This is a genomic window from Ensifer sp. Root423 (assembly GCF_001426275.1).
Lineage (GTDB): Bacteria > Pseudomonadota > Alphaproteobacteria > Rhizobiales > Rhizobiaceae > Ensifer > Ensifer adhaerens.
This window is the reverse complement of the sequence record NZ_LMEG01000008.1, coordinates 113,973-157,415: the sequence shown is the minus strand read 5'-3', so window position 1 is coordinate 157,415 and position 43,443 is coordinate 113,973. Positions and strand designations below refer to the sequence as shown.

Here is a 43,443-nt window from a genome sequence, read left to right as displayed (position 1 = left end):
CGCTCAGCGCCTTGGCGGTCTGGTCGGAAAGGTGGTTGCTGTCGTGGTCAGCCAGAAGAAGAATGGCCATGATAAAATCTCCCTTCCTTAAATCAGAGAACGCCGGCTTCGACTTTAAGCTTTTCGACGAGCTCGGCGACCGACTTGACCTTGATACCGGCCTTGCGGCCCGACGGCTCCTCGGTCTTCAGCACCTTGAGGCGGGCAGCGGTGTCGACGCCGAAGTCGGCCGGCGACTTCTTGTCGAGCGGCTTCTTCTTCGCCTTCATGATGTTCGGCAGCGAGGCGTAGCGCGGCTCGTTCAGGCGCAGGTCGGTGGTGACGACGGCCGGCAGCTTGATGTCGATGGTCTGCAGACCGCCGTCGACTTCGCGCGTCACGGTTGCCTTGCCATCGCCGATCTCGACCTTGGAGGCAAAGGTCCCTTGCGCCCAGCCGAGCAGGGCGNGGTTTTGAGCTTTTCGACGAGCTCGGCGACCGACTTGACCTTGATRCCGGCCTTGCGGCCCGACGGCTCCTCGGTCTTCAGCACCTTGAGGCGGGCAGCGGTGTCGACGCCGAAGTCGGCCGGCGACTTCTTGTCGAGCGGCTTCTTCTTCGCCTTCATGATGTTCGGCAGCGAGGCGTAGCGCGGCTCGTTCAAACGCAGGTCGGTGGTGACGACGGCCGGCAGCTTGATGTCGATCGTCTGCAGACCGCCGTCGACTTCGCGCGTCACGGTTGCCTTGCCATCGCCGATCTCGACCTTGGAGGCAAAGGTCCCTTGCGCCCAGCCGAGCAGGGCCGACAGCATCTGGCCGGTCTGGTTCGAATCGTCGTCGATTGCCTGCTTGCCGACGATGATCAGGCCCGGCTGTTCAGCCTCGGCCACGCCCTTGACGATCTTGGCGACAGCGAGCGGCTCGACCTGGTCTTCGGTCTCAACCAGGATGGCGCGGTCCGCCCCCATGGCGAGCGCSGTGCGCAGCGTCTCTTCGGCCTTGGCCGGACCAACGGAAACGACGACGACTTCCTCAGCCTTGCCGGCTTCCTTCAGCCTGNGCCCCCATGGCGAGCGCCGTGCGCAGCGTCTCTTCGGCCTTGGCCGGACCAACGGAAACGACGACGACTTCCTCAGCCTTGCCGGCTTCCTTCAGCCTGAGCGCCTCTTCGACCGAGATTTCGTCGAACGGGTTCATCGACATCTTCACGTTCGCAAGTTCGACGCCCGAACCGTCTGCCTTCACCCGGATCTTGACGTTGTAGTCAACGACCCGTTTCACCGTCACAAGTATTTTCATGGCAAACCTTTCTCCCGCGCTCGGTCTCGGCCGAACGCCCTTTCGTCAGTGCCTCGGTCGATCAGGCAACAATGCCCAGAATGCAAACAGCGGTTTTTCACCCGACCGCATGGCGTGTCTGACGCCAGGCGGATTGTAGAAGGAACCTCCGATCCCGGGTGAGAACCATTCGGAATCGCCATGCTGAAACTCGCCTTCCGACAGGACGAGGTACGTCTCTTCCGGGGCGTGGTCGTGGTCGGGATAACGCACATACGGCGCCATCAGCGTCGCGCCGAGCCAGAGGTCCCTCCGGTCCTCCAGGCCGCCCGGTCCGGCGATCATCGCATTGGCGTGGCTCACCAAGAAATTTTCGCTGGCCGTATGGTCGTAGACCGAGCGCCACTTCCATTCGAGCATCGGTTCAAGGTCCGAGAAGCGTCTGATTAGCGTATCCAGGGACGATCGGCCGGTTTCTGCAGCCAGCACACTGTCGAGATGTTGGCTGCAGACCGGGAGGCGCTTGCCGATGTCCAGACGTTGCGGTTGCGGCGCTTCAAGCTGGGCAAAAATCTGCATGAGTGACTGGCGCGCCCTCAGATCCTGTGAAAACTGGTTGAACGCGACAAAGGCCGCGTCCAGAAACGCTTGCAAGGCGTCAAACCGCGCCATTCTCAGATGTCCTTGGCAAGACGCAGCGCATCGTAGATGGCCGCATGTGTATTGCGGGCCGCAACGGCATCGCCGATCCGGAAGAGTTGATAGGCGCCCTCCGGGTTGCGTTCGACGGACTGCGGTGTGCCGGCAATAAGCTCGTCGTAGGAGACTTCGCCAAGGTTCCGCGAGTCAGGCTTCAATTCGAAATAGAGGTCGTCCAGCGGGATGGTTCCGTGGTTGACGACGATCTGGTCGAAGGTCTGCTGCTTGGCAACGCCGCCATAGTCACTGCCAACATGGGCGATGATCTGGTTGCCACTCTTTTCAACCGACTCCAGCCGGTACGTGACTGTGAAGGTGACGTCGAGTTTCTGCAGCGAGCGCATGTAAGGAACGAGGTTCATCGCCATGACTTCGGGCGCGAAGGAGCGGTCCGGTGTCATGATTTCCACCTTGGCACCGGCCTTGGCGAGGAACTCGGCAGCCTGGAGGCCCGCATGGTCGCCGGCGTCGTCGAAGATGAGCACGTTGGTTCCAGGCTTCACATCACCGGAGATGATGTCCCAGGAGGAAACGACGAGTTCGTTGCCCTTCGACAGCACCTCTGTGTGCGGCAATCCACCGGTAGCGATAATGACGACATCGGGCTTTTCGGTGAGTACCGTCTCAGCCTCGGCCCAGGTATTGAACCGGAAGGTGACGCCGAGCTTTTCGCACTGGCTCATGCGCCAGTCGATAATGCCGATCATTTCCCGCCGGCGCTCGCTCTGGGCCGTCAGGCGGATTTGACCGCCCGGATTGTTCGCGGCCTCCAAAACAACGACCTCATGACCCCGTTCCGCCGAGACGCGAGCAGCCTCAAGGCCGGCCGGACCGGCACCGACGATGACGACCTTCTTGCGAACGGCAGCCTTCGGGATCCGATGCGGCATCGTTTCTTCGCGACCGGTCGCCGCATTGTGAATGCAGAAAGCCATGCCACCTTGATAGATGCGGTCGAGACAGTAGTTGGCGCCGACGCAGGGGCGAATATCATCCTCGCGCTTTTCCATGATCTTCCGCACGATATGCGGGTCGGTCATGTGGGCGCGGGTCATACCGATCATGTCGACCTTGCCGGCAGCGATTGCATGACGGGCCGTCGCCACGTCCTGGATCTTGGCGGCATGGAAGGTTGGAAATTTGGTTGCCGCGCGCACATCGCCGGCAAAATCCAGATGTGGTGCGCTCGCCATCCCCTGAATCGGGATGACATCTGTGAGGCCCGGATCCGTATCGATATGACCGCGGATGACATTCAGATAATCGATGAGGCCGCTTTCCTTGAGACGACGGGAAATCTCCAGGCCTTCGGCCTTTCCTGTCCCGCCGGGAAGACATTCGTCTGCCGTATAGCGAACGCCAAGGATAAAGTCGTTACCGACCCTTTCGCGCATGGCCCTGAAGACGTCGAAACAAAAGCGCAGGCGGTTATCGAGCGAACCTCCATAAGGACCGTCGAGTTCGTTGGTGAGCGGCGAGGTGAACTGGTCAATAAGATGCCCGTAGGCTTCCAGCTCGACACCATCCATACCGCCCGCCTTCATCCGTTCGGCGGCGTCCGCAAAGTCCTTGATAATGCGCTCGATGTCCCAGTCTTCGAGCTTCTTGGGAAAGGCTCGGTGCGCTGCCTCGCGATGATGTGAGGGTGCAACGACCGGGAGCCAATCGCCCTTGTCCCAGCGGGTACGCCTGCCGAGGTGCGTGAGCTGGATCATGATCGCAGCCCCCTCTTCATGCACGGCGTCGGTCATTTGCCGGATCCAAGGCACGATCTCGTCCTTGTATGCGAGCAGGTTGTTGAAGACCGGAGGGCTGTCCTTGGACACTGCCGCCGAGCCGGCGGTCATCGTCAGCGCCACCCCGCCCTTGGCCCGCTCAACGGTATAGGCACGGTAGCGGTCCTTCGGCATGCCGTCTTCGGGATAGGCAGGCTCGTGAGACGTAACAATGATGCGGTTGCGCAGGGTCAAATGCTTCAACTGAAACGGCTGAAGCAGGGGATCGTTCGACATGCGACGGGCTCCGGTTTATGGGAATTTATCGCAACGGTAAGCGGAAATGTACATAGGTGTCAATAATCAAAAACACCGTGGTTCAGATATTCGACACATATGTACATTTTGCTTGAAACGGCCGTTTGGATTTGTTAGGAGGCAATCATGGAACAGGCGATGACTGACACTGGCTGGCGCGGTTCTCAGGAGGGATGGCTCGAGGCCGCCTATGACTCCCTGCTCGAGTCGGGCGTGGACTCGGTGAAGATCCTGCCGTTGGCCAAACGGCTCAATCTTTCCCGGACCAGCTTCTATTGGTTCTTCAAGGACCGGGAGGAACTGCTGAGTGCCCTCGTCGCGCGCTGGAGGGAGAAGAATACCGGCAATCTGGTCAAACAGTCCGAAGCCTATGCGGAGTCCTTGGCCGAGGCGATGCTGAACGTTTTCGACTGCTGGGTGAACAAGGAACTGTTCGACTCCCAGTTCGAGTTCGCCGTTCGCAGCTGGGCGCTGCAATCGCCCGAGATACAGGCCGAAGTCCATGAGGCCGATCAGGCGAGAATGGAGGCGCTGGGCCGCATGTTCATGCGGTTCGGATATGACGCGGGACCGGCGGACGTTCGCGCACGAACGACCTACCTGGTCCAGATTGGATACATCTCGATGCAGTCCAAGGAGGATCTTGCGCTCCGCATGAAGCGCATTCCGGAATACATCGCGATTTACACCGGACAAACACCACAGCAGAGGGAGCTCGATCGCTTCTTCGCCCGGCATGGCTACAAACCAGAGTGAGAGAAGCATGGAAACGGGCGGGCCTTTGAGGGTTGGCGTAATTGGTGGTGCGGGATGGCTGGGCGGAGCAATCGCCGACGCCATTCTCGACGCCGGCATCGTCGAGCCTCAGAACCTGTCGCTCTCCTATCGCAGCGAGCGCCCCGACCGTTTCAACCGCTCCTTCTGGACATCGGACAATCAGGCACTTGCCGACCGCTCGGACGTCATCGTTCTCTCCGTCCGTCCGGCTGACTGGCTCAGCCTGAACGTTGTTGCCGAGGGCAAGCTTGTCATCTCCGTCATGGCGGGCATCCGCCTCAGCGCCCTTGTTGAGCATCATCGGACGGACCGCGTGGTCCGAACCCTGCCAAATGCGGCGGCCGAAGTCCGCAAGTCCTACACGCCGTGGGTCGCAGCCGCCGGGCTGCAGAACGACGATCGAGACATCATAAGGGCGATCTTCGATGCTTGCGGTTCTCAGGATGAAGTGCATTCAGAAGCGGAAATCGACTATCTGACCGGCCTCACCGGATCCGGGCCTGCCTTTCCGGCGCTGCTCGCCGAAGCGATGATGGCAGACGCCGTCTCGCAAGGACTGGCTCCCGAGATCGCCAAGCGTGCCGTCAATACCCTTATCACGGGTGCCGGTCGGCTGCTTGAGCAGCGTGACGACTGTCCGACCGACATTGTCCAGACCTTCCTCGACTATCGCGGCACCACCGCGGCCGCGATCGAGGAGATGCGCGCGGCCGGATTCGATACCGCCGTCTCACGCGGATTGAGGGCTGCGTTCAGGAAATCGGTTCGCATGGGAGAAGCCTCCTAGCGTCGTTGAGACGGGGTCCGCGGCGCCCCGCCTCAGAAGAAAAGCAGCCAAAAGAGGGAACGATAATGAAAAGCTTGCTAGCATCGACATGCCTGTTCCTTGGGACCGTCGCCGGTTCGTCGCTCGCCAGCGCGGCAGACTGCGGCAGCGTCACCATCGCCAGCATGAACTGGCAAAGTGCCGAGGTCATTTCCAATCTCGACAAGATCATCCTCAATGAAGGTTACGGCTGCAGCGCCGAAATCACCATCGGCGATACCGTACCGACGATCACCTCCATGGCGGAAAAAGGCGAGCCGGATATCGCGCCCGAGGCCTGGATCGATCTGCTTCCCGACGTGGTCAAGAAGGGAACCGAAGAAGGCCGTATCGTAAAGGTCGGGTCTCCGCTGCCCGATGGCGGCGTTCAGGGCTGGTGGATCCCGAAGTATTTCGCCGATGCCCATCCAGACATCAAGAGTATTCCCGATCTCCTGAAGCATCCCGACCTCATCAAGGACCCTGAAGACCCGAGCAAGGGCGCGATCTTCAATGGTCCACAGGGCTGGGGTGGAACGGTCGTGACCGCACAGCTCTACAAGGCCTTCGAAGCAGAGAAGGCCGGCTGGACGCTGGTCGACACCGGCTCGGCAGCAGGCCTCGACGGCTCGATTGCCAAGGCCTATGAGCGCAAGGAAGGCTGGGTTGGCTATTACTGGGCACCGACCGCCCTGCTTGGCAAATACGAGATGGTGCAGCTTGAGGCAGGCGTCCCCTATGACGCAGCCGAGTGGAAGCGTTGCATTACGGTTGCCGAATGCACTGACCCGAAGCCGAGCGCCTGGCCGGTCGATACGATCGTGACACTTGTCGCCAAGCCCTTTTCCGAAAAAGCTGGCCCCGAGGTCATGGAGTACCTCAACAAGCGCTCCTGGAGCAACGAGACAATCGCCAAGTTGATGGCCTGGATGACCGACAACCAGGCGAGCGGCGAGGAAGGTGCAAAGCACTTCCTCGAAGAAAACCCGGATATCTGGAAGAAGTGGGTCTCCCCAGAGGCCGCCGCCAAGATCGAGGCTGCGCTGTAGTCAGCACGGCCGAAAACCCGGTGCGGTGTGCCTTCAGCATATCGCACCGTTCTCGCCGACATAACAACAAGAACGCGTCGGCTCTTTCGAGAAGGGGAACCGAATGGACTGGTTTTATCAATTTCCCAGCATGGACGACAACGCGCTTCGAAACCTCAAGAAAGTCATCGACGAAACGTTTCGCGGCTTTACCCGAAACTACGGTGATCTGATCGAGGGCTTCTTCGCGCCGCTCCAGCATTTTCTAATCGCTTCTGAACGGTTCATGACCAAGACGCCCTGGCCGATCATCACGCTCCTCATCCTCGCCATCGCCTGGTCAGCGACCAGAAGCATTCGCATCGCCGCCGGCTGTCTCGTGACGCTGTTGCTCATCGGCTACTTCGACATGTGGGACGATACGATGCGGACGATCTCGATGATCTTCGTCTGCACGATCCTGTCGATCGCGATCGGCCTGCCGATCGGCATTCTCATGTCGCGCTCCGACAGGGTCCAGCGGGTCGTCAACCCGGTGCTCGACGTTATGCAGACCATGCCAAGCTTCGTCTACCTGATCCCCGTCGTCATGCTGCTCGGCATTGGCAAGGTGCCGGGCCTGATCGCCGTCGTCATCTACGCGATCCCGCCGATGATCCGGCTCACCAATCTCGGCATTCGCCTGGTCGACAAGGACGTACTGGAGGCGGCCGATGCCTTCGGCGCCGACAACCGGCAGAAGCTCTTCAAGGTGCAGCTCCCGCTTGCGCTGCCGACCATCATGGCAGGGATCAACCAGACGATCATGATGGCGCTTGCCATGGTCGTCATCGCCTCGATGATCGGTGTTCAGGGTCTTGGCCAACCCGTACTGAAGGCGATCGCCAACCAGTACTTCACGCTCGGTATCTTCAATGGTCTTGCGATCGTCGGCATCGCCATCATGTTCGACCGGGTCAGCCAGGCCTATGGCGAACGATTGCAGAAGCACCGGGAGGTGGTCCATGGCTGAGCACGCTTTCGGCGGCATCGCAATCCGCCATCTCTATAAGATCTTCGGACCGAATGCCGGGGCTCATGTCGAGGCGGTTAGGAACGGCCTCACCAAGACCGAACTGAACGAGCGTCACGGGCACGTGCTCGGCCTTCGCGACATCAACATCGAGATGCCGTCGGGCTCGATCCAGGTGATCATGGGGCTTTCCGGCTCGGGCAAGTCGACGCTCATCCGGCATATCAACCGGCTGATCGATCCGACGGCCGGCGAAGTTCTCGTCGACGGCGTCGATGTGGTGAAGATGCCAGAGGCGGAACTGCGCGAGTTCCGCCGCCACCAGACCGCCATGGTGTTCCAGAAGTTCGCGCTGCTTCCGCATCGAAGCGTGCTCGACAACACGATCTTCGGCCTTGAAATCCAGGGCGTAGCGCGCGCACAAAGCATCGATACTGCCATGCGCTGGCTGGAACGGGTTGGACTTAAGGGCTTCGAGCACAAGTATCCCAATCAGCTCTCCGGCGGCATGCAGCAGCGCGTCGGGCTCGCCCGCGCGCTTGCCAACGACGCACCGGTGCTTTTGATGGATGAGGCCTATTCAGCCCTCGATCCTCTCATCCGCACGGACATGCAGACGGTGCTTCTGGACCTGCAGAAGGAGATTAAAAAGACGATCGTCTTCATCACCCACGACCTCGACGAAGCGCTGAGGCTCGGTGACCAGATTGCCATTTTGCGCGACGGCGAGGTCATCCAGCAGGGCACGAGCCAGGATATCGTGCTGAGGCCTGCCGACGACTATGTCGCCAATTTCGTCAAGGAGGTGAACCGGGGCCGCGTTGTCCATGTGGAGGCGATCATGGCACCGCTTGGCGCAACTGCAGCCGACAGTGGGCAACGGATTGCCGCCGATCTCACAATCGAAGAAGCGGTCCGTACGCTCGCCTCTGCACCCGAAGGTGATATCACCGTCGTCGATCCGTCCGGAATGCCTCTCGGCACTGTCACCTTCCGCCAGCTCGCGGGCGCCATGGTCAATGCGCACGAGACGAACGATCGCGCAATGGCAATCGCGGCCAACGCGGCGTAAGCGCGGATCGGCCGGCGAATGCCATTCCTCCGGGCGGCCGGTCCTCCGCCCGGAAAAGCGCCAAGGGTGGCTCCTCCCTCATTCCATTCCAGTCCCGACCCCTCCCCGCCAGGAGTTGCGCCATGTCCAAGAAATTTCCTCGGCTGTTTTCCCCTCTCAAACTGCGGTCCCACACGCTGAAGAACAGGATCGTGTTCGGCGCGCACACGGCGAACATGGCGGTCGAGGGTCTGCCGACCGAACGACATACCGCCTATTACCGGGAACGAGCGATCGGCGGCGCCGCGATGATCGTCGTCGAACCCATGCCCGTCCATGCCGCAGCCGTTTTAACTCGCGGCAATTTTCGCCACTCCGATGACAGTGTCATCCCCCATTTCAAGAAGGTGGTCGAGGCGATCAAAGGGCATGGAGCCATAGCGATCCAGCAGCTCTATCACGTCGGAGCGCATGGGGATTCCGACAATTCGTTCCATCCGCATTGGTCGCCTTCGGGCGGGCCGAGCTATCATGACAGCGACGGCTCGCATCCGATGACCGAAGCGGAAATCCTGGAAACGAACGATGGCTTCGTTGCGGCGGCACGTCGCTGTCGGGACGCCGGCTTTGACGGCGTCGAAGTATGGGCTGCCTATCTCGGTTTGGTCGACCAATTCTGGACGCCATGGTGCAATCGGCGCGACGATCAGTGGGGCGGTTCGCTTGAAAACCGCACGCGGATGTCTCGGGAAATCCTGACGCGGATCAGGCACGTCTGCGGGCCGGATTTCATTGTCGGCCTTGCCGTCAGTGACGAACCGGACGTGAAGGTTGCGCTTCAACGCGACGAGCTTGCCGAAATCATCCGCCTGCACGACGAACTGGGCCTTATCGATTATGTCACCTGCGGCTCTGGCGGCTACCTCGATTTCTACAAGCTGATGCCGACGTTCCTCTATCCGGAGAAACTTGGCGCCGATCTCGCTTCAGTCCTGCGGAGTGTCGTCAAGAACGCGCTTGTGATCGCCGAAAGCCACATCCGCACCCCCGAAAACGCCGAATCGGTGCTCAGCCAGGGAGCAGCCGACCTCGTTTCGATCGTGCGCGGGCAGATCGCTGATCCGCATCTTGCAACGAAGGCGGCCGAAGATCGCCCGGAGGACATTCGCGGCTGCATCTCGTGCAATCAGATGTGCTGGGGACGCCGGTCGCGCGACTACTGGATCAGCTGTCTGATCAACCCGTCCGTCGGCCGCGAGGCCGAATGGAACGGCGACCGCTTTTTCAAGACCAGCGATCCCCAGCGCGTGCTGGTCATCGGTGGCGGCCCAGCCGGACTGGAGGCCGCCCGGGTGGCCGCCGAGCGTGGCCACGAAGTCGCGCTCGCCGAGGCGTCGAACCGGCTCGGCGGTAACTTCCTGCTCGCAGGCATGCAGCCACGAAGGGCCCAGATCCTCGATCTCATCGCCTGGTATGAGCGCCAGCTCGAAAAACTCGGTGTAGAGGTTCGCCTCAACTCCTATGTCGAGGCCGAGGACATCGATCCTTCCGAGTTCGGGCGTGTCATCGTCGCCACCGGCTCCTATTCGCCGGAGACGGTGTTCCAGAAAGCGCTGCCGGCGGTCGAGGCGATGCCGGGCCTGGCGAAGGGTAACGTCTTCACAGTCGAAGCCGTCATGGCGCGGCAGGCAAGGCCGGGCAAGCGCGTTCTGCTTTTGGATGAAGGCGGCGGCTGGCGCGGCTGCGGCACCGCCTGGAAGCTCGCCGAGGAGGGCCACGAGGTGGCGCTCCTGACGCCCGACCCGTTCGTCGGCAAGGAGCTGCAGCGAACCGCAGCCGACGTTCCGATGCGGCAGGCGCTCAGGAAACTCGGCGTCACATGGATCGTCGAAGCCAGCGTCATCGAATGGCACGGCAACGGCGCGACCATCGTCGACCACACCACGGGAGAGTGTCGCTTCATCGACGCGGATGCCTTGGTGACGGCCACCACGAATGCCCCGGCCGACTGGCTGATGCCGGGGCTCGCCGAACGCGGTATCGCTACGCGCCAGATCGGCGATTGCGCCGCACCGCGGCAGGCACCCTATGCGTTTTATGAGGGTAGGAAAGCGGGACTGGAGATCTGAGATGGAAGAGGTCGAACTCAACCAGAGGCAAGCAGAAGATCTGGCGATGAGAGCTTGCCTTGGTGCCGGCGCCAATCCGGCGAGCGCCCGATCGCTCGTGGACGCAACAGTGTCGGCCGCCCGCTTCGGCCCGAGCGCGGTCGGGTTTCCGCACCTCGTCGATTATCTGAACAGTTTTCGCGAGGGGCGCATCAATTGCGATCCCACGCCGGCCGCCACGCGCCCCTTCCCCGCTCACATCACCTGCGATGCCGACCGAGGCATCGCGCAGCTCGGTTTCGACCTTGCCTTCCGCGATTTCGTGGATGCTGCCCGCAACTTCGGGATCGCGCTCTTCACCCAAAAGAACAGCTATACAACGGGCGAGCTCGGTTACTACGTGCGCAGGCTCGCGCTGGAAGGCCTGGGCGGTCTTGCGGCGACCAACGCGAATGCCATGGTCGTAGCGAAGGCAGGAGGACCGGCTGTCTACAGCACGAACCCCATCGCCTTCGGATTTCCGCTCGGCGCCAACGCGCCGCCACTCATCGTCGACCAATCGTCAAGCGCGACTGCCTACGTCAACATTGCCGCCGCCGCCGCCGAGGGGCGAGAAATCCCGGAAGGATGGGCGGTCGACAACGAAGGCGCCGATACCCGGGACGCCGAAAAGGCACTCTTAGGCGCGCTGCTACCCTTCGGTGGCCGCAAGGGTGCGAACGTCGCGCTCCTCGTCGAAATGCTGTCGGCCGGTCTTTCCGGCGGTTCCTGGTCTCTGGACACGCCAAGCTTCAGAACGGGTGAAACCTCTCCCGCTGTCGGGCTGACGGTGTTTGCGATGATGCCGGGCCCGGAAGGGAGCGACCACATCGCCCGCGCACACGACCAAATCCGGCGGCTGGAGAAGCTCGGCGTTCACGTCCCGGGCGTCAGCGGCAGGCCACCTGGCTCGCCGGAGCAACCATTGCGCATGTCCCGCGCTGTCTTCGACGCCATCGATCGTTTCGCGTCGAATGAGCATTAATCGTCCGGCGGGCTACCGTAAGAACACCGGAGGCCCGGATATGTTACACACCAAGAGATATCGCCATCCCTTCCGGGGCGGCATACATCGCCATGTTCTTGCGCGATAGATCGAGGTGTGCGCGGATCAACGCCTCCGCCCGGTCAGGATCGTGGTTCGCTATTGCATCGATGATTTCGTCGTGCTGGCGCGACGCCTCGTGCAGCTCCTCCAACATGCGCGCGTTGCTCGGCCTGTAGAAAATCTTGCCGATACGCGCATGATCGATCAGCAGCCGGCGAAGGCTCGGAAGCACGTACGCATTGTTCGCGATCTCGCCGACCCGAAGGTGAAATTTGTCATTGTAGAAGACGCGCCCGTCGACGTCATTGCTGTGAACCGCGTCGCGAAAGCTGTCCTGTATCTCACGCAGGCCCGCGATATCTGCCTTCGACGCATGTTCGGCGGCCAGCCGCGTGGCCGCGACATAGATCATCGGGGCGATCAAAAAGAAATCACGAAGGGATTGGTAGCTCATTGAGGTCACGCGAGCCGGCCGGTTCGCCTCAAGTTCGATGAACCCTTCCCCCGCGAGCTGCCGCATCGCTTCGCGCACCGGAGGGCGGGACAGTCCAAATTCCTCGCTCAACGCCACTTCGTCCAGAACCGATCCCGGCGCTATCTGCATTGTCAGGATACGGTGGCGCAAGGTGTGGTTCAGCGCAGCCTTTCGATCCGGGCCAACGCCTGCTTCAGGTGAGCTTTGATTGTGCGCCATGATAAACTCCTTTTGAGCGTATCTTGTCTACAAAAGGTAGACCGGTCAACGTATTTCGATTTTCGGCGACTCTGCCCTGTGACCACATGGCTCCTTTTGCCCGCTCTTCAGAAGATGCGCAAGGTCCGGCCGGCTGCCCGCGCGCGCCAATCCTTATCGCATGTTCGGTTATCACCGCTCGCTCCGCAAGCGGCGCCGCCGCGGCTACAATACCATCGCACTTCACGTGTCTATTGACAGTAGATCAAATGTCTATCTATTGTATTATGCAGACGAAACGAGACAGCCGACAGGAGCGTCGAGCCAGGTCGAGCGCTGCGTATGATCTTCGAATTGATGGGAGCAGACGAATGACGGAACTTCTGACCAGGGCGCAGTACGAGAAAATCGCGTCGAAACTGACCCTCCCTTCAAAGGCTATCATCGACGGCCGCTCGGTCGAGGCGAGATCTGGACGCACGTTTGCGACGACCAATCCTGCCACAGGAGAGAAACTCGCGGACTTGCCCGCCTGCGGCCCCGAGGACGTCGACGCAGCCGTCGCAAGTGCGCGGCAGTCGTTCGCCGACGGCGGCTGGGCGAAGCAGCACCCAGCCGCCCGCAAGCAGGTACTTCTTCGCCTTGCCCAGCTCATCGAGGACAATCTAGTCGAGCTCTCCGTCATGGAGAGCCTGGACAGCGGCAAGACGATCCTCGATTGCCAGACTGTCGACGTGCCCGAGACCGTCAACTGCCTGCGCTGGCATGCGGAAGCGATCGACAAGATCTACGATCAGGTCTCGCCGGCCTCGAACGACCACATCGCGCTTGTCGTTCGCGAGCCCGTGGGTGTTGTCGGGCTGGTTCTGCCGTGGAACTTCCCACTCCTCATGCTCGCCTGGAAGATCGGTCCAGCGCTTGCCGCCGGCTGCAGCCGGGTGGTCAAACCGGCGGCCGAGACGTCGCTGACGGCGCTTCGGGTGGCTGAACTGGCGCTCGAGGCCGGCATTCCGGCCGGCGTCTTCAACGTGGTGACAGGCTCCGGCTCGCAGGTCGGCGAGCCGATCGGCCGGCACATGGATGTCGATGCCGTATCGTTCACGGGTTCGACCGAAACCGGCCGCCGCTTCCTCAAATATTCCTCCGAGTCCAACCTCAAGGAAGTCGTCCTCGAGATGGGCGGAAAGAACCCCTCTATCGTCATGGACGACGCCGACGACCTGGACGCGGTGGCCGCTCATATCGTCAACGGCGCCTACTGGAACATGGGCGAGAATTGTTCGGCCATTTCCCGACTGATCGTCCACTCTGCCATCAAGGGTAAGCTGCTCGACAAGATCGTCTCCGAGGTGAAGAACTGGCACGTCGGTGATCCGCTGGATCCCGACAACCGTGTCGGCCCCCTCGTCTCCGAGGCGCACTACCGGAAAGTTGCAAGCTACCTCGGCGATGGAGTGAAGGTTCTTCACGGCGGCGAAACCAGCAAGGGCCGCTTCGTTCACCCGACCATCGTCGAGGTCGAAAGTAACGCCGCCCGGCATGCGAAGGAAGAAATCTTTGGACCGATACTGACGGTCATCACGGTCGACAACCTGAAAGAGGCGGTCGCGATCGCCAACGAGACGGAGTACGGCCTGACGGCCTCCGTCTTCACCGGAAACGGCAAGCGCGCCATGCGCGCCGCCCGCGCTCTTCGTGCCGGCACCGTCACGGTCAACTCCTTCGGCGAGGGCGATATCACCACACCGTTCGGCGGCTACAGGCAGTCCGGTTTCGGCGGGCGCGACAATTCCGTCCACGCCCATGACCAATACACCCAGCTCAAGACCATCTGGCTCGATCTCAATGACGACGAAACCGCGGACCTCTAATCATGACCAGCTTTCCGTTTCCAGGACTGAACCTCGCAATCGCAACGCCCTTCGACGCGGAAGGCCGCATCGACTACGCCAAGCTCGAGCAGAATATCGAGCGCTACCTCGCGCTCGGCGTGCCCGGCTTTGTGTTGAGTTCAGGCACCGGCATGCATGTGTATCTAACTAAGGAGGAATCAAAGGAACTCGTGCGGCGCGGCTCAAGGATCATCAACGGCCGAGCCAAAGTGATCGCCCAAACCTCGGCTCTGCTGACGGCCGACGTGGTCGAGCGGACGACGTTCGCGGCCGATTGCGGCGTCGACGGCGTCATGGTCCTGCCGCCCTTCTTTGAAGGGCCGACGGACGATGAAGGCATCATTGACTTCTACACAGAGGTGGCAGCCGCCGGCCTTCCGGTCATCGGCTACAACGTCCCGCACGCCGTCGGCGTGACCGTGACGCCTGAACTTCTCAAGGAGCTTTGCGCGATCCCGAACTTCTGCGCTGTCAAGGACTCGAGCGGCGATCTCGGCAAGCAGGCATCGCTCATTCGTACCGGCCTTCCGGTCATGAACGGCGCCGACCACCTGGTCCCCTTCGCGCTCTGGTCAGGAGCGAGCGGTCTCATCTGGGGTGGCGCCAACTTTGCGCCGCGCACCGCCCTCGCGCTGGTCGCAGCCGCAACCGCCGGCGAATGGGCCAAGGCGCGCCAGATTTGGTCCCTGCTTGAACCGGCGATGTCGCTCATCTGGGAAGGCGACTACGTGCAGTCGGTTTATGCCGCCGCCGAACTCACCGGCTTTGGTGCCGGAGCGCCACGCAAGCCGCTCCGTACGCTGCCTGATCACCGAACGGAAACCATCCGCGCTGCTCTCGGCAGCCTGATCGAACGGGAAGCCTGAGCCGTGAGCACCCCCTCGAAAAAGGTCTTTGTCGCATCGAGGCTCCCGAAGAATACGGGCGTTTCCGGGTGGGTGGCCATGCTTCCTCCCCGTCAGGCAAAACCTCGGCTTGAGGGACACACCACTGCCGACGTCGTCATCATCGGCGGCGGGTTCGCGGGTCTCTCCGCTGCACGCAGGATCATGGAGCTCGACCCGACACTTCATGTCGCGGTCCTTGAGGCCGGCACTATCGGAGAGGCCGCGGCGGGTCGAAATTCAGGCTTCATCATCGACTTGCCGCATGAGGTCTCTTCTGAAGATTACGGCGGGGATTCGGCTGCCAAAAGTCGCGGGGCCATCGAAATCAGCCGGACCGCCATCGCTCTTGCCGATGCAGTTGCACAGGAACAAGGCTGGGGGGCAGAAATCTTCGATCGGTGTGGACGCTACAGCGTCGCCATCAGCGATGAGGGAGACCAGCATCTGGTCGACTATGCCAAGGGGCTCGTGAAACTCGACGAAAAGTATCAGCTGCTCAATGCGCGCGAAATCGCCGAAGTGACGGGCACGAACACCTATACGTCAGCGCTCTTTACCCCGGGAACCATCATGGTGCAGCCGGCGGCCTATATTCGCGGCGTAGCTGATAGCCTGCGCGAACCCGCAAGGATCTATGAAAATACCCCCGCCATACTGTTGGAAAACACCGGCCACGGGTGGCACGTCAAGACACCTCAAGGATCGCTCAGCGCAGGCCGGATCATCCTTGCGAACAATGGCCATGCGGCGAGCTTTGGCTTCTTTAAGAGCCAGCTTCTCCACGTGTTCACCTTTGCCTCGATGACGCGGGAGTTCGACCCAGGCCGGTTGCAGGGTCAGCGCAAATGGGCCGCGACGCCGGCACTTCCGATGGGCACAACTGTCCGGCGCATTCAAGGCCGGGGTGGCGACCGCATCCTTGTTCGCTCGCGCTATACCTATCACCACAACATTGAAGCGGGCGCAGGAACTCTGAGGCGCGCGGGCGCCAAGCATGATCAGAAGTACCATGCACGATTTCCCTCTTTGACAGACATACCGATGGAGTTTCGATGGGGGGGAGCAATGGCGCTGACATGGAATTCGGTACCCGCTTTCGGCGAGATCGAACCCGGTATGTTTGCGGCGTGCGGATGCAACGGTGTCGGCGCAACGAAGGCCACGGCGAACGGCATCGCTGCAGCGGAATTGCTGCTTGGCGTCAAATCACGTCTGGCCGAAATCTTCTCGCGCTTTGACGCGCCAAAAGCGCTGCCACGTCAGCCTTTCCGAACGATCGGGGCCAAAGCCAATCTCGCATTTCGAGAGTGGCGCGCCGGCGGTGAATAAAGCGGTCTTCGCCGCCGGTTGAGGGCTTCAGTCGGCCCTAGGATAACGGAAGTCGGTGGTCGCGGCCCTCCGGCTTTGAGGAAACACGCCGCCAAAAAAGGGAACGGAAGAGATGAAAAAGCTGCTTGCATCGACCTGCCTGATGTTCGGCCTGCTAGGGGGAGCGTCAGCGTCGCATGCCGCCGAGTGCGGAAGCGTAACCATCGCCAGCATGAACTGGCAGAGCGCCGAGGTACTGTCGAACCTCGACAAATTCATCCTCAATGAGGGGTATGGTTGCAGTGCCGAGATCACCATCGGTGACACCGTGCCGACGATCACCTCCATGGCCGAAAAAGGGCAACCGGACATCGCTCCTGAAGCCTGGATTGACCTGCTTCCCGATGTCGTGAAGAGAGGCACGGATGAAGGTCGGATCATCAAGGTCGGATCGCCCTTACCCGATGGCGGCGTCCAAGGCTGGTGGATCCCGAAGTACTTCGCCGACGCCCATCCGGACATCAAGACCATTCCCGATCTTTTGAAACATCCGGATCTCTTTCCCGATCCCGAAGACGCAAGCAAGGGCGCGATCTTCAACGGTCCGCAGGGCTGGGGCGGCACCGTGGTGACGGCTCAATTCTACAAGGGGTTTGAAGCGCAGAAGGCCGGCTGGGACCTGATCGACACCGGCTCGGCGGCCGGGCTCGATGGTTCGATCGCGAAGGCCTACGAGCGCAAGGAAGGCTGGGTCGGTTACTACTGGGCACCGACCGCGCTGCTTGGCAAGTACGAGATGGTGAAACTCGATTATGGCGTGCCGCACGATGCCGCCGAATGGAAGCGATGCAACACCGTGGCGGAATGCCCGGACCCGAAGCCGAATGCCTGGCCCATCGATACGATCGTCACACTGGTTGCCAAGCCGTTCTCGGAAAAAGTTGGCCCTGAGGTCATGGACTACCTGCAGAAGCGATCCTGGAGCAACGAAACCGTCAACAAGCTGATGGCGTGGATGACGGACAATCAGGCAAGCGGTGAGGAAGGCGCCAAGCACTTCCTCGAAGAAAACGAAGCCATCTGGTCGAAGTGGGTCTCCCCGGAAGCGGCCGAAAAGATCAAATCGGCCCTCTAGTCAGTGTGCGGGCGGCGCCTTTTGGCCGCCGCCCGCAGTCATTTGAAAGACGGAATTGGCTGTTGGAGGAGGAGAGCGCCGTGGAATGGCTCTACAAATTTCCGCATATGGACGATGACGCTCTTCGCGCGTTGAAGAAAGCGATCGACGAAGGTTTTCGCGCGTTCACGCGCGCCTATGGCGATGCCATAGAGGGCTTCTTTTCGCCTCTCCAAAGCTTTCTGATCGCCGCGGAGCGCTTTATGACGCTGACGCCCTGGCCGATCATTCTCATCATCATCCTGTCAATCGCGTGGGGGGCGAGCCGAAACCTCAAGGTCGTGTTTGGTTGTCTCGTGACCCTGCTGGCCATCGGCTACTTCGACATGTGGGACGACACGATGAAGACGGTCTCGATGATCTTCGTCTGCACCGTGCTGTCGATCGCCATCGGCATTCCGATCGGCATCGTCATGTCCCGTTCGGATCGGTTTCAGAACATCGTCAATCCGATCCTCGACGTGATGCAGACCATGCCGAGTTTCGTCTATTTGATCCCGGTCGTCATGCTGCTTGGCATCGGCAAGGTGCCGGGGCTGATTGCCGTCGTCATCTACGCCATCCCGCCAATGATCCGGCTCACCAATCTCGGCATCCGCCTCGTCGACAAGGATGTGCTGGAGGCTGCCGACGCCTTCGGGTCATCGGGATGGCAAAAGCTCAAGAACGTGCAACTGCCGCTCGCCTTGCCGACGATCATGGCCGGCATCAACCAGACGATCATGATGGCGCTCGCCATGGTGGTCATCGCCTCGATGATCGGCGTTCAGGGCCTCGGCCAGCCGGTGCTGAAGGCGATTGCCAACCAGTACTTCACGCTTGGCATCTTCAACGGCCTTGCGATCGTCGGCATTGCTATCATTTTCGATCGGGTCAGTCAGGCCTATGGCGAGAGACTGCAGAAGCATCGGGAGATCGTCCATGGCTGACACCAAGTTCGGCGGCATCAAGATCCGCCACCTCTACAAGATCTTCGGACCGAACGCCGCGACCCATGTCGATGCGGTAAAAAGAGGCCTGACGAAGACAGAACTCAACGAGCGCCACGGACATGTCCTTGGGCTTCGCGATATCAACATCGAAATCCCCTCCGGCTGCATCCAGGTGATTATGGGCCTGTCGGGTTCGGGCAAATCGACACTCATTCGGCACATCAACCGCTTGATCGATCCGACGGCCGGCGAAGTGCTCGTTGACGGCGCCGACGTCGTCAAGATGAACGAAGCCGAACTGCGCGAATTCCGACGCCACCAGACCGCTATGGTGTTCCAGAAGTTTGCGTTGCTCCCCCATCGCAACGTTCTCGACAATACGCTCTATGGCCTTGAGGTTCAGGGCCTCGAGCGCGCGAAAGGTGTCGACATCGCCATGCGATGGATCGAGCGTGTGGGGCTCAAGGGCTTTGAAAGCAAATATCCCAATCAGCTCTCCGGCGGCATGCAGCAACGTGTTGGTCTCGCGCGTGCTCTTGCCAACGATGCGCCGGTCCTGCTGATGGACGAGGCCTATTCGGCCCTCGACCCTTTGATCCGCATGGACATGCAGACGGTTCTTCTCGATCTGCAAAAGGAGATCAAGAAAACCATCGTCTTCATAACCCATGACCTCGACGAAGCACTACGATTGGGCGATCAGATCGCCGTCCTGCGCGACGGCGAGGTCATCCAGCAGGGCACCAGTCAGGATATCGTTCTTAGACCCGCTGACGAATACATCGCCAACTTCGTCAAGGAGGTGAACCGTGGCCGGGTCGTTCACGTCGAAGCCGTCATGGCGCCGGTCGATGCAGATCACGCAGTCAATGGCGCGACGCTGAGTGCGGGAAGCACAATTGAAGCCGCCCTCAAGATCCTGGCACACAAGGATGCCAAGGATCTGGTGGTGGTCGATGCTGCCGGGATGCCTGTCGGTGTCGTCGACCTGAAACGGCTGGCCGCGGCGGTCGTAACACCGCACTGAGTGGCGGGAGACCCACCTCATCGAAAACAAAGGAAACCGGGCCAGGCCTCGCCCGCGGCAGAAGCCGCGCGTCCAAACGCCAGCCCTATAGATGGAGTTACGTCATGAAGTTCGAAGGTATTTACACCCCCGCCATCACGCCGATCGGACAGGACGGGCAAATCGACCGAAAGGGTTTTGCAGCTGTGCTCGAAACTCTCATCGAGGCTCGGGTTCACGGCATCATAATCGGCGGGTCGACCGGCGAATACTATGCCCAGAGCGCCCAGGAACGTTTCGACCTCGCCGCCCTCGCCAAGCATGTAATCGGCTCAAGGTTACCGCTCATCGTTGGGACGGGGGCCACGAGAACGGAAGATTCCGTGGCGTTCGCCAAAGCAGCCAAAGAGATCGGCGCTGACGCCATTCTCGTATCATCACCGCCTTACGCATTGCCGACGGAGGAGGAGAACGCGATCCACGCCTTGACGGTGGACCAGGCAGTTAACCTCCCGATCATGCTCTATAACTATCCGGCACGCATGGGCGTGATGATGGGGAACGAGTATTTCTCGCGCGTGTGCGCATCCAGAAACGTCGTGGCCATCAAGGAAAGTTCCGGCGACATGGCCAATCTTCACCTGTTGGCCCGAAAGTATCCTCAAATCGCGCTTTCCTGCGGCTGGGACGATCAGGCGCTCGAGTTCTTCGCCTGGGGCGCCAGGAGCTGGGTCTGCGCCGGCTCCAACTTTCTGCCGAAGGAACACGTCGCCCTCTATGAGGCCTGCGTGGTCGAGAAGAACTTCGACAAGGGGCGAGCGATCATGACGGCGATGTTGCCGCTCATGGATTTTCTTGAATGCGGGAAATTCGTGCAGTCGATCAAGCACGGCTGCGAACTGGCCGGCCTGCCGGCTGGGCCGGTCAGAGCGCCACTCGGCCCGCTCGGCGCTGAAGAAAAACAAGCGCTCGAAACGATCATCGCCACCTTGAAGCATACCATCGCCCAAATCAGCTCGGGAACCAGCCATGCATGAGCGGATGGTCGCAGCCAAGCGCGGGGTTACCACGGCGGGCCTTCAATGGCGCACCGTTGGCTTCGAAGCGAGCAAATTGCGCCTGATGAACGAGACGATCCGATGATTACGCACGCCGTCAAACGTTTGCCCGTGGAAAACGGCATCTCCGGCTGGGAAGCAATCAGTCAACGTTCGTTTCCGGTCCGCTGTCTCGACGGTAACGTGAACGCGGACTGGCTGATCATCGGCGCCGGCTTTGCCGGGCTGTCTGCGGCGCGCCGCCTGCTGGAAATGCATCCCGACGACAAGATCGTCATTCTCGAGGCGAGTGAAGTTGGCAAGGGCACCTCGGGCCGGAACTCCGGCTACATGATCGACGTTCCGCACAACCTGTCATCGAGCGAATATTCGAGCGGGGCCGCTGACATCACGCGCCGAGAAATGGCCCAGAACCGTTACGCCATCGAATTTGCCAAGCGAGCGGCGAAAGCCTACGGAATGTCGCAGGAGACCTTTGATCCCGCCGGCAAGATCAATGCGGCCGCGACGGCGCGCGGCATGAAGCTCAATAGGAGTTTCGGCCAGTCGCTCGGCCAGGCGGGCGAAAAGCACGCGTACCTCGACGCTTCCGACATGCGGGAGATAACCGGGTCGAACTACTACCTCGGTGGCCTCTATACCCCCGGCGCGGTCCTGATCCAGCCGGCGGAATACGTGCGCCAGTTCGCTGCCGGCCTGTCGCACCATGTCGATTTCTTCGAGCGGTCTCCCGTGACATCACTTAGGCGCGACAACGGAATCTGGACGGCGGTGGCGGCACGCGGATCAGTAAGCGCTCCCAAGGTCATTCTGGGGGTCAACGGCCATGTGGAAGATTTCGGGCATTTCGGCAGGCGACTGGTACACATCTTCGCCTACGCCTCGATGACCGCGCCATTTCCAGCTGACGATATCGGGCACAAGGCTTCCGGTCGGGATCGTTGGGCTTTGCTCCCGGCAGATGCGATGGGAGCCACTGTGCGCAAAATCACGACCGATGGTCAGTCGCGCATCGTTATCCGCACCAAATACACCTACGATACCACGGTCGCCCTGTCGCAAAACCGCATCTCGAAAATGGCGCAAGCGCACCGACGCTCGCTGGATGCGAGGTTTCCTGGCCTCAAGGAGGTACCGTTCGAACACAGTTGGGCAGGCCGTCTTTGCCTCAGCCTCAACCATGTGCCGGCGTTTGGCGAGATCGACGATGGGCTCTTTTCCGCCTGCTGCGAAAATGGGCTTGGTACCGTCAAGAGCACCCTTGCCGGCATGATGGCCGCTGATCTTGCGACAGGGACGGGATCACGGGAGCTCGAAGAATACATGGACCACCGGGGCCCAACCCGGCTCCCGCCCGAGCCATTTGCCTGGCTCGGAATAAATTCAGTGATCCGTTTGCAGGAATTGCGCGCTGGACGCGAGGGATGAGAAAGCCGCTGAGGGCACGCGTTTGAGGGATGGCAGGATGAAATTTCAAAGCGTGCCTCTCCACAAGGTCAAACCAGCCAGAATACCGGCAGCGAGGTAGGTATGCGATGACGACCATGAAATCCCCTGCACCGGCAACCGACCGCCTCAAGATCGGCTTCGTGCTCGCCCGGTCGTTCACGCTCTCGGCCTTCGCTCTCTTCGTCGACACGCTCCGGCTTGCAAGCGACGAACTCGACAAATCCGGCCGCGTCCGTGCCGACTGGCAGGTGCTTGGCAACACACGGCATCTCATCACCTCAAGCTGCGGTGTGCAGGTAGCTCCGACATCAGGCCTCATTGACCCAGCGCAGTTCAACTACATCGTCGTGGTCGGCGGTTTGCTAAACGGCGCGCAACCGATCGACGACGACACGATCGGATTTATCAAGAAAGCGGCTGCGCAAAAGGTACCCTTGATCGGCGTGTGTACCGGCACCTTCATCTTGGCTGAAGCCGGCCTGATGATGGGGCACAATGTTTGCGTCAGTTGGCTTCACTATCAAAAATTTCGCGAACGTTTCCCAGATATCAAGGCTCGTTCAGATCGCCTTTTCAACCTGGACCGAACGCGCGGATCATGTGCCGGCGGCAGCAGCGCGGCCGACATGGCCGCCCATATCGTGCGCGTCCACATCAGCAAGGAGGCCGAGCGGAATGCGCTCGAAGTCCTGCAAATCGACAAGGCACGGACGCATCTCCATGTTCAGCCGCGAAGGCCGCTCGCGATCGAGAGCAACGATCCCCGATTGAACGCTGCCCTCATAATCATGGAACAACATACCGAATATACGATCTCGATCCCTGAGCTGGCAGCCTCCGTCGGACTATCTCGGCGCCAGCTTGAGCGCCTGTTCATGGAAGAGACAAAGATGTCGCCTGCCCTCGCCTACAGGAAGTTTCGACTGGAGCGCGCCAAACATCTTCTCACCCAGACGAATGCGTCGCTGATCGAGATCGCGCTGGAAGTTGGCTTCGAGAGCGCCGGGCACTTCTCCAGAATATTCGCGAAGGCCTACGGACAAACACCGAGCCGTCTCAGAACGCAGCAAACGACGTAGGCCATCAAGGGCGCCCTCTCAGCAATCCTCGTGCCGCGCCATCGTCGCAACGCACCAAGGCTCGCTGACCTAAAGTGATGTCAATCCGGCGCTTGACCATCGAGATCAAGAAGGGAGTGCAGATCGGCGCTCCAACCCAGGAACTTCGGATGGCAATTCCGAGCTCTTGAATGGGAACGGAGTGCAACTCCTGTCATTAGGAGAAGCGGCCCAAGCCGCCCCGGGGGCCTTTGCGGGCGTTCCCGGGGAGGTCACCATCGGTGGACTTCGCCACAAACCGAGTTGGCCTCGATCCCGACGAGGTCTCTTGCTACTCGCCTGCGACCGAATGTCGGGAGAGCTCCGCCAGCTTAACCTGCACAAGTAGTGAAAGCTCGTCGTAGACATTCCATTCGTCGACGATTTTGCCTTCCTTGTAGTGGTAGTGGGTCATCCCCATCACCTGCAGGCGAGCGCCGGTGGGCTCGCCCAATTCCTGCAGGATGCCATAGCCGAGATGGTGGCCTTCCATCAGCCATCGAACGGCAACCTTGACGCCACCTTCTTCGCACGGATTGGAGCAGATATGTTGCGCCGTAAAGGAAGCATCGGGTATCGAGCCGATGAGCCCAAGGTGCTGATGGGTCACGGCGGCGACACCATAGAGCTCCTTCATCAGCGGGCCGTGGTACTGGCAAGTCGGGGCGTAGACATCCCTAATTCGACCGAACATGCGGCCGTTGAACATCTCGTGCAGCCAGCGCAGCGTGTGAGCCTCGATGTCGTTGTGGGCGATCGAGACATCGGCCTCAGCTTCTGGCGGATACTGGCCGAGCAACCGGCGGTTCTCGCCGATGTCCAGCGACAGCAGTCCCTTTTCGAACGACGCCTTCGCCAGCTTTTCGGCAAAAGCGTGCGGGTCGAGGCCGAGCTGCTTGATGATCGCCATCGTATCTGCCACCACCCATTCGCGGTAGATCTTGTTGCGATGGATCATGCAGTCGGCAATCGTGCGTGAAACGAAGGTGCGCCCGGTCGGGGCACCATAATGTCCGTACTGCGTGTGACGGCCCGAACCCGTGACCAAGTGCGAAGTGTAGAAGCCGTCGACGTCGTTGCCGCGCCAGAGCACCTGCGTCGCCATGCCCCGTCGTTCAGGCAGTGAGACCAGTCGCTGGATCGTGTCGCGCACCACGTCCTCGCGATTGTAGATCGTGCCGAGCGTGCCGTAGAGCACGCAGTTGTGGGTGTAGTGCGTATAAATCAGGCCGATATCGCGTTCATCCCAGATCCGGTGCGTGCAGCGAACGATGTAGTCGACGATGTCGGTGTAGATCTCGTCAAAACCGTCCAACGACTGCCCGCGCGGCCGCCCGGTCGGGGCAAGCTCGGGATAGTCACGGCGCTCCACCTGGAGCACTTGTTCCACCGCCTCCTTGCGCTGGTTCTGCACCGCAACCTTGGCCGCCTTCGTATCGTCCTCGCTCATGATGTTTCCTTCCATTCGATCTTATGAGGTTTAGGATTGGGGACCCGAGTGAGCCGTCAGCCAGCGTCCGACGTGGCGCGCGACAGCTTTGGAATTTTCAAGCGGTGCGAAATGGCCGGCGTCCTCGATGAGGTGAAGCACCGCATCTGGAATGCCGTCGGCGATTTCCTGCTGCGCCTCGAGCGGACAAACCTGTTCGCACGCGCCGGCAAGCACAAGTGTGGCTTGAGTGATGGAAGCCAGTCGCGGCCGGCTGTCACGCCTATTTATTGCGACCTCCGTCTGGGCGTGGAGGCGTTCGACACCGCAATCCCGGGCCATCGCAACGATCGTTTCACGCAGCATAGCCGTCTCAAGGTTGATCGGCGCAACCAATCGCGGCCATGCATTTTGGATGTAGCTTTCCATGCCAAGGTTTCGCGCCTGCTCCACAGCCTGGTAGCGGACCGCGGCATTCGCCGGAGGATCAGGGCGAGCCGTCGTATCTATCAGCACCAGCGTGGCGATGCGCTCAGGCTGCTGAGCCACCATCTCGAGAGCACAAATACCCCCGAGCGAAAAGCCGGCCAAGTGAAAGAACGGCGGCGCAGCTTCAAGCACGGACTCGGCGAGGCCGGGCATCGTTCGTGCCCCGCTCATGTCCCCGATCAAAAACGGATAGCCGCAAAGTCCTTCGATAAGCGGCGCAAAGACCCTTTCGTCGCAGGCCGTACCGGGCAGCAACAGGAGCGGCACGCGCGGATCATTCGTCATCAGGAGAGCCGTCCTCTTGCTTCGTCCGAAGGCTTCGTCACGTCGTCTCCAGGGTCTCCACACCCACCGCAAACAGCGGCAAAGGAGATTGTGAAGTCGTTCTGGAAAAAAGACTGGCAGATTTTGAATACGTATGCAATAGCAATTGTGCTCGATCATTCGAACGCCTCGGGGCGTCTTTTGGCGGCGGAATCCTCCGATTCCGGCGATGGGGAAACTGCGCCCAAAGCCGGTGATCGAAGACAGAAAACAGCTCATTGGAGACACAGGCCATGACCATCAAGGCACCGATGCAGGGCGTCCAGTATGTCAAAGCACCAGAACGGGATTCAATCGGCGACAGTGCGTCCGTGGAAGGGCTGGTCGCACAAATCATCGCGGATGTGCGCAAACGCGGCGATGCCGCCGTGCAGGACTATTCCAAGAAATTCGACTCGGTCGACCTCGCCGTCTTTGAGGTAACCCCGCAGGAGCGCGAGGAGGCGCTGACCGAACTCGATCCGCAAACGCGCGCCGACACCGAATTCGCCATCGAAAACGTGCGCAAATTCGCCGAGGCCCAGCTTGCCACCATCTTGCCGTTGGAAATCGAATTGCGCCCGGGTTTGCACCTTGGCCATAGGGTGATCCCAATCGAGCGGGTCGGCTGCTATGTCCCCGGCGGACGGTATCCACTACTCTCGGCCCCGATCATGACGATCGTGCCGGCTAAGGTCGCCGGTTGCGACGAGGTCATCGCCTGCCTCCCGCCGAACGCGCACAAGGCGATGATCGCCGGCTGCCACCTTTCGGGCGCTGACCGCATCTTCCGCATCGGTGGCGCTCAAGCGATCGCCGCCATGGCCTATGGCACGCAGACCGTTCCGGCGGTGAACAAGATCGTCGGTCCCGGCAACGCCTTCGTCAACGAGGCCAAGCGTCAGGTCTTCGGCCCGGTCGGCATCGACCAGCTAGCCGGACCGTCCGAGATTTTCATCGTTGCGGACAGTAGCGGTGATGCGGTGATGATTGCCACCGACCTGCTCGCACAGGCAGAACACGACGTGCGGACGCGTGTCGGCCTAATCACGACCGACCGGACGCTCGCAGAAGCGACGCTCAAGGAGGTCGAGCGTCAACTGCAAGACCTTTCAACCGCCGGTGTTGCCGGGCACGCCTGGCGCGATTATGGCGAAATCGTCGTCTGCAGCGACGAGGCGGCCATGATCGCCTATTCGGATCATATCGCTGCCGAGCATCTGCAGGTTCACACGACCGATCCGCAGGACATGGCAACGAAGCTGCGCAATTACGGTTCGCTCTTCATCGGTGAACTGGCAAGCGTCGTCTACTCCGACAAGTGCTGCGGCACCAACCACACCCTGCCGACGATGGGGGCGGGGCGCTACACCGGCGGGCTCTGGGTCGGCGCCTATGTCAAGGTCGCCACCCATCAGTGGCTGGATGAGCGCGGTGTGCAAGCCGTGGCTCCACCTGCCGCACGCCAAAGCGCGAGCGAGAGCCTGGAGGGCCATCGTCGCGCAGCACAGCTTCGCCTCGACCGGCTGCAAGTGCCTTCGGCCTGACTTTCATGGCTGCCCGTCGCCGGGCAGCCATTCACTCCTTCAGGGCCGTGGCGGCTTGGAAGCGGCAAAATCGCTGGCCAGCTCGTACGCGTGGCCAATCTGGCAAAGGGCCGCCTCGTCCCCTGCTCTCCCGACGAGTTGAAGGCCGAGCGGAAGGCCACCTGAAAATCCACAGGGAACAGAAAGCGCCGGGTGGCCGGTGACGTTGAAAGCAATCGTACGCATAGGTGTCCACCGTGCTGCCTCGCCGACAAAGTCAACAAAGGGGATCGCCGGCGTCAGGGTCGTTGCGGTCAGGATCGCATCGAACTGCGAGAACACCCTGCGATCGAGTGTTGCGCGCAGGCGCAGGGCCGCCTCACGCGCACGGATGAGATCGTCAGGGGTCAGGCAAAGGCCCGAAACGATATTCTGGAAAACCTTGCGGCTATAGCGCTCACCCGAAGCCTTGAGCTGTTGGCGATGCCCCTCGAATGCCTCGGCATGGATGATCACGGCTCCCACGGCCTCGAAATCAGCGGCCTCCGGCAGTGCCACCTCCTCGATCCTGGCTCCGAGAAGCGAGAGTACGGATGCGGCGGCATCGACGGCTTCAAGTACCGCAGGCAGGGTTTCTGCGTCATGGGCAAACCAGTCGCGCGCGTAACCGATACGCAAACCGGACAAGGATTGTCCGAGCCTGGAGGCGGCAGCCGGCCTTGCGTTCGCGTAGGCCGCATCGGCAATTGCGTCGTGGGTGATTGCGGCTTCAGCCACCGACGCACTGATGACGCCCACGTGATCGAGACTGGGCGACAGCGGGAAGACGCCGCGCGTGGAGATGCTTGCAAAACTTGGCTTCAGTCCGACGGCCCCGCAATAGGATGCAGGGCTGCGCACGGAGCCACCCGTATCCGAGCCGATGGTCGTTCGCACCAGCCCACCCGCCACCGCCGCCGCAGAACCCGAGGACGACCCGCCGGTCGTGCAATTGACGTTCCAGGGATTGGCGGCGGGGGGAAATGAGCGGTCGAACACCGGACCGACCATGGCGAATTCATAGGTTTCAAGCTTGCCAAGCAGCACCGCTCCAGCAGCCTTCAAGCGAAGGACCACGTCCGCGTCCTCAGTCGGCCTATGGCCCGCATAAACATCCGAGCCATAGGCCGTTGGCATCTGAGCGGTGTCGACAAGATCCTTGACTGCGATCGGAATACCGTGCAGCGGCCCGAGATCATTGCCGCGCCGGAGCGCGTCGTCTGCGCGCGCGGCCTCTGCGAGTGCGCCATCGGTATCGACATACACGAAGGCACGATAGGCGCGATCCCGTTCGGCAATACGCTCGAGATGCCCTCGTGTCAGATCAAGGCATGAAAGGCTGCCGTCGCGAAGTCGCGCGGCAGCTTCCTGGATGGACAGGTCGGCCAGATGCCCGCTCATGACCGCTTGGGCTCCGCCAGGTCGTCGTTGTTTGCCGCGATGGTGTCGAGACGGCGGGCGGCATCGGCAAGATATTGCGCGCCTACGACGATCGCGTCCTCCCGCTCGATAGCCACCTCGATGCCACAGGCACGTGCTCGTGCCCGGACCTTCTCAGGCATAGGCGTAATCTTGGAATCGGCCATGGCGTGCTCCAGTCAGGTACGCGCAGCCTCGAACGACGCCCAGGCTTCTTCAAATTTGGCAAGATCGAACCCCTCCTGTCTAGCAGGCTCCAGGATCAACCGCTCGGTTGTTTGCAGCTTCGCTATCGAAGCGGCCAGCACGGGGATCACCTCAGGCGGTACGACGACTGCGCCATGGCGATCCGCGTGCACAAGGTCGCCCGGCATCACGGGCATGCCGAAGATCGTGACGGAAACGTCGATCGCCTCGACATGCACGAAGGCGTGGCTTGGGCCGACCGAGCCCGCAATCATCGGAAAGTCCGCCGGCACATCACCAAGATCGCGCATGACACCGTTGGTCAACACGCCCTTGAGACCGAGCCCGCGATGCACGGTCGCGTTGATTTCGCCCCAGAAGGCCCCGACGCAGTGAGGGAAATCCAGATCCTCGATCACGGCGATCGCGGGAGCGCCTCCACCCGCCATATGGCGGTAGTAATCACGGCGCCGCGTCCGGATCACGGCAGGATCCTCGGTCGACGGCACCGCGGCGGCGATCTTCGCCGTGCGCGCATAACCGACCAATGGCGGCGCCGACGGCGCCGAAGCGATGACAGTGCCGCGGGTATAGGCGTTGAAGCCACGCTTCCCCTGCGCCACCTCGATGGCGTTGCAGACAGTGGGCGTGTCGACCTTCAGCAAGAGGGCGAGCAATGCGTCGTTCAAATCTTGTCCTCCGAGGCGTCGGGTCTCAACGGCATTCCGGTTGAGACCTCGCTCAATCATGGTGGCGGCGGCGGCGCGCTTGCCGCCGCGCTAGGCGGCATCAATTGCGCCAGGTGAGACCAGCTTTTTCGCCAGTGGAGACGACACGGTAGAGGCTGGCCTCTCCCGTCATCGAAGGCACCAGGTTATGCTTCAGGCCCGGCGGCACGGCGCAGGTATCGCCGGGCGCAAGCACCGCTTCTCCACCTTCCCAAGCGAGCTTCCAATGGCCGCGCATGACCATCAGGACTTCATGGCGCTCGTTGACATAGGCTTCTTCGCCAATGGAGCCGCGGGTCAGAAGCTCGACCTCGAAGCCCGGCTTGTCACGCAGCAACGCTTTTTCGCCGATCACTTTTGCCGGCGCCTTCTGCGCCAGCGCCATCAGGTCCCAGTAACGGGCGACGTAGTCACGTACGACCTCGGTCACCGGTGTTTCCGGGAAGGCTTTCAGCTCCTCGTCCGTCAAAAGCGGCATCGGATTGATGCCCGCGGGCAGCGACTGACCCTTCTTGCTGTCGTAGAGCTTGCCGTTTTCGCCGAGAACGAGGCCGTGTTCCCTCGCGTCCTCGATGACCTGCGGTGCCCAGATCACGCCGCCTCCGGCATCGTCGCCGCCGAGGATTGCCATGATCATTCCGTAGTCCGTGCCGATGTTCTCGAAGCCACGGAAGATGCCTGTCGGTATGTTGAAGATGTCACCCTCTTCGAGAACAACCTCCCCGGCCTTGCCATGCCGGCCCCAGAAGAAGCGCCACCGGCCCTTGAGCACGAAGAAGACCTCGGCGGTGCGGTGCGAGTGCAACGAGTTGCGGCATTTCGGCGGCTGGCCGGCAGCACCGATGTTGAAGCCAGGCGTATCCTTGATGTGGACGTGCTGGTCTGCGCTTTCGGATACGCCGCCTCCGATGATCGTGAAATTTTCCTTTTGGTTCGAGCCCGGCGTGTGGGCATCGATGAACGCGGTCCTGCAGGGTTTCAGATCGCCGTAGCGAACGATCCTTTTTTCCATTTCCGTCTGGGAGATCTGCATTTTCGTGCCTTTCATACGTATGCAAAATGAATTGCGGTTATGGCTTCGCCGCTCCCGATGGGAACGTCGTGGCTAGCGTGTCTCTTCTGTCGGAGCTGCTTTGCGGGTTGATCCCCGCTGAACGAGGGCGCCGTCGAGGACAACGCGACGAGCGGCCCCCTCGCCTTGCCTGATACTGTGCATGAGCGTGGCCACCGTCTCGGCAACCATGTCGTCGACGTTCTGGCGGATCGTCGTCAGATTGTAGGAAGGCCAGCGCGCAGGCGGTACATCATCGAAACCGACGACCGAGACGTCGTCTGGGATGCGCAGGTTGAGTTCGAAGCGCAGCACGTCCATGACCGCAAAAGCCATGTGGTCGTTGCAAACGAAGACAGCGTCGGGGCGATCCGGCCCGCCGAACATCCGCCTTCCGGCGTCCTGCGCCTCGTCATATCGGAAGTTGCCGACCTCGCGGGCAAACAGCGTCAGGCCTGCGGCCTCCAGCCCATCGCGAAACCCCTGCTCGCGGTCGCGCTGAGTGGAAGCACCTTCGAACCCGGCGATGTAACCGCATCGCCTGTGGCCGAGCGACACGAGCAGCTCAGCAAGCTGGCGTCCCCCGGCGCGGTTGTCGGAGGTAACCGCAGATAGCCGCACGTCGTCCTGGAGACGGTTGAAGAGAACGATCGGTACACCCGATGCATGGCAGCGTGCAGCAAGTTCCGACGACATGTTTGCCGAAGCAAGCACGATGCCGTCCACCTGATAGTCGAGGATCTCTTGCGTGATCTGGTCGACATTCTCCGACGCGATCGACGATATGAAGACCAGCACATGATAGCCCTGGTCCTGCAACGCCTTTGACAGGCGCTCGACCACTTCCGGATAGAAGTAGTTTTCGAGATAGGCGACGACGAGCCCGATGATGCGACTACGCCCGGTGATCAGCGAGCGGGCAAGCACGTTCGGCCGGTAGCCGAGCTGTTCGGCAGCTTCACGGATCTTCTCCGCCGTCTTCTTGGAGACCGACGTTCCCGGCGTAAAGTAGCGCGAGACCGCCGATTGGCTCACGCCCGCGAGGCGCGCAACATCGTTCGAAGTGATCTTCTCGTTTGCCATCAGTCCGCCGTCCAACCCCCGTCAACCATCAGCGCGGTTCCCGTCACCATCGCCGAGGCATCGCCGGCAAGATAGGTGACAGCGGCCATAATGTCTTCCACGCGACCGATACGACCAAGCTTGATTTTATCCGTTATCCACTGGACCCGCTCTGGTTGCGAGAACGTCTGCTCGGTCAGCGGCGTGCGGATGAAGGTCGGGCAGATCGTATTGACACGGATGCCTTTCGCCCCCCATTCGATCGCCATCGACTTGGTAAACCCTTCGACCGCATGTTTTGTGGCGCTGTAGACGGCACGGTCGACGCCACCCACATGGGCCATCTGGGACGAAACGTTGATGAGCGAGCCGGGTTGCCCTGACTTGATCAGGCCAGCGGCAACCGCGCGGGTCAGGAAATAAGCACCACGCACGTTGAGGGCGAAGACAGCGTCGAAATCCTCAAGGGTCGTGTCGAGGGCGGGTGCGTGCCGGGCGAGGCCGGCGCTGTTGACCAGGATCTGGAATGGCTCCCGGCAAGACAACGCAGCCTCTGTCGCAGTAACATCGGCGACATCGAGGACCATCGCCTCGGCAGACAAACCCTCGGCGCGGATCGCGTCGACCGCGTCTGCAAGCTTGTCTGCGGAGCGCGCCGAAAGCACCACATGCGCGCCCGCTTCCGCCAAGGCGACGGCGCAGCCAAAACCAATGCCCGAGGAGGCGCCGGCAACCAGTGCGCGTTTGCCATCAAGGCGGAAGGAGGGCGTGCGCGGGAGGGTCATCACTCGGCCGCCTCACCGTAAGGGACGTTCAAGCCACCGTAGCGCCGCACCCTGACATTGGCCTGTTCGGCATGGCCGACGAAACCTTCCAAAAGGCACAGACGCGAGCAATAGGCGCCGATCTCGGCCGCCGCCTTGTCGGTCAGCACCTTTTGATAGGAATGGGTCTTCAGGAATTTGCCCACCCAGAGCCCTCCCGTGTAGCGGCCTGCCTTCTTCGTCGGGAGCGTATGGTTCGTGCCGATCACCTTGTCACCATTGGCGACATTGGTGCGCGGACCGAGGAACAAGGCGCCGTAGGAGCGCATGTTCTCCAGGAACCAGTCGTCGCGGTCGGTCATGACCTGGACATGCTCGGACGCGATGTCGTTGGCCACATCCAGCATTTCGTCATAGGTGTCGCAGACGATGACCTCGCCGTAGTCGCGCCAGGAGGCTGTGGCGGTTTCGGTGGTCGGGATGATCGCCAGCAGACGGTCAATCTGCGCAAGCGTTTGCTGAGCGAGCCTGTGTGAGTTGGTGACCAGAACGGCCGGCGAATTATAGCCGTGCTCGGCCTGGCCGATCAGGTCTGTCGCGCACATTTCAGCGTCTACCGTCTCGTCGGCGATCACCATCGTTTCGGTGGGACCGGCGAAGAGGTCGATGCCGACACGACCGTAGAGCTGGCGCTTGGCTTCTGCGACGAAGGCGTTACCGGGCCCGACCAGCATATCGACCGGCTTGATCGTTTCGGTGCCGAGCGCCATCGCGCCGACGGCTTGCATCCCGCCGAGCACATAGATCTCATGGGCACCCGCCTTGTGCATCGCGGCGACGATCGCCGGATGCGGTTCACCCTTTTGCGGTGGCGCCGAGGCGACGATGCGCGGCACACCGGCGACAGACGCCGTCAACACCGACATGTGAGCGGAGGCGACCATCGGAAACTTGCCGCCTGGCACATAGCAGCCGACGGATTGGACGGGGATATTCTTGTGCCCGAGAACGACGCCGGGAATCGTCTCGATTTCTATATCGGTCATCGAGGCGCGCTGGGCTTCGGCAAAACGGCGGATCTGCGTCTGGGCAAAATCGATGTCTGCCATATCGCGCGCCGAGACCTTGGAAATCGCCGCATCGATCTCGGACTGGCTGAGCCTGAAGGACGGTGGCGAAAACTTGTCGAACTTTTGCGAAAGCTCGCGCACTGCCGCATCGCCGCGCGCCTCGATATCCTTCAGCGTGGTTTCGACGATCGCCCGAACCTTCGCATCGTCTTCGGATCGCGCCGCCTCGGGTTTGCCGCGCTTGAGATAGGTGACGGTCATGATGTTCCTTCCCTTAAAGCCTATTGGCAGGCAAAGTCGCCGCCGATCATGCGTTTTCAGTTGCCGGGTGTCCGGGCGATCCGGCCACCAGTCCTGGCATCGAACAGATGACAGATCGAAGCCGGGATCGATGCGTGGACGACGTTGCCGATTTCGGCACGGTATTCCTTGCCGGATTTGATGGAGACGAGCTGATCGCCAATCTTGAAGCTCGCCATGGTCGCTTCGCCGAGGAGTTCCATCGAATAGATTTCCGCGCCGAGTTCACCGCCTTCGGAAACAAGCGTGGCGTCTTCGGCCCGAAACCCAAGCGTTACCGGCCCCCTCACATTGGATTGCAGGCCACCGATCGTCATGCCCGGGCCGCTGAAGACACCATTTTCGATGTCGCCGGAAACAAGGTTCATGGCGGGTGAACCGATGAAGGAGGCAACGAAAGTGTTGGCTGGATTGTCGTAGATTTCGGTTGGCGTTCCGACCTGCTGAATGATGCCCTTATTCATCACCACGACGCGATCGGCGAGCGTCATCGCCTCGATCTGATCGTGGGTCACATAGATCGTCGTGACCTTGAGCGTGTGCTGCAGGTTCTTGATCTGGGCGCGGGTCGACACGCGAAGCTTCGCATCGAGGTTGGACAGCGGCTCGTCCATCAGGAAGACGGAGGGCTGACGCACGATCGCACGGCCGAGCGCGACGCGCTGGCGCTGGCCGCCCGACAGGGCCGCGGGACGGCGATCGAGAAAATCGACGAGCTCCACCATGCGTGCCGCCTGCATGACCTTGTCGTGATGCAGCTCCTTCGGGACTTTCCGCACGCGAAGCGGAAAACGGATGTTTTCGTAGACCGTCATGTTGGGATAAAGGCCGTAGCTCTGGAACACCATCGAGATGTCGCGGTCCTTTGGCTCCAGCCTGTTGACCATGCGGTCGCCAAGCCAGATCTCGCCTTCGCTGATGTCCTCGAGACCGGCAATCATGCGCATGGTCGTCGTCTTGCCGCAGCCCGACGGCCCGAGCAGGACGAGAAACTCCTGGTCTGCGATGTCGAGGTTGAAGTTGTCTACCCCGATGAAATTGTGCCAACGCTTCGACACGTTCTTCAGACGGATTTCAGCCATTACGATTATCCCTTGACTGCGCCGGCGGTAAGCCCGCTGACGATCTGGCGTTGGAAGAACATGACCAGCACGAAAAGCGGTGCGGTCGCTGAGACGACGGCGGCGACGGCAAACATGACGTTGCCCTCCTGCTGGATGGTGCCGAGGAAGCTCGCGATCTTCGGCACCATGGTCTGGTTCTCTTGAGTTAGCAGCATCGCGGTTACAGCAAAGTCGTTGTAGGCGAGCAGGAACGAAAACAGGCCGGTAGTGATGACGCCCGGCCACATCACCGGTATCACCACCATGCGGAAAGCCTGGAACCGCGAGCAGCCGTCGACCATCGCGCTTTCGTCCAGATCCTTCGGGATCGACAGGAAGAACGAATGGAGCATCCACAAGGTGAACGGCTGATTGATCGCGACCAGAACGATGATCGCGGTCGGCATGTAGCCCCAGATGTTCAACTGGAAGAACGGCAGCAGATAGCCCGAAACCAGGGTGATGTGCGGCATGGCACGGAACACCAGCGCAAGCATGAGCAGCCAGAAGGTGTAGCGGTGACCGGAGCGCGCCAGCGCGTAACCACCGAGCGTGCCGAAGGTCAGCGAGACGACGACTACCGAAACCGTGACGATCATCGTGTTGGCGACAGAGGAGAAGAAGTCGCGCAGGACCCAGGCGCCGTAATAGCCGTCACCGGTGAAGGCCGACCCGGTCTGCGCGATAGTGCGCGTTCCCTCGATGGCAAACCACCAGCTTTCCCGCGAGAAGAAGTCCTGCTCGACCTTGAACGACCCCCAGACAGTCCAGATGAACGGGAAGGCGGCCATGAAGACCCACAACAGGACAAAGCCGGTCGACAGGAGCGTGAGCGCGAGCGGAAGTCTGCGTTTTGTCTCAATCATCGTGGACGCCCCTCATCGACGGTTGAATTCGCGCCAGGTGCGAACCAGCACCGGCGACAGCAGGATGACGACGCCGGCAATGGTCAGCATCGAGGTGGCGGCCGCGGAGCCGAAGAGCTGATCGACCTGGCCGCGCAGGTCGTTGAAGATCGACCAGGAGAGCGAGGTCGCGTTGGCCTCGGCGCTGAACCCGACGATGGGCTCGAAGACGCGGAAATTGTCCATGAGCTGCACCAGCCCGACGAAGGTGGCGAGCGGCATCAGATGCGGGATGACGACGAAACGGATCCTCTCCCAGCGGTTGGCGCCGTCGATCATGGCGGACTCGATGGTGTCATGCGGCACCGTCTGAAGTCCCGCATAAAAGACGACGAACGAAAACGGCGCATTGTGCCAGATGCCGTAGACCAGAAGCGTGATCCAGGTGAGCACGGCCGATGATTTCAGCGACAGGGTTGGATCGTTGAAGATCGACTGAAGCGTCGCCCCGAGGATCCCTTGCGAAGACGCCATCCAGTAGACGATGAGCGCCCCGACGAGGGGTGTTACGATCATGGGCAGCAGCGAGAAGAAGATGACCGGCCCCTTGTAGAACGGGGGGATGGCGTTCACACCGAGCGCAATGCAGAACCCGAGTACCATCGCGAGCGGAGTGACCACGAAGGTGTAGGTCAGCGTGAAGGCCAGCGCTCTATAGAATGGCAGGTTGTAGATGCGCGAGACGGCGTCGGTAAAACCTGCATTTTCGGACAGGATCGCACCGACTTCGCTGATGGCCAGATGATTGCGATCGAGATAGGTCCCGAAGCCGTTGAAACGGCCGAGCGGCTCATCATGGCGCAGCTTGGTCGTCGCCTCCGCATCGACCCGCATTTCCTTGGTGCAACCACCAAAGGGCACGCAGGTCTCGACCTCCGTCACGACCCGTTCATGCTGGACGTAGAGCGACTGCACCGCGACCGAAATGATCGGCAAGGCGATGAAGAGCAGCATCGCCAACAGCGACGGCATGATGAAGGCAAAGAAAGCCCTGTGGGGCATGCCCCCTCCTCCTTGCTTGAGATTGGATGTTCCGTTCGCCTCGCCAGAGGCAGAGACATTGAATATCGATCGATGAGAGCGCCGGACCACCGGCGCTCTCATTGTGCTCAGTTCAGGAAGCCGCCCTCTTTGGCAGCCGCGACGTAAGATGCCTCGACATCCTTCAGCGCCTCCTCGGCGCTTTCCCGTCCCTGCATGAATTCCGCCAGCTCCGAACCGAGAGCAGAATGCAACAGACCCATGTAAGGCAGCATCGGATAGGGCTTTGCACCTCCATTGGCCGTATCGAGCACACCGACGGCAACCGGGCCGGGCTGATAGCCCTTGGTCAGCCAGGTCGCGAGATCCGGGTTCTCCTGGCCGACCTGCGGGCGGATGCCGTAGACCATGGCCCGGAAGGACGCCTCGGCGTCCTCGTCGGAAATGTTCTTGGCGATGGTAAAGCCGTCCCACCACAACGCAGCTGCAGGTGTCGTGCCGCCGCCAACGGCGGGTGCAGCGGCAAGAACCGTGTTGCCAGCAACCTCTGCAGGCGCCTTTTTCGGGTCGATCGCACTGGCAGCAAGCGAACCCCAGCCGTTGACGATGGCAGCCTTGCCGGCGACGTAGACCTTGATGACCTCGTCGGCATTGTAGGTCATGTAGTCAGGGTTCATATATTCGGTCATCGCCTTCATGGTCTTGAGGGTGGCGAGACCCTTTTCGTTGTTAATGGCCGGCTCGGCCGTACCGGCGGCAAAGAGTTCGCCGCCATAACCCAGATACATGTTGACGAACTCGGCGGCGAGATCCCAGCCGGCCTTGTCGGCGGCGGCCAGCGGATAGGCCATGAGCCCCTTCTCCTTGATGGCCTTGGCCGCGGCCAGAACATCCTCATAGGTCTTCGGCTGGGTGACCCCCGCCTTCTCCAGAATATCCTTGCGGAAGAAGAGATGCTGCGAATTGCCCATGAAGGCGATCGCCATGATCTTTCCGTCGAGCTTGATGAGCTGGGTCGGCTGGAGATCCTGCCCGTATTTGGCGACGAGATCATCCAGCGGCCGCACCAGGCCCTCGTTCAGCAACGGAACGATCGAATTGTTGGCGATAACGGCGACCGTATATTGCGCCGGATTGACCTTGAGTGCCGGTACCTGGAGGTTTTTGTGCTCGGTCGTCTGGTTCTTCGTGACCTTCACTGTCGGCGATGCGCATTTGTCCACTTCGGCGCCGACCACACGCAAGGCTTCGAAGTCGTTGGACAGAAGGCGCACGGAGCCCTTTTCAATGCCGCATTCGGCCAGGGCGGGCGCCGCGACGAAGCTCGCCAGCACGAGCGCAGCGGTGGATGCGTAGAGTGTCGATTTTCTCATGTTCCCACTTTCTTCGTTGGCGGGCCCCGCAAGACAGGGCGCCGCATTTGCTCCCGCGCCGCTTGACGGCGGCGTCATTTTGCAGACAGCATAGGCATTTTGCATACGTATGCAAGTAGCTTTCGAAAACGTATGCAAATTTCTGGAAATAGCCCCTTATCTCAGGACCTGAATGAGGACGCCGAATTCGTTGAACGTCGTCCATTCCTTGGTCACGCGATTGCCCTCGATCAGCCAGTGGGTGATGCCCCAGATGTTGACCTCGCGGCCCGTGGGTTCACCGTAACGACCAAGGCCGCGATGCGTACCGGTCATCGACCAGCGGAAGGCTGCGACAAAGCCCTCCTGGGCGTTGCCCATCCAATAGAGATCATCGACCGAGTAAAGGACATCGGGGAACATCGCGAGCTGCGACAGCATGAAGGAGCGCAACTGCCCGGTTCCCCGGAAAATGCGGCTGCCGGTCTGCTGCGAGACGATGCCGGGATGATAGACCTGATCGAGCGCACCGAGGTTTCGCCGGTTCCACATAGTCTGGAGTGCAGCGCGGACGAATTCCTCCGGATTGTCGCGAATTTCCGTCGGGATCGCCACCTTCTCCGGCTTGCCCTGGCCAACGGTGCGCTTCGGCTCGCCGCCGAGGAAATCGCGCGGAAGGCCGGCACTCACGCCGGCCGAGACAGCACGCCTGGCGGTCTCGACCACATCGAAGCCGAGCTGCTTGACGACTTCGGCAGTGTCATAGACGACATGCTCGTAGAAGATCTCGTTATCGCGAGCGACGCAATTGGCCATGCAGAGAAACTGCACCCGGCGCCCGGTCGGCGCTCCGTAGCGGCTGAAACCGGTATTGGTGCCGATGATCTGCGAACGATGCGACGTGTGAAAGCCGATCGCGTCGTCCCCCGCCCAGACCACGTCCTCAGCGACGATGCGGATGTCAGGAAAGGCATTGTTCAGCGAGGTGGTGTCAGCGACGATCTTGTCGCGACCGACCTGGAGCGCCAGGTCATCCCAAACCAGGCAGTCATGGCTATAGGTGTCGTAGATATAGCCGATGTCCTTCTCTTCCCAGGTCTGATGCGTAATGCGGATGATGTAGTCGATGATGTTGGCATATTGCGGCTCGAAGCCCGTCAACCGCTGCTTCACCAAGTGATCGGGCGAACGGCCGATGAAAGCATCCGTCCCGCCGCGACGATAGGCGTCGAGCGAGATCGAATAGTCTCGCGGCATATGCTCGGCCGAAAGCGGACGGAAGCGCGACCGGCCTTGCTTTGTCTCCGCTTTCCCCTTGGCCGCCGGCGCCTCCTCGTTGGCAGCAACCTGTTTTCCGACAACCTTTGCGGATTGCTCGTTCATTGCCTTCTCCTCATTTTGCATTCGTATGCACAAATAAGCATGAGATGAGCGATCGGTCAACACGAAATGACTGTTCGGTCAAATTTCTCCTGCTTCCACATTCACCATGAAAACCAACACCGGTAGCAAAGACCAGCTCAAGCTTTCGCATACACCAAGTACGCGCGAAGGGGGCAAGTGGCCTTACGCCAGCCAGGAAAACCGCCTTCATCTGCCCCAAAGAGCCCTTTGATGCACAGAGTCAAACCTACCACAGCAGGGTGCGGAAGCCGCATACTGTCACGAAGCCATAGCTATGCATTGGATTGTGGCGGCGAAGACGGTCGGCCGCCAGGATAGGGGCGCTGTGCCCCACGCGGACGGCGCGCCTAGGCGATGACGATTTCGGTACCGGCCGCTTTCAGCGCCTCTTCGATGGCCGCCGGCGGGACCGCATCCGTGACGAGCCTGTCGATCTTGCCCAACGTCGCCACCTCGAAAATCCCGCGCTTGTCGAACTTCGAAGAGTCCGCCAAAACCGTGACGGACTCGACCCGCTCGATCATCGCCTGCGCCACCTCGGTTACCTGCGCGTCGAAATCCATGACCGCATTCGCGTCAATCGCACCGACGGTGAGAAAGGCATGGCGGGCACGAAACTTGCGGATCTGCTCGACCGCAAACTGGCCAAGGGATTCGCCGGCATCGGCGCCGTAGGAGCCTCCGATCAGGAAGATCTTGTGATCGGGGTTCGCCGACAGCGTGGCAGCGATACGCCAGGAGTTGGTCACGACGACGAGGGCCGGAAGATCTACCAGAGCCTCGGCAAGGATCAGGGTCGTCGTTCCAGTGTCGATGAAGACCGCATCGCCCGGCGCAAGCAGGCTCGCCGCTGCATGGGCGATCTTGCGCTTCACCGGCAGATTTTCCGCCATACGCAACGCAAACGGCCCCTCCACCGCCGGCTCGACGGAGGTGTTGGAGCGCACCCTCGCCCCGCCATGAAACTTCTTCAGCCGCCCCATCGCATCGAGGTTTGCAAGGTCGCGCCGGATCGTTTCGCGAGAGGCCCCAAGCGTCTGTGCAAGGTCGTCGACGCTGACCTCGCCCGCCTTATGGACGAGTTTCACAATTTTTTCGTGGCGATCCGCGGGCCTCACGACGCCTCCTTACACTGACGATTTCGCGCAGAAATCCAGTCGATTTCCAGATATTCTTCCGTTGTAACGCGACATTCGGTCAAGTCAATGACTGATATTTGCCCGTTCAGTCATATTGGCGCACGCCTTGATCGACGGGCGACGCCGAAACGATGGCTGTATAATCCAGTTGCCTGCTGACCTGCCGAGCCGAAACGCTTTACATTCGGGCATTTACTTTATACCGTTCAGTCAATGATTGACCGAACGGGAGAATACATCTTGCCCACCCAGCCGCCGAACGATCGCGTTTTCGACGTCGCCGTCATCGGGGCAGGCGTCGTCGGCTGCGCAGTTGCCCGTCGGTTTGCGCTTGCAGGGGCAAGGGTCGTGCTAATGGAAAAGGGTCACGACATCCTGTCGGGAGCGTCTAAGGCCAACAGCGCCATTCTGCACACCGGCTTCGACGCACCTCCCGGCAGCCTGGAGTTGGAACTGGTTCGCGCCGGCCGGCAGGAGTATCTCGAAATCAAGGACAGCCTGAACCTGCCGCTGGTGACGACGGGCGCCTTTGTCTGCGCCTGGAACACGCTCGAGGCTGACAAGCTGGAGGCAATCGCCAGACAGGCACGCGACAACGGCACGACCGATATCAAGCTGATGACCGGAGTGAAGGCGCGCAGCACGATGCCGTCGCTGTCGGAAAGCCTCGCAGCCGCGCTGGAGGTTCCTGGCGAACATGTCATTGATCCGTGGTCGGCCCCGCTTGCCTATCTTACCCAGGCAGTCGCGCTCGGAGCGATCTTCCTGCGCGGTTGCGAACTGATGGCGGGCAGCTTCGATGGCACCTGGCGACTGGAGACATCTGCGGGCCCAATCATTGCCGACACGGTGATAAACACGGCCGGACTTTATGGTGATGTCGTCGACGACCGTCTCGGACTCGGCTCCGAATTTCGCATCAAGCCGCGCAAGGGGCAGTTCGTCGTCCTCGACAAGGCGGCCTACCGTCATGTTCCCCGCATCATCCTGCCCGTGCCGACGGAGATCACCAAGGGCATCGTCGTCTGCCCGACCGCGTTCGGCAATGTGCTGGTCGGCCCGACGGCGGAAGAACAGGAAGACAGGGTGCGTGCCACTGTCGAGACCGAGACGCTCGAAGCTCTCGTCAATCGGGCAGCGGAGATCGTTCCCGCCCTTGCCGGCATTCCGGTTACCGCTGTCTATGCGGGGCTTCGTCCTGCAAGCGAAGAAAAGGCCTACCGCGTTTTCGTTCGACCCGACCGACGCGCGATCACGCTTGGCGGCATCCGCTCCACCGGCCTGAGCTCGGCACTTGGCCTTGCACGGCACGCATTGAAGCTTCACGCCGACTTTGCCACGGGTTACCCGCCACCGGAAACTGTACCGACGATCGCGATGCCAAATCTCGCCGAATGCCGCGAACGCGACTGGCAACGCGCCGATCACGGCGAAATCGTCTGTCACTGCGAACTCGTCACGCGCCGCGAAGTCGAGGCAACGTTCGAAAGCGCCGTACCGCCCGGCGATTTTGGCGGCCTTCGTCGGCGCACGCGCGCCGGTATGGGCCGCTGCCAGGGATTTTACTGCAATGCGCGTCTGGCCGAGATGACGAAAGGCCGGCTTGCCACGCCGTTGGCGGTCGACCCGGAGACTGAACGATGAGCGCTTTCGATACAGATGTTCTCGTCATTGGCGGCGGGCCATCCGGCGTGGCGGCAGCCATCGAGCTGCGCAGACAGGGTGCAAAGCGCGTCGTGCTGCTCGACCGCGAGCCGGCTCTCGGCGGCGCCACTCGCCACTGCAGCCATTCCCCCTTCGGGATGCTGGAATTCGGAAGGGTTTATTTCGGCGCCGCGTACGGGCGCAAACTCACGCTGGAGGCCGAAAAGGCTGGTATCGACATCCGGATCGGTCACTCGGTGGTGGAGCTGGCAGATAACGGCTCCGTCCTTGTCGCATCCGCCCATGGTGCTGAACGTATTGCTGCCCAGCGCGTGATCGTCACCACCGGCGCGCGAGAAAAACCACGTTCAGCCCGGCTGATCTCGGGTGACCGCCCGCTCGGCGTCGTCACCACGGGCACGCTCCAATCCTATCTCGCCTTTCATGGTCTGCTGCCGTTCCGGCGACCGTTGATCGTCGGTTCCGAACTTGTCTCTCTCTCCGCAGTGCTGACCTGCCTGACCCATGGCGCAAGGCCGGTTGCGATAATCGAGCCTCGTACCCATGCGCTCGCCCGTGCGCCACTTACCTGGTTCCCGACGATGATGGGCATCCCCTTTCATCGCGGCACCGACCTCGTCGAAATCGTCGGGCGTGACCGCGTCGAGGCCGTGAAGATCCGCCGCGGCGGAGCGGTCGAGACGATTGCTTGTGACGGCGTGCTCCTCACCGGCCAGTTCACACCAGAGTCGGCCCTCTTCCTGCAATCGCCGATAGGTGTCGACCGGGCCAGCGCCGGTCCGGCCGTGGATCAGCATGGACGCTCTCACAATCCACTCTACTTCGCCGCCGGCAACGTGTTGCGCGCGGTCGAAACCGGCGGCTGGGCCTATCGCGAGGGTCGCTCCATCGGCAGGGCCGTCGCGGACGATCTGCAACGCGAGCCCGACGCCGGCGCGCCGGTTCCCGTCAGCTTCGATGCGCCGATCAAACTTGTCGTACCGAACATTCTGCGCCGGACGTCGAGCATTTCGACGGCCTTTCGAGAATTTCAGTTGCGCGTCTTGAGGCGCGTTCGCGGCCGGCTCTCTCTGGAGATCGATGGCCAGCAAATCTGGCAGGCGAGCGGAACCTGGTCGCCCGAACGACGGATACTCGTGCCTATTCCGCCGAAGGCGCCCGATGCCCGGCAAGTTCATTTTCGTTTCAGGGAG

Annotated in this window: 38 protein-coding genes and 2 pseudogenes (1 of these 40 cut by a window edge); 19 read left to right on the top strand and 21 right to left on the bottom strand. The window is 61.1% G+C overall.

Annotated features, from left to right (window positions below):
* Positions 1-92: 92 nt before the first annotated feature.
* The 5 genes and pseudogenes from ASD01_RS10795 to ASD01_RS10780 all read right to left on the bottom strand — a co-directional run.
* Positions 93-447: pseudogene (locus ASD01_RS10795) on the bottom strand (electron transfer flavoprotein subunit beta/FixA family protein); the annotation flags it as partial.
* Position 448: 1 nt separating this feature from the next.
* Positions 449-1,040, bottom strand: a pseudogene (locus tag ASD01_RS10790) (electron transfer flavoprotein subunit beta/FixA family protein); the annotation flags it as partial.
* A gap of 1 nt (position 1,041) precedes the next feature.
* On the bottom strand, positions 1,042-1,280 hold a 239-nt coding region (locus tag ASD01_RS37550; RefSeq protein WP_446718212.1), incomplete at its 3' end, for an electron transfer flavoprotein subunit beta/FixA family protein.
* 45 nt (positions 1,281-1,325) lie between these two features.
* The gene (locus ASD01_RS10785; RefSeq protein WP_060607854.1) at positions 1,326-1,931 is read right to left on the bottom strand and encodes a dimethylsulfonioproprionate lyase family protein; all 606 of its coding nucleotides are present in this window, start codon (positions 1,929-1,931) and stop codon (positions 1,326-1,328) included.
* A 2-nt stretch (positions 1,932-1,933) separates the two neighbouring features.
* A complete protein-coding gene (locus ASD01_RS10780) occupies positions 1,934-3,970 on the bottom strand; it encodes an NADH:flavin oxidoreductase (RefSeq protein ID WP_060582030.1) in 2,037 nt (678 codons plus the stop codon).
* Between the two features lie 147 nt (positions 3,971-4,117).
* Between ASD01_RS10780 and ASD01_RS10775 the strand changes: the two genes are divergently transcribed.
* From ASD01_RS10775 to ASD01_RS10745, 7 genes are all read left to right on the top strand, one after another.
* Positions 4,118-4,747, top strand: coding sequence for a TetR/AcrR family transcriptional regulator (locus tag ASD01_RS10775; protein ID WP_034799984.1), 630 nt, complete (start codon positions 4,118-4,120; stop codon positions 4,745-4,747).
* A 7-nt stretch (positions 4,748-4,754) separates the two neighbouring features.
* Positions 4,755-5,555: a pyrroline-5-carboxylate reductase family protein gene (locus ASD01_RS10770; RefSeq protein ID WP_060519182.1), complete on the top strand. Its 801-nt coding sequence runs from the start codon at positions 4,755-4,757 to the stop codon at positions 5,553-5,555.
* 65 nt (positions 5,556-5,620) lie between these two features.
* Entirely contained in the window at positions 5,621-6,622 is a 1,002-nt protein-coding gene (locus ASD01_RS10765; RefSeq protein WP_060519180.1) for an ABC transporter substrate-binding protein, read from the top strand.
* Positions 6,623-6,725: 103 nt separating this feature from the next.
* Positions 6,726-7,613 carry an ABC transporter permease gene (locus ASD01_RS10760; RefSeq protein WP_060519178.1) on the top strand — a complete coding sequence of 296 codons (888 nt, stop codon included), beginning with the start codon at positions 6,726-6,728 and terminating at the stop codon, positions 7,611-7,613.
* On the top strand, positions 7,606-8,685 hold the full coding sequence (locus ASD01_RS10755) for a quaternary amine ABC transporter ATP-binding protein (protein WP_060582034.1): 1,080 nt from the start codon (positions 7,606-7,608) through the stop codon (positions 8,683-8,685). The genes ASD01_RS10760 and ASD01_RS10755 overlap by 8 nt, the downstream gene beginning before the upstream one ends.
* Before the next feature lie 122 nt (positions 8,686-8,807).
* Positions 8,808-10,793: an oxidoreductase gene (locus ASD01_RS10750; protein ID WP_060643941.1), complete on the top strand. Its 1,986-nt coding sequence runs from the start codon at positions 8,808-8,810 to the stop codon at positions 10,791-10,793.
* Between the two features lies 1 nt (position 10,794).
* Positions 10,795-11,796, top strand: a complete 1,002-nt coding sequence (locus ASD01_RS10745; RefSeq protein WP_060519168.1) for an Ldh family oxidoreductase — start codon at positions 10,795-10,797, stop codon at positions 11,794-11,796.
* A 43-nt stretch (positions 11,797-11,839) separates the two neighbouring features.
* Here the strand turns inward: ASD01_RS10745 and ASD01_RS10740 are convergent, their stop codons facing one another.
* Positions 11,840-12,553: a GntR family transcriptional regulator gene (locus ASD01_RS10740; RefSeq protein WP_060519166.1), complete on the bottom strand. Its 714-nt coding sequence runs from the start codon at positions 12,551-12,553 to the stop codon at positions 11,840-11,842.
* A gap of 350 nt (positions 12,554-12,903) precedes the next feature.
* On the opposite strand from ASD01_RS10740, the gene ASD01_RS10735 reads away from it, so the two are divergent.
* From ASD01_RS10735 to ASD01_RS10695, 9 genes are all read left to right on the top strand, one after another.
* Positions 12,904-14,403 (top strand): aldehyde dehydrogenase, encoded by a 1,500-nt coding sequence (locus ASD01_RS10735; RefSeq protein ID WP_060643940.1) that lies wholly within the window; start codon positions 12,904-12,906, stop codon positions 14,401-14,403.
* Positions 14,404-14,405: 2 nt separating this feature from the next.
* The gene (locus tag ASD01_RS10730) at positions 14,406-15,290 is read left to right on the top strand and encodes a dihydrodipicolinate synthase family protein (RefSeq protein WP_060519162.1); all 885 of its coding nucleotides are present in this window, start codon (positions 14,406-14,408) and stop codon (positions 15,288-15,290) included.
* A gap of 3 nt (positions 15,291-15,293) precedes the next feature.
* A complete protein-coding gene (locus tag ASD01_RS10725) occupies positions 15,294-16,640 on the top strand; it encodes an NAD(P)/FAD-dependent oxidoreductase (protein ID WP_060582037.1) in 1,347 nt (448 codons plus the stop codon).
* 112 nt (positions 16,641-16,752) lie between these two features.
* Positions 16,753-17,754 (top strand): ABC transporter substrate-binding protein, encoded by a 1,002-nt coding sequence (locus ASD01_RS10720; protein WP_060643939.1) that lies wholly within the window; start codon positions 16,753-16,755, stop codon positions 17,752-17,754.
* An 80-nt stretch (positions 17,755-17,834) separates the two neighbouring features.
* The gene (locus tag ASD01_RS10715) at positions 17,835-18,722 is read left to right on the top strand and encodes an ABC transporter permease (RefSeq protein ID WP_060519200.1); all 888 of its coding nucleotides are present in this window, start codon (positions 17,835-17,837) and stop codon (positions 18,720-18,722) included.
* The gene (locus ASD01_RS10710) at positions 18,715-19,752 is read left to right on the top strand and encodes a quaternary amine ABC transporter ATP-binding protein (RefSeq protein WP_060582040.1); all 1,038 of its coding nucleotides are present in this window, start codon (positions 18,715-18,717) and stop codon (positions 19,750-19,752) included. Before ASD01_RS10715 ends, ASD01_RS10710 begins: the two co-directional genes overlap by 8 nt.
* 104 nt (positions 19,753-19,856) lie before the next feature.
* Positions 19,857-20,768, top strand: a complete 912-nt coding sequence (locus tag ASD01_RS10705; protein ID WP_060519156.1) for a dihydrodipicolinate synthase family protein — start codon at positions 19,857-19,859, stop codon at positions 20,766-20,768.
* A 102-nt stretch (positions 20,769-20,870) separates the two neighbouring features.
* Positions 20,871-22,217: an NAD(P)/FAD-dependent oxidoreductase gene (locus ASD01_RS10700; protein WP_060519155.1), complete on the top strand. Its 1,347-nt coding sequence runs from the start codon at positions 20,871-20,873 to the stop codon at positions 22,215-22,217.
* 116 nt (positions 22,218-22,333) lie between these two features.
* Complete coding sequence (locus ASD01_RS10695; protein WP_082566342.1) at positions 22,334-23,317, top strand: GlxA family transcriptional regulator; 984 nt, start codon at positions 22,334-22,336, stop codon at positions 23,315-23,317.
* Between the two features lie 310 nt (positions 23,318-23,627).
* On the opposite strand, the gene ASD01_RS10690 is transcribed toward ASD01_RS10695, so the two are convergent.
* Both ASD01_RS10690 and ASD01_RS10685 read right to left on the bottom strand, forming a co-directional pair.
* Positions 23,628-24,785, bottom strand: coding sequence for a nuclear transport factor 2 family protein (locus ASD01_RS10690; protein ID WP_060519150.1), 1,158 nt, complete (start codon positions 24,783-24,785; stop codon positions 23,628-23,630).
* Between the two features lie 30 nt (positions 24,786-24,815).
* Positions 24,816-25,406: an alpha/beta fold hydrolase gene (locus ASD01_RS10685; RefSeq protein WP_244495223.1), complete on the bottom strand. Its 591-nt coding sequence runs from the start codon at positions 25,404-25,406 to the stop codon at positions 24,816-24,818.
* 404 nt (positions 25,407-25,810) lie between these two features.
* Here ASD01_RS10685 and hisD (ASD01_RS10680) point away from each other — a divergent pair, with 404 nt between their 5' ends.
* Positions 25,811-27,103, top strand: coding sequence for a histidinol dehydrogenase (gene hisD, locus ASD01_RS10680; protein ID WP_060643938.1), 1,293 nt, complete (start codon positions 25,811-25,813; stop codon positions 27,101-27,103).
* A 39-nt stretch (positions 27,104-27,142) separates the two neighbouring features.
* Here hisD (ASD01_RS10680) and ASD01_RS10675 read toward each other — a convergent pair whose 3' ends face one another.
* The 13 genes from ASD01_RS10675 to ASD01_RS10620 all read right to left on the bottom strand — a co-directional run bounded on the left by ASD01_RS10675 (position 27,143) and on the right by ASD01_RS10620 (position 40,564).
* Positions 27,143-28,522 (bottom strand): amidase, encoded by a 1,380-nt coding sequence (locus ASD01_RS10675; protein WP_060582044.1) that lies wholly within the window; start codon positions 28,520-28,522, stop codon positions 27,143-27,145.
* Positions 28,519-28,707: a hypothetical protein gene (locus tag ASD01_RS35480; protein ID WP_060519146.1), complete on the bottom strand. Its 189-nt coding sequence runs from the start codon at positions 28,705-28,707 to the stop codon at positions 28,519-28,521. The genes ASD01_RS10675 and ASD01_RS35480 overlap by 4 nt, the downstream gene beginning before the upstream one ends.
* A 12-nt stretch (positions 28,708-28,719) precedes the next feature.
* Positions 28,720-29,391: an RraA family protein gene (locus ASD01_RS10670; protein WP_244495222.1), complete on the bottom strand. Its 672-nt coding sequence runs from the start codon at positions 29,389-29,391 to the stop codon at positions 28,720-28,722.
* 124 nt (positions 29,392-29,515) lie between these two features.
* A complete protein-coding gene (locus tag ASD01_RS10665) occupies positions 29,516-30,487 on the bottom strand; it encodes a cupin domain-containing protein (RefSeq protein ID WP_060519196.1) in 972 nt (323 codons plus the stop codon).
* A 72-nt stretch (positions 30,488-30,559) separates the two neighbouring features.
* The gene (locus ASD01_RS10660) at positions 30,560-31,588 is read right to left on the bottom strand and encodes a LacI family DNA-binding transcriptional regulator (protein WP_060519142.1); all 1,029 of its coding nucleotides are present in this window, start codon (positions 31,586-31,588) and stop codon (positions 30,560-30,562) included.
* Positions 31,588-32,352 carry an SDR family NAD(P)-dependent oxidoreductase gene (locus tag ASD01_RS10655; RefSeq protein ID WP_060519138.1) on the bottom strand — a complete coding sequence of 255 codons (765 nt, stop codon included), beginning with the start codon at positions 32,350-32,352 and terminating at the stop codon, positions 31,588-31,590. Before ASD01_RS10655 ends, ASD01_RS10660 begins: the two co-directional genes overlap by 1 nt.
* Positions 32,352-33,662, bottom strand: coding sequence for a histidinol dehydrogenase (hisD, locus tag ASD01_RS10650; protein ID WP_060519136.1), 1,311 nt, complete (start codon positions 33,660-33,662; stop codon positions 32,352-32,354). Before hisD (ASD01_RS10650) ends, ASD01_RS10655 begins: the two co-directional genes overlap by 1 nt.
* Positions 33,663-33,718: 56 nt before the next feature.
* Entirely contained in the window at positions 33,719-34,783 is a 1,065-nt protein-coding gene (locus ASD01_RS10645) for an ABC transporter ATP-binding protein (RefSeq protein WP_060519133.1), read from the bottom strand.
* 5 nt (positions 34,784-34,788) lie between these two features.
* Entirely contained in the window at positions 34,789-35,670 is an 882-nt protein-coding gene (locus ASD01_RS10640; protein WP_060519131.1) for a carbohydrate ABC transporter permease, read from the bottom strand.
* Between the two features lie 12 nt (positions 35,671-35,682).
* Positions 35,683-36,711, bottom strand: a complete 1,029-nt coding sequence (locus ASD01_RS10635) for a carbohydrate ABC transporter permease (protein WP_060519128.1) — start codon at positions 36,709-36,711, stop codon at positions 35,683-35,685.
* Between the two features lie 107 nt (positions 36,712-36,818).
* Positions 36,819-38,063, bottom strand: coding sequence for an ABC transporter substrate-binding protein (locus ASD01_RS10630; protein ID WP_060519126.1), 1,245 nt, complete (start codon positions 38,061-38,063; stop codon positions 36,819-36,821).
* Positions 38,064-38,219: 156 nt separating this feature from the next.
* A complete protein-coding gene (locus tag ASD01_RS10625; protein ID WP_162250977.1) occupies positions 38,220-39,425 on the bottom strand; it encodes an ester cyclase in 1,206 nt (401 codons plus the stop codon).
* Positions 39,426-39,793: 368 nt separating this feature from the next.
* Positions 39,794-40,564, bottom strand: a complete 771-nt coding sequence (locus ASD01_RS10620; protein ID WP_060643936.1) for a DeoR/GlpR family DNA-binding transcription regulator — start codon at positions 40,562-40,564, stop codon at positions 39,794-39,796.
* Between the two features lie 261 nt (positions 40,565-40,825).
* Between ASD01_RS10620 and ASD01_RS10615 the strand changes: the two genes are divergently transcribed.
* A complete protein-coding gene (locus ASD01_RS10615) occupies positions 40,826-42,229 on the top strand; it encodes an NAD(P)/FAD-dependent oxidoreductase (RefSeq protein WP_244495221.1) in 1,404 nt (467 codons plus the stop codon).
* Positions 42,226-43,443: the 5' portion of an NAD(P)/FAD-dependent oxidoreductase gene (locus ASD01_RS10610; RefSeq protein ID WP_060643934.1), read on the top strand. It continues 9 nt past the right edge of the window; 1,218 of the gene's 1,227 nt are visible here — the first part of the coding sequence; the start codon lies at positions 42,226-42,228; the stop codon falls past the right edge of the window. Before ASD01_RS10615 ends, ASD01_RS10610 begins: the two co-directional genes overlap by 4 nt.

What these genes read in the sequence shown, in the direction of transcription:
- ASD01_RS10785 (WP_060607854.1), bottom strand. Translation starts at nt 1,931, where the DNA reads ATGGCGCGGTTTGACGCCTTGCAAGCGTTTCTGGACGCGGCCTTTGTC.
- ASD01_RS10705 (WP_060519156.1), top strand. Translation starts at nt 19,857, where the DNA reads ATGAAGTTCGAAGGTATTTACACCCCCGCCATCACGCCGATCGGACAG.
- ASD01_RS10750 (WP_060643941.1), top strand. Translation starts at nt 8,808, where the DNA reads ATGTCCAAGAAATTTCCTCGGCTGTTTTCCCCTCTCAAACTGCGGTCC.
- ASD01_RS10640 (WP_060519131.1), bottom strand. Translation starts at nt 35,670, where the DNA reads ATGATTGAGACAAAACGCAGACTTCCGCTCGCGCTCACGCTCCTGTCG.
- ASD01_RS10630 (WP_060519126.1), bottom strand. Translation starts at nt 38,063, where the DNA reads ATGAGAAAATCGACACTCTACGCATCCACCGCTGCGCTCGTGCTGGCG.
- ASD01_RS10660 (WP_060519142.1), bottom strand. Translation starts at nt 31,588, where the DNA reads ATGGCAAACGAGAAGATCACTTCGAACGATGTTGCGCGCCTCGCGGGC.
- ASD01_RS10765 (WP_060519180.1), top strand. Translation starts at nt 5,621, where the DNA reads ATGAAAAGCTTGCTAGCATCGACATGCCTGTTCCTTGGGACCGTCGCC.
- ASD01_RS10695 (WP_082566342.1), top strand. Translation starts at nt 22,334, where the DNA reads ATGAAATCCCCTGCACCGGCAACCGACCGCCTCAAGATCGGCTTCGTG.
- ASD01_RS10635 (WP_060519128.1), bottom strand. Translation starts at nt 36,711, where the DNA reads ATGCCCCACAGGGCTTTCTTTGCCTTCATCATGCCGTCGCTGTTGGCG.
- ASD01_RS10645 (WP_060519133.1), bottom strand. Translation starts at nt 34,783, where the DNA reads ATGGCTGAAATCCGTCTGAAGAACGTGTCGAAGCGTTGGCACAATTTC.
- ASD01_RS35480 (WP_060519146.1), bottom strand. Translation starts at nt 28,707, where the DNA reads ATGGCCGATTCCAAGATTACGCCTATGCCTGAGAAGGTCCGGGCACGA.
- ASD01_RS10745 (WP_060519168.1), top strand. Translation starts at nt 10,795, where the DNA reads ATGGAAGAGGTCGAACTCAACCAGAGGCAAGCAGAAGATCTGGCGATG.
- ASD01_RS10720 (WP_060643939.1), top strand. Translation starts at nt 16,753, where the DNA reads ATGAAAAAGCTGCTTGCATCGACCTGCCTGATGTTCGGCCTGCTAGGG.
- ASD01_RS10755 (WP_060582034.1), top strand. Translation starts at nt 7,606, where the DNA reads ATGGCTGAGCACGCTTTCGGCGGCATCGCAATCCGCCATCTCTATAAG.
- ASD01_RS10685 (WP_244495223.1), bottom strand. Translation starts at nt 25,406, where the DNA reads ATGCCCGGCCTCGCCGAGTCCGTGCTTGAAGCTGCGCCGCCGTTCTTT.
- ASD01_RS10780 (WP_060582030.1), bottom strand. Translation starts at nt 3,970, where the DNA reads ATGTCGAACGATCCCCTGCTTCAGCCGTTTCAGTTGAAGCATTTGACC.
- ASD01_RS10735 (WP_060643940.1), top strand. Translation starts at nt 12,904, where the DNA reads ATGACGGAACTTCTGACCAGGGCGCAGTACGAGAAAATCGCGTCGAAA.
- ASD01_RS10760 (WP_060519178.1), top strand. Translation starts at nt 6,726, where the DNA reads ATGGACTGGTTTTATCAATTTCCCAGCATGGACGACAACGCGCTTCGA.
- ASD01_RS10770 (WP_060519182.1), top strand. Translation starts at nt 4,755, where the DNA reads ATGGAAACGGGCGGGCCTTTGAGGGTTGGCGTAATTGGTGGTGCGGGA.
- ASD01_RS10700 (WP_060519155.1), top strand. Translation starts at nt 20,871, where the DNA reads ATGATTACGCACGCCGTCAAACGTTTGCCCGTGGAAAACGGCATCTCC.
- hisD (WP_060519136.1), bottom strand. Translation starts at nt 33,662, where the DNA reads ATGACCGTCACCTATCTCAAGCGCGGCAAACCCGAGGCGGCGCGATCC.
- ASD01_RS10655 (WP_060519138.1), bottom strand. Translation starts at nt 32,352, where the DNA reads ATGACCCTCCCGCGCACGCCCTCCTTCCGCCTTGATGGCAAACGCGCA.
- ASD01_RS10730 (WP_060519162.1), top strand. Translation starts at nt 14,406, where the DNA reads ATGACCAGCTTTCCGTTTCCAGGACTGAACCTCGCAATCGCAACGCCC.
- ASD01_RS10665 (WP_060519196.1), bottom strand. Translation starts at nt 30,487, where the DNA reads ATGCAGATCTCCCAGACGGAAATGGAAAAAAGGATCGTTCGCTACGGC.
- ASD01_RS10710 (WP_060582040.1), top strand. Translation starts at nt 18,715, where the DNA reads ATGGCTGACACCAAGTTCGGCGGCATCAAGATCCGCCACCTCTACAAG.
- hisD (WP_060643938.1), top strand. Translation starts at nt 25,811, where the DNA reads ATGACCATCAAGGCACCGATGCAGGGCGTCCAGTATGTCAAAGCACCA.
- ASD01_RS10690 (WP_060519150.1), bottom strand. Translation starts at nt 24,785, where the DNA reads ATGAGCGAGGACGATACGAAGGCGGCCAAGGTTGCGGTGCAGAACCAG.
- ASD01_RS10625 (WP_162250977.1), bottom strand. Translation starts at nt 39,425, where the DNA reads ATGAACGAGCAATCCGCAAAGGTTGTCGGAAAACAGGTTGCTGCCAAC.
- ASD01_RS10675 (WP_060582044.1), bottom strand. Translation starts at nt 28,522, where the DNA reads ATGAGCGGGCATCTGGCCGACCTGTCCATCCAGGAAGCTGCCGCGCGA.
- ASD01_RS10740 (WP_060519166.1), bottom strand. Translation starts at nt 12,553, where the DNA reads ATGGCGCACAATCAAAGCTCACCTGAAGCAGGCGTTGGCCCGGATCGA.
- ASD01_RS10775 (WP_034799984.1), top strand. Translation starts at nt 4,118, where the DNA reads ATGGAACAGGCGATGACTGACACTGGCTGGCGCGGTTCTCAGGAGGGA.